The following is a 57,671-nucleotide window of genomic DNA, read 5'->3' as shown; positions in this document are numbered from 1 at the left end:
GTCAGGAGCAATGATTTTTTCGTGTACATTAAAACGAAGACGATAGAAAGGAAATAGTGTTAGGATGAAGAAAAAGAAGAGATATGTCGCGTTATGTGGTTCTCTTGTGCTTTCGGTGATGTTAGCCGGTATGCCGGTACATGGAACGGAAGTTGAAGATATTCAGAACAAGACTGTGGATCTTCAGAATCAGTTACAGGGCATTAATCAGGATCTTCTGAAAATCAGTAATCAGATTGCAGACACAGAAGCAGAAATTGAAGATAGTAACAATGAGATTCTTCGTATTCAGGATTCTCTGGCTATCTCCCGTGTAAATGAGGAGAGGCAATATGAAGCTATGAAGCTGAGAATTAAGTATATGTATGAGAATAATCAGACTTCCTGGCTGGAATATCTCTGCTCGGCAAAAAGTATGGGTGATTTTCTGAACAAACTTGATTTTATCAGAGGAATCAGCACTTATGACAGAAATAAACTGGAAGCTCTGGAGGAAGTCAGAGAGGGAATCGAACAGCAGGAGACAGATTTAAAAGAGCAGCAGTCTTCATTGAAAGAATTACAGGCGCAACTTGGAGAGCAGGAAAGTAATCTGAAGAAAAAGGCAGAGGCCACTTCAACAGATCTCCAGGCATTTCAGGCTCAGATAGCTGCAATAAGGGCAGAAGAAGCCAGAAAAGCGGAAGAAGCCAGAAAAGCAGAAGAAGCCCAAAGGGCGCAAGAGGCAGCAAATTCTGCTAATCAGGGAACATCCGGAAACCAGGGAACTGGGAATCAGGGAACATCCGATAGTGGTAATGGTAGAAGGTATCCATATGTAGAAGGAGCTTTGAATCCGGAAATAGGAGTATTTTATTTTGAAGGACACAGAGAAACTTACTATTCTCAGAGAGTTCTCCCCGGTGGAGGATTGAGAATCCCGGGACGTCACATAGCGTGGGATGGAACCATAAGAGATAGCAGTGATTATATTTGTGTTGCCAGTGTGGATCATCCGTGGGGAACGGTAGTGAATACGTCACTGGGACCGGGCAAAGTTTACGACAGCGGTTGTGCAAGCGGTACAATTGATATTTATACAGACTGGTAAAGAAAGGAAATGATTAGAAATGACAGAATGGAAGAAAGACTACGAAGAATTTGAAAAGGTGACCAGACAGTTTTATAATGGAGAGGTAAGTGTTCCGGAGTATAAGGGATTTTCAGGAGGATTTGGAAGTTATGCTCAGAGAGGTGGTAAGGCTTCTATGCTGAGACTTCGTCTGCCGGGTGGACGACTTTCCAAAGAGAAGCTTGGTTTTATTGCGGAAAGTATAGAAAAGTATCATATTGATAAACTGCATTTCACAACATGTCAGACAATACAGCTTCATAATCTGAATGCAGATGCGGTGTGTGAACTGGCAGTTGCTGCTTTGGATTATGGAATTGTAACCCGCGGAGGCGGTGGTGATTTTCCACGTAATGTGATGGTATCTCCTCTTTCCGGAGTAGAGAAGGGAGAGTATTTTGATGTGACTCCGTATGCAGAAGCTGCAGGAGAGTATCTGATGGGACTTATAAAGACGGTAAAGCTTCCCCGAAAATTAAAAGTATGTTTTTCTAATTCACCGAAAAACCGTACTCATGCGACTTTCCGTGATCTGGGATTTGCGGCAAGAGAGGATGGCACATTTGACGTGTATAGTGCAGGAGGTCTTGGCAATAACCCGAAAATGGGTGTTCTGGTGGCAGAGGAAGTACCGGGAACCAAGATTCTGTACTATATCAAGGCTATGGTAAATATGTTTACCACCTATGGTAATTACGAGAACCGTGCAAAAGCAAGAACCAGATATATGCAGGATGTTCTGGGAGAAAGATATGTGGAAGCATTTGAAGAGAAGCTGCAAGAAGTGATTGACAGCGGAGAAGACCTGGACATTCCTGTTGAAGAGGGTTCAGTATCAAAACAGGGAGATGGAACTTTAATCGAAGACAGACGTGTAGTTGCTCAGAAACAGGAAGGACTATACGCAGTAAAATATCATCCGGTAGGCGGATGCCCGAAGCCGGAGAAGATGGTAGAGTTATATCATGCTATAAAAGATATGGATCAGGTGGAGATTCGTATTGCACCAGAAGAATATATTTATGTTATTAACTGTACAGCGACAGAGGCAGGAAAACTTCTGGAGATTTTGGATGACAGTGCACAGAATCTGTTTGAGTCATCTGTGGCATGTATCGGTGCTTCTATCTGTCAGGTAGGAGTGAGAGATTCACAGAAGCTTCTTAAGACGCTGGTGGATGCTTCAAAAGAATGGGGCTTTGCAGATGGAGTCCTGCCTCAGATTCATATTTCCGGATGCCCGTCTTCCTGTGGAACACATCAGATTGGAAAAATCGGATTCCGCGGTGGAGTGAAAAAGGTAGACGGAAAGGCAGAGCCTGCATTTGTGCTTTGTGTAAATGGAGAAGATGCTGCCGGAAAAGAGCGGTTTGGAGAGCAGGTTGGAACGATTCTGGAGCGGGATATTCCTGAATTTTTGAAAAAAATCGGTCAGGCAGTTTCTGAGGACGGCACTACTTTTGATGTGTGGTATGAGACACATGAACAGAGATTTTTGGAAATTGCAGCACCATTTATTGCATAAATCCGATTGAAATCCTTAAAATGCAGAGGTATAATATAAAAAAATCAATTGGAGGAAATACACATGTTGGATAAAAAAGTAGTGGAACTGTTAAATCAGCAGGTGAATAAAGAATTATATTCTGCATACCTGTATCTCGATTTTTCAAATTATTATTATGATGAAGGTCTGGATGGATTTGGAAACTGGTATAAGATTCAGGCTCAGGAAGAGCGCGATCATGCAATGCTCTTTATTCAGTACTTACAGAACAACGGCGAAAAGGTAGTCCTGGAGGCAATTGATAAACCGGCGGTTGAGATAACAGGCGCAAAATCTGTACTTCAGGAAGGATTGAAACATGAACAGTATGTAACCAGCCTGATTCATAATATTTATGATGCTGCATATTCTGTGAAGGATTTCCGGACGATGCAGTTCCTGGACTGGTTTGTTAAAGAACAGGGTGAAGAAGAGACCAACGCAGATAATCTGGTGAAGAAGTTTGAATTGTTTGGAAATGATCCGAAGAGTCTGTATATGCTGGACAATGAACTCGGAGCAAGGGTATACAGCGCTCCGTCACTGGTATTGTAATCATGAACCGCAAGAAAGAGATATGTTCCTGTTATCATGTGACAAAGGGGGATATCGCAGACGCAGTTGAGAATGGGGCAGAATGCTTCAAGGATGTAAAGAAAGCTACGAAAGTCGGGAAAGCCTGTGGTAAATGTAAAAAGAAGGCAAAAAAATTGACTAAAAAGCTTTTGATGAAAAAATAGTATTGACAAAATGCGGCCACTTATGGTATAAAGAATAAGTGGCCGCGTTTGGTACATATTTTAATATAGGGGATTGGTCAAATGGTATGACAGGAGTCTCCAAAACTCTTAGCGGGAGTTCGATTCTCTCATCCCCTGTCAATAGATACACCGGAAGATTGGTAATACAATACTTCCGGTGTTTTTTTATCCATAATATTTAGTGGTGTCTTCCCCAAAATGCTGAAGTTGTAACTCCAGTTTTGCTAGATCAGCATCGTCCAGTCCATCCAGCAGGGTTTTCATGTTTTCCCGAATCTGAACAGGATTATATGGAATCTCCAGAGCGAAATCACTGTAAGCGCGAATTTTGTGATAATACATGCCGGCTTCTTGTTCTTCACCCGCATTTCGGCACATTTCATACATCATGACACAATCGGTAGCATCTGTATCTGTGCAGGGTTTGCAGATCCATTTACCAAGATAATAGTGTGTTCCGCAAATATTATAGATAAAACCGGGTGAGCTTAGTAATTGTTCTAACATATCAGTTCTCCTTTTAAAATTGATTTAACTATTAGTATAATAGTCTGTTTTGAAGAAGAAATCAAATAAAAATAAAGTCAAATAAAAATAAAATAAGGTATTCCCTTTTCCTACATTATGATGTATTATAATAGAGCAAGGCACAAGATGTTGTGTGACATAAGTAAAAAAGACGATATTTGGTAGGGGTGCAGGGATATGGAGATTGTAGTTAAGAATAAGGTTATAAAGAGAAATGGTGAAGAGGTAGATTTTGATATCAGCAAGATTGTGAATGCGATTACGGCGGCGAATAATGAGGTGGAGAACATTTATAAGATGAATGTGTACCAGATTCAGGCCATCGCAGAAGATATCGCTCATCAGGTGCAGAAGACTACGCATGCGGTGAATGTCGAGGATATTCAGGATATGGTGGAAACCAGTATCATGGGTATGCGTGGATATGAAGTTGCTCAGAAATATGTGCGTTATCGTTATAAGAGAGAACTGGCACGTAAGTCTAATACAACGGATAATGGTATCCTGGCATTGATTGAGCATCTGAACGAAGAGGTTAATCAGGAGAACTCCAATAAGAATCCGGTTATTAATTCTACCCAGAGAGACTATATGGCAGGTGAGGTAAGTAAGGATTTGTCTAAGCGTGTGCTCCTGCCGGAGGAGATCGTACGGGCACATGAGGATGGAATCATTCATTTTCATGATTCGGATTATTTTGCACAGAAGGAACATAACTGTGATCTGATCAATCTGGAGGACATGCTTCAGAATGGAACCGTAATCAGTGAGACATTAATTGAGAAGCCTCACAGCTTTTTTACCGCCTGTAATGTAACGACACAGATTGTTGCTCAGGTTGCAAGTAACCAGTATGGCGGTCAGTCCTTTACACTGGCACATCTGGCACCGTTTGTAGATATCAGCAGAAAGAAAATTAAAAGACTGGTCATCGAGGAACGTAAAGAATGCGGAGAAAGCCTGGATGAAGAGATTATTGCAAAGGTGACGGAAAAACGTCTGCGTGAAGAGGTTAAGAGCGGAATCCAGACGATTCAGTATCAGCTCATTACATTGATGACCTGCAACGGCCAGGCACCATTTGTAACGGTATTCATGTATCTGGATGAGGTTCCGGAGGGGCAGGTAAGAGAAGACCTGGCTATGATTATTGAAGAAGTACTGAAGCAGAGAATGCAGGGCGTGAAAAATGAAAAAGGTGTCTGGATCACACCGGCATTTCCGAAGCTTATCTATGTACTGGATGAGGATAACATCACTGAAGGCTCCCGCTATTGGAATCTGACAGTACTGGCAGCAGAATGCACTGCTAAGAGACTGGTGCCGGATTACATTTCTGCCAAGATTATGAAAGAGCTGAAGAAGGGAGAGGTTTATCCGTGCATGGGATGCCGTTCTTTCCTGACAGTTGAGGACACACAGATGAATCCGGATGGACATCACAAGTTCTACGGAAGATTCAATCAGGGTGTTGTTACCATCAATCTGGTAGATGTGGCGTGCTCTTCTGAGGGAGATATGGATCGTTTCTGGGAGATTCTGGATGAAAGACTGGAGCTCTGCCACCGTGCACTGCGCTGCCGTCATGAGAGACTTCTGGGAACCATCTCTGACGTAGCTCCGATTCTGTGGCAGTACGGAGCACTGGCGCGTCTTAAGAAGGGTGAGAAGATCGATAAACTGCTTTATAATGGATATTCTACGATTTCTCTTGGATATGCAGGCCTTTATGAGATGTGTATGAGGATGCTGGGAAAATCTCACACAGATCCGGAAGCAAGACCGTTTGCAATGGCAGTTATGCAGAGGCTGAATGACAAGTGTAAAGAATGGAGAGAAGCAGAAAACATCAGCTATTCCGTATACGGAACACCGATGGAGTCTACTACCTATAAATTTGCAAAATGTCTTCAGAAAAGATTTGGAATTATTGAAGGTGTAACAGATAAGAACTATATTACCAACAGCTATCATGTACATGTAGCGGAAGAGATTAACGCATTTGACAAGCTGGAGTTTGAATCTGAATTCCAGAAGCTGTCACCGGGAGGTGCGATCAGCTACATCGAAGTACCGGATATGCAGAATAATATCCCGGCAGTTATCTCCGTAATGCAGTTCATTTACGATCATATCATGTATGCTGAATTGAATACAAAGAGTGACTTCTGTGAGGAATGTGGTTATGACGGAGAGATTCTGATCAAGGAAGACGAGTCCGGTAAGCTGATTTGGGAGTGCCCGAACTGTGGCAACAGGGATCAGAACAAGATGGCAGTAGCCAGAAGAACCTGTGGTTATATTGGTACACAGTTCTGGAATCAGGGAAGAACCCAGGAGATTAAAGACAGAGTTCTTCATTTATAAGAGTGGAACTCAGATGTATTAGAAAAGCTCCAAGTATCTCTGATGCTAAGTAGATGAGACGTCCGGCGGTCTGGCCGGTGAAAAGCGCAATTTTTCGAAAGACAATTTGCTCCATAAGATAATAGGGGCTGATATAAAACATGTTAATGGAACCGCACGTATGAAAAATAATATTGATAGAAGTGGCGATTCCGACAAGCATAAGGAAGAGAGCACCTGGAAGAAGGAAATCCTTTGGACAGGTGCTGTTTTTGTGGGTAAATATGAGAAAAAGGCCTAAAAAAATCATAAGGAAATGCCAAAGGTAACTGTGCAGTGTGAGAACTGCCAGATTATAATGCATACCGCTTGGATCAACGAAAGCAAAGACTCCGCCAAGGAGTCCGAAGTCTACGAGAAAATTTGCCAGAGTCAGGCGGGCTTGCCGGTATTTTTCAGGGAGAAGGCAGTAAAGTGGGAGCAAATACATTGGCATGCTGCAAAGCTGGAATGGGAAATACCACCAGTCATAAGAGCAATTATTACTTACATACAGGAGAAACTGCTTTCCAAGCTCTGAAAGAGGAAACAGGATAGCCAATAAAATGAGAAGGCGATTCTGTCCTTTAGAGGAGAGCTTGTGTGCCTGCCAGGCAAGTATGATAGACAGTGTGAGGCCTGTGAGAAATATGTACATTGGAAATCATCTCTTTTCGGAAATAGTTTTTTATTATTTTACCATATGAAGTGGAAAAAGATAGGGTATCATCGCTATTTTTTGGTGATTGAAGGTTGGAAAGAGAGTTACGGTATAGTATAATATCACTTGATTGTTGCAGGAACCAATCTATAAGGAGAAAAACCAGGCGCGGCAATTCTGTCGCGCCTGTTTGTGGATATGTGAGGTGAAAATATGTATTATGGAAATATAAAAAAATATGATATTGCAGATGGACCGGGGGTGAGAGTCAGTCTGTTTGTGTCCGGCTGCCGTCATCACTGTAAGGGCTGTTTCAATTCGGAGACGTGGGATTTCAATTTCGGGCAGCCTTACACGCAGGAAACGGAGCAGGAGATTCTTGAGGCGCTGAAACCTCCGTATATTACTGGATTTACTCTTCTGGGCGGAGAACCCTTTGAACCGGAAAATCAGGTGGTACTGGTAAAGCTACTTCGTAAGATCAGAGAGTTCTACCCCAAACTGAATATCTGGTGTTACAGCGGATACCTCTATGATGTGGATATGATAGAAGGCGGAAGAGCATATACGGATGTGACAAAAGAGATGCTTTCGTATATAGATACGCTGGTGGATGGACCATTTATAGAAGCGGAGAAAGATCTGAGGCTTAAGTTCCGGGGCAGCAGGAATCAGAGAATTATCAATCTACATGAATAGAAGAAAAGACGAGAATAAAGAGACAGAAGGAATGAAAGAAAATGAAGACTAAGAATGCACTGATACTATTTTTAACTGCTTTTATATGGGGAACTGCATTTGTTGCCCAGAGCGTGGGGATGGATTACATGGGACCATTCGGGTTCAATGGAATCAGAAGCGTGATCGGGGGAATTGCACTTCTTCCCTGTATTTTCCTGTTGGATAAGCTTGGATTAAGTTCAAAAGGAACGGGCAGCAGAAAGGATCTGATTACGGGAGGCATTGCCTGTGGTGTTCTTTTATTTGCAGCCAGCAGCCTGCAGCAGATCGGTATTCAGTATACCAGTGCGGGAAAAGCGGGGTTTATTACAGCTTTTTATATTGTTCTGGTGCCGGTATTTGGGATATTTTTAAAAAAGAAAATCGGTTGGAAGGTCTGGGTGGCAGTGGTGATGGCTCTTGCAGGACTTTATTTCCTTTGCATTACGGAATCCTTTAGTATAGGAAAAGGAGATGTATACATCTTTTTCTGTGCGCTTTTGTTTACACTGCACATTCTGACAATTGACTATTTTGCACCAAAGGTTGATGGCGTGAAGATGTCCTGTATTCAGTTTTTTATGGCAGGAATTTTGTCGGTTCCGCCAATGCTGATTTTTGAAAATAATTCTTTTTCCGGTATCATGGCAAGCTGGATACCGCTTTTATATGCAGGTGTGCTTTCCTGTGGAGTTGCTTATACCCTGCAGATTATCGGGCAGAAGAATATGAATTCGGCAGTTGCATCGCTGATTCTGAGTCTGGAGTCATGTATTTCGGTGCTTGCGGGATGGGCAATTCTGGGGGAACAGCTTTCTTCCAGAGAATTGTTTGGATGTGTGTTGATGTTTGGAGCAATTATTCTGGCGCAGATTCCTGATAAAGCACAGGAGAAGGAGCAAAAGTCGTTTTGCGAAAATTTACAGTCATAAAAGAAAGAATGTTAGAAGAGGTATATCTGTATGAAGTTATTAAAACTGGTAATTGTAGATGACGAACCTATTTTGCTGCAGGGTCTGATGGAGACCTATGATTGGAAAGGTATGGGATTTGAAATCGTAGGTACAGCACAGAGTGGAGAACAGGCAATCCGTGTGATTCAGGAAACCAGGCCGCATGTGGTTCTTACGGATATCCGAATGAAGCAGATTACCGGACTCATGGTGATGGAAGAGATTCAGAAGACAGATCTGGATTGTATTTTTATTGTACTCAGTGCTTATCGGGATTTTGAATATGCGCAGCAGGCCTGTGATCTGGGGGCGTACGCGTATTTGCTGAAGCCGATAGAGGATGATAAGCTTTGTGAAACCATGCGTGGAGCTTATGAGACCTGCATAAAACAGATTAAAGAGGAAGAAAAAATAGAGAGCTGGGAAAAACTCTTATTAAAAGATTCTACCAGTTTTCTACAGGTGATCGTGCAGAAATATGTACAGAACCGTATTTCCCAGGAGAAGGCCGAAGAAGTGTTTGACACTTTGGGCAATGTGCTGGAAGAGGGGGATCGTTTTATTTCTGTCTGTGTAGATATTGATTTAGCCTATAAGATTACGAATTCGTTGGATTATGAGGCTTCCAGGTTTGCTGTGATGAAGAGCCTGGAGGAGATGATTGAGGAAAAATATTTTTTCTGGAAGCTGGAGAATGAAACGGGAAATGCTGTATTTATTGTAAAGACGAAAGAAAATACTTCTGTTCATGAACTGAAAGCTATGCTGGAGTATGTGAAAAAAGAAGAGGGCAGACCGGTGGTGGCTTCTATTTCCAAGCCTTATAAGGGAATTGCCGGTATCAAAAGAAGCTATGAGGAGGCCAGCCAGTTATTTGGACTTGCCAGTGCTTCCGGAGCGAGTGCGTTTACCATTCCGGATGATATGGAAGAGAAGATGGGAAGGGCGGAAGCACAGGATGCCGTCATGATGGTGGTAAATGCGGTACGGAAGAATGATGGAGATGAACTAAAGGAAACTTTTGTTTATTTTATTTATAGCCTTCCGAAGGAGGAAGAACAGCAGTTAAGCTACATCCACAGGGTCATGCTGCAGACAGAGTTCATGCTGAAGGATTCTTATGGAATGACGGAAGAATTGAAAAAGAAGTTCCAGAATCTGTATTCAAATCTGATGAATTTAAGTGGAGCAAAGGCGGTTGATGTGGCATATAAAATCCTGCTGGATACCATTGAGGTGCGCAGAAAACTGGCAGAAAAAGACGAAGCCAAGTATTTCAAAGAATATATGTCGGTTGCGGTTGCCTATATAGAGGAACATCTGAATGATGAGAATCTTTCTATTGTGTCGGTGGCCACACATATTTATCTGAATCCGGTGTATTTCGGCAGGGTTTTTAAGAATACATTTCATATGACATTTAAAAAATATCTGCTTCAGCAGAGGATGGAAAAGGCCAAGAGGTTGCTTGAAAATGGGGATGCGAGCATTGGAAATATCTGTGAACAGGTAGGAATCAGTAATCCATCTTATTTTTCCCACTTATTTAAGCAGTACACAGGAAAGCTCCCCAGTGAGTATAAAAAGGAATATGAAATATGATCAAAGAAAAGATGAAATCCGGAATTCAAAGAAAATTTATGACCTACTCGGTAGTGCTGCTGGTTCTTTCTCTTTTTCTGTCCAGTATAGGTGTTTGGGTTTTTATTCAGAAAAATATGTCGGCAGTGATTATTGACAAATATGAGTTTATGAATGAGAAAATGGGGAGAACACTGGACAATCTGTTTCAAAAGACCAATGAGATCACTGCAGAATGTATCGTGTATGAAGATGTACAGAAAAGTCTCATCGAAGATGGTCTGGCAGACGTAGAAAAGAATGCGCTGAGTAAGTATTTTGCCTATATTGATCTGGAGAATGTGGCAGAATACTGTTATGTTGACAATCAGAAAAATGTATATACCCGTTCTTATTCCAAGCGTACATGGGAAGATTTTCAGAACAGTGGTTTTGGAAATCTTCTGGGAAAAGAATATGCGAAGACAAAATGGATATGGACTGAGGATACTTTGTTTGGGACCGGAGGATCAGCCCTGTTTGTTGGACGGTATGTTAGAAGCATGGAGTATGCTCATGAACCGGGCATGCTGTTTTTAAAAATGGATCCGGGATTTCTGGAAAATATCTTTAGCGAAAATACAGATGACGCGGATGAAGCGGTGATGGGGATCATAGATGGCTCCGGAAATGTGTGTGTGTCCTGTATTCCGGAAGGATATTTACTTCCAAAAGAAGATCTGGAATATATTCAGAATCTTTCTAAGAAAAAGGCGGACGGAATGATTGTAACTGGATGCAGGCTGAGAAGTGGGGTGTTATCAGCGTATCGGCAAAAAGAGAGCGGAATGATAATATATACACTTGTTCCCAATCAGGTGTTGACCAGCGGACTTGTTCGTATCTTTGAGATATTGCTTGGTATTTATATTTTCGTTCTGGCAGCAGCAGCGGTTTTCAGTGTTTATTTCTCCAAACGATTTTCCAGACCGATCCAGGAGATCAGCGAGGCAATGACCGGATTTGACGGAAATGATTTCAGTCCAATGAAGGAACTGCATACGAATACAGAGTTGGATCAGATTGGAGATTCCTATAATAAGATGTTGGTTAATATCGAGAATTTGCTGGAAGAAATAAAAATCCAGGAAAAAGAGCTTAGAACCAGTGAGCTGAATATGCTGATCAATCAGATCAATCCGCATTTTCTCTATAATACGCTGGATACCATTTATATGCTTGCACGGATTAATAAAGAAGAAACGACTATGAAAATGATTCAGGCATTGTCGAAATATCTGCGTTTGTCCCTGAGTAAAGGGAAGGACATAGTTACGGTAGAGGATGAACTTGAAAATGTCAAAAGCTATATGGAAATTCAGCAGATTCGAAATACAGAGTTATTCCATTATGAGATAGAATGCGGTGAAGAGCTGAAGAAATTTGAGGTGTTGAAGTTAATATTGCAGCCTCTTGTAGAAAATGCCATTAAGCACGGTTTTTGTGATATTTTTGAAGGCGGTCTGATAAAGATTACGGTGAGAGCGGAGGATGAAACTCTGGTTTATGAGGTATATAACAGCGGAACACCCATGGATAAAGAAGTACTCAGTAAAATAAATGGTCTCATGGAACAGCCACTGGCAAAGATGAAGGAGAGTTTTCCGGATAAGCGGCGCGGATATGGTGTGGTGAATATTATTACCCGGTTGCGCCTGAAATATGAGAATCAGGTACAATTTTATTATGAGACAGATGACATGGGAACCTGTTGCGTCATTAAGATACCTGTGGTGAGTGGTTAGTTTTCAGATAGAAAGAGTTAGTTATGAGAAAGAAAGTAAGAATAGTATCTGCTGTGTTATGTGTGACCTTCCTTGCGGGACTGCTTGGAGGGTGCAGGAATGAGGAACAAAATAAGGGAAAAGGGACAACTGAGGAAATTCGGATTCCGGCCATTTTCACCGTTGATCCGTCTACAGGAAAGAAAAACGAAGAAAAAACTGTGGAGGCATTTAACAGAGAGTATGAGGGAAAATATGTCCTGGATGTAGAGTGGATTATGGAGACAGAGGAGGAATATCGGCAGAATCTGAAACGTCTGAATGTTACGGATGAACTGCCGGCTGTGATTACGGATCTCCGTATGCTACCGTCTTATTACCAAATGATGATTGCGGATGATCGTATTATGGATCTTGCTCCCTACCTTAAGCAGGATCAGGAGTGGATGGATATGATTGAACCTGTGGTTCTGGAGGGATGTACGGAGGAAGACGGGAGTGTGTATCTGAGTCCTTTAAGCACAGCAGCGTTTTCCTGTTCGGGGGTATTCTGGAATGAGGAATTATTTAGAAAGGCAGGAATAACAGATTTTCCCAAAACATGGGAAGAATTCTGGGATTGCTGCGATCGGCTTAAAGATCACGGGATAACACCGCTGGCACTTCACACGGAAGGAACGGGCTGGGCACCGATGCTCCTTGCAACGGCAGAGACGGCAGATACGCAGGCCGGTGCAGAATTTATGAAAGAATGGTATCCGGATACATATTGTAATGAAGTTGGACTTCACATGGCAGAGACGCTGTCACGGCTGTTTCAATATACGACAGAGGATGCACTGCATACAGATTTTGATGTGGCATATACAAATTTCTGTAACAGTACGGCAGCTATGATTCCAAATGGATACTGGATGATAGATCAGATTCCTGAGGAAATGCAGGAAAAAATCAGATTTTCCCCATACCCGGGAAATAAATTAATTTCCTCACCGGAGACTTTTGGATGGTCTGTTGTAACGGGATACAGTGAGGATATTCGTGAGGGTGCGGTGGAGTTTCTGAAATTTCGGACGAAGTTGAATCAGCAGGAGAAGGAAGAACTGTTTGGGAAAAGTCCATGGGAGACGGGAAGGCTGGTACAGGATTATATTGCAGCATATAGTGGTGAGCCTCAGATAGTGCCGAATTATCAGGTGAAATGGAATTCCATCCTGCAGGAAGAAACGTTGGGGGAGTATCTCCCGCTTCTGGTTCAGGGAAAGATATCCCCGGAGGAATTTGTGGAGATGGAAGATGAGAGTATCCGGAGATTTCGGGAGGAACAATAATATTGAATATTAAAAAATAAATCTTTTGAACGGTATCTGACCGGGAGGAAGGTTTATTTTTTTGTATTTCAGGTTTGTTAATTGTTAAAGGTTTCTCATATTTTTCTGTTAGGATAAGGACAGAACAAAGGAAACGAAAGTTTCGAGTAAAATTTTCAGAAAGGCGAGGAATCATTATGAAAAAGAAAAAAGTTTTATCAGTTTTACTGGTTGCAGCAATGTCTGCAAGTCTTTTGGCAGGATGTGGAAGTTCTTCTTCTTCTTCCTCTTCTGACGAGGGATCAGAGAGCAAAGAGGCGAAAGGTTCTGTGTATTATCTGAACTTTAAACCTGAAGCAGATGAACAGTGGCAGAATCTGGCAAAAGCATATACAGAAGAGACAGGCGTGCCTGTAACAGTTCTTACAGCAGCATCCGGAGAGTATGAGAAGACATTAAAATCTGAGATGGCTAAGACAGAAGCTCCTACATTATTCCAGGTAAACGGACCGGTTGGTCTTGCAAGCTGGAAAGATTACTGCTATGATCTGACAGGATCTGATATTGCAGGCGAGCTTACAGATGACAGCTTTGCACTGAAAGACGGAGATGCAATGTCAGGTATCGCATATGTTATTGAGAACTATGGTATTATCTACAATAAAGCACTTCTGGAAAAAGCAGGATATTCTGCAGATGATATTACAAATTTCGACAGCTTCAAGAAGGTAGTAGAGGATATTACAAAGCGTAAAGATGAACTTGGATTCTCTGCATTTACATCAGCTGGTATGGATGGATCTTCTGACTGGAGATTTAAGACACATCTTGCAAACCTTCCGATTTACTATGAGTACAAAGATGAAGGTATTGACAGCACAGATGCAATCAAAGGAACATATCTTGACAACTATCGTGCAATCTGGGATCTGTACATCAACAATGCAACATGTGATCCGGCTCTTCTGTCAACAAAGACAGGTGATGATGCAGTAGCTGATTTCGTAACAGAGGAAGCAGTATTCTATCAGAATGGTACATGGGCATACAACGATGTTGCTGATCTGGGTGATGAGAATCTTGGAATTCTTCCTATCTACATTGGTGTAGAGGGCGAAGAAAATCAGGGTGTCTGCACAGGTACAGAGAACTACTGGTGTGTAAATGCAAAAGCTTCTGAAGAAGATATTCAGGCAACACTTGATTTCATGAACTGGTGTGTAACATCTGATACAGGTGTTGAGGCTATGTGCAAAGACATGGGATTCGTAATTCCGTTCAAATCTAACCTTGAATCTGATAATGTACTTGTTAACGAAGCTAACAAGTATGTTGAAGAAGGCAAGACTCCTGTAACATGGACATTCTCAACTATGCCTTCAGAAGAGTGGAAGAATGGTGTAGGTTCTGCACTTACAGCATATGCAGCAGATCAGACAGATGCTAACTGGGATGCAGTAGTAAAAGCATTCGTTGATGGATGGGCTACAGAAGCTGCAGCAGCAAAATAAAAATATTTATAGTAACACTGTTTAGACAAAAGGAATTGTAAGACATGCGGCGGGCGACAGTTGTGTTCGCCCGTCGTTCTTTCTGAGAGAAGGAGGGCGATTTTTGTGGAAAAAGCCATTAAGCGTTATATGCCGATATTTGTACTCCCGACATTTTGTGCCTTCATCATCGGCTTTATTGTCCCATTTATTATGGGAATCTGGTTGTCGTTCTGTAAATTTACGACTGTTACAGATGCAAAATTTGTAGGATTTTCAAACTATGTAGAAGCATTAAAGGATGCAATGTTCCGTCATTCATTCTGGATGACGGTATTATTTGCAGTGGTATCTCTTCTGGTTATTAATGTGATTGCCTTTTTACTGGCAATGGCACTGACACAGAAAATGCGCGGAACCAATATTTTCCGTACTATTTTCTTCATGCCGAACCTGATCGGTGGTATCGTGCTTGGTTATATCTGGCAGCTGATCTTTAATGGTATTCTGGCAAATTATAATACAGCACTGAACCTGAATCAGTGGTATGGATTCTGGGGATTGATTATTCTGGTAAGCTGGCAGCAGATTGGTTATATGATGATTATCTATATTGCCGGCCTGCAGGCAATTCCTGGAGATGTAATGGAAGCAGCACAGATTGATGGTGCAACAGCATGGCAGAGACTGTGGAAGGTAACAGTTCCGATGATGATGCCATCTATTACAATTTGTATGTTCCTGTCTATCACAAACGGATTCAAGCTCTTTGACCAGAACCTGTCACTGACTGCAGGTGAACCGTCCAAGTTATCCGAGTTGATGGCACTTAATATTTTCAATACCTTCTATGGACGTACCGGTTGGGAAGGTGTTGGACAGGCAAAGGCTGTTATATTCTTCTTCATTGTAGTAGGAATTGGATTGGTACAGCTTCGTGCAACACGTTCAAAGGAGGTGCAGCAGTAAATGAAAAAATGGAAAGACAAATTAAGCTGGGCAGGAACCGGAGTATTTACCATTATTGGTCTGGTTTACATTGCACCTATCCTGATCGTACTTATGAACTCCTTTAAGAAAAAGGTGTTTATTAACAAAGAACCATTTACTCTGCCAACAGCAAAGACATATACTGGCTTTGATAACTATATTGCAGCAATTGATAAATATGAATTACTGAAGGCGGTTGGCTGGACCGTATTTATCACGATTGGTTCTGTATTGGTAATTCTGGTTTGTACATCCATGTGCGCATGGTATATTACACGAGTTAAATCAAAATTTACACAGATGCTGTATCTGCTTTGTGTATTTTCAATGGTAGTACCGTTCCAGATGGTAATGTTTACACTTTCGCTGGTGGCAGACCGTACAAAATTAAACACACCATGGGGAATCATAATTATATACCTGGGATTTGGAGCCGGACTAGCGGTATTCATGTTCTGCGGATTTGTAAAATCAATTCCGTTGGAGATTGAAGAAGCAGCTATGATCGATGGTTGTACCCCGCTTCGTACATTTTTCTCTGTAGTACTTCCAATCATGAAGCCTACATACATTTCCGTAGGTATTCTGGAAACAATGTGGATTTGGAATGACTTCCTGCTTCCATATCTGGTACTGGATCTGAATAAATATAAGACGATTTCTATCGTAATTCAGTATATGAAGGGAAGTTATGGCCGTGTAGATATGGGTGCTATTATGGCAGCTCTGATTCTGGCGGTAATTCCGGTTATTATTTTCTATCTGTCCTGTCAGAAACACATTATCAAGGGTGTTGCTGCCGGTGCAGTAAAAGGTTAATTAATTGGGGACGTAGCAAAATGCATTTTGCTACGTCCCCAATTAACGTTTGTGGTGTCCCTTTTTAACATTTGTGGTGTCCCCAATTGACATTCATGTGCTATAATTCATAATGAAAGCACATGAGACAAACAGGAGGAATAACAAATGAGATTTGTAATACAGCGTGTTACACACGCAGATGTAAAGGTGGATGGTGAGACAATCGGCGAGATCGGCAAAGGATTCATGGTGTTGATTGGTGTCTGTGATTCTGATACAAAAGAAATTGCTGATAAAATGGTGAAAAAAATGCTGGGTCTTCGTATTTTTGAAGATGAGCAGGGCAAGACCAATCTTTCTCTGGATACGGTAGGGGGAAGCCTGCTTCTGATTTCTCAGTTTACTTTATATGCTAACTGCAAGAAGGGAAATCGACCTAGTTTTATAGAGGCTGGTGAGCCTAAGATGGCGGAGGAGATGTATGAGTATATTATCGCTAAGTGTAAGGAGAGTGTGGAGACGGTAGAGAAGGGAAGCTTCGGGGCAGATATGAAGGTGAGTCTTACGAATGATGGACCGTTTACGATTATTCTGGATTCCGATAAACTGTAACTGTTCATAGCCAACACGAAGCGTTTTTGAGATCGGTTTTGAAAAGTCTCGTTGAACATTTACTATACCGTGAGGAATGGATGCTCTTGCGTTTTTTCTTGCAATGATGTATAATTGTATTAAATTAATAATACAAATAAAGAAGGAGGATTCTTTATGATCTTGGTAAACACAGATTATATTACAGGAAAGAAATTTGAGATGATTGGTCTGGTGAGAGGAACGACTATTCAGTCTGTTCATCTGGGAAAGGATATTATGAACAGCTTTAAGACTCTTGTTGGAGGAGAACTGACTTCCTACACCGAGATGATGAATGAGGCCAGAGCGATTGCTACAAAACGTATGGCAGATGATGCGGCAGCGCAGGGAGCGGATGCAGTTATAAATATACGTTATGCATCCAGCGCCGTAACCCAGGGCGCTGCAGAAATCATGGCATATGGAACGGCTGTAAAATTTGTTGACTAAAAGTTGCATTATATAATAGGCTCAGATAATGGTGTGCTAATGAATTCGTGGTGAATTAGTGGGAGGTAGCGGTGTGAATTACGAAGGCCAGATATGTCGTGCACCGATGGAGCGATCATCCTTCATGCTCCCGGTCATGGTGGGATGCTCCTATAATAATTGTAAATTCTGCAATCTGTTCCGGCATCTGAAGTACAGAGTGCTGCCTATAGAACAGGTGGAGGCGGAATTGAAGCGGGTATATGATATTGGTGGGAAACCAGAGAAAATATTTCTGGGTGACGGGAATGCATTTGGGCTTCCTACGGATCATTTGATGGTGATTCTTGATATGATCCATCACTATTTTCCGGAGTGTCAATGCATTAATATGGATGCTACGGTGACGGCTGTTCTTAAGAAGTCGGATGAGGAATTGAAGATTTTATATGAAAATGGTGTCCGTCATCTCTATATCGGTATTGAAAGCGGTTTGGATGATGTGCTTCGTTTTATGCATAAGGATCACAATCTGGCACAGGCATATGAAGCAGTCGGACGTCTCCACAGGGCAGGTCTGATTTATGATGCGCATATTATGACTGGGGTTGCGGGGAAGGACCGCGGTGTGGAAAATGCTCAGGCTATGGCAGATTTCCTCGCACGCACCAGGCCGAGACATGTGGTGAATTTTTCGATGTTCCTGAGCCAGGAGGTTCCGCTGTATCAGGATATTGTTAAGGGGAATTTTAAACCGGCGGATGAACTTGAGAATCTGCGGGAGGAGCATGAACTTCTGACTATTCTGAGCAGGGATTTTTTGGAGCATGAGGGAAAAATGCAATCCTGTTCTTCAGAAGCGCATGAAATGATATATGACGGTTTTCATGATTATATTGAATTCCGTGTTCGGGGAACACTCCCCAAAGATCATGAGAAAATGCTTCGAAAGCTGGAAAAGGCAATTGAAACATATGAAAATACGGACCGTCCACCTCTTTATGCTATCGTAAGAGGGGAATGTCCGCATTTGGAAAAATGTGAAGATCATAGTCCGGTATGGAGCACTTTTTGAGAAGTGCAGCCTCCGATGTATTTGTGTTCACGTTTATTTTTCAGTTGTTTCCCTTCTGCAGAGAATGGGAGTGACGACTTTATGAATCGGTTCCTTAAGTGGAACCGGTTTTCTTTTTTTGCGTTCATTCATCTGTTCTACCAGAAGGCTTACAGCTTCAGAGGCGATTTTATCAATCTGCTGGCCAATGGTGCTGATAGGGATAACTGCTTCCCTGGAAATAGGAGAATCATCAAAACCGACGATCAGATAATCATCAGGCAATTTTCCGTGTTTTCTCATAAGAAGATTCAAAAATACATTGGCATGCGTATCATTGGAAATAAAAAGTCCTTTTTTCTGACCCGGATAAATTTCATCTAATTCGGTTATAATGTCCAGGGCATTTTCCTGCATTTCTTCATAGCTTTTTCCTAGTTCTCTGTATATAATTCGATGATTCAGATGTTTTTCTTCACAGATTTCGAGAAAACCTGTAATACGTCCGTATGCCGGGACATCTGTTGAGGTCGGAGAATTGATGTGAATCAGAATATCACAGTTATGTTTGGCAAGCAGACTTGCAGCCTGGACTCCACCCATATGGTTGTCTGTGTTGACGCTGCATACGTAACGATCTTCCCTTTCGATTGTTACAATGGGAATATTCAGGTCTGCCAGTTCTTTGGATGGAATGGTATGGCTTAGGATAATCAGTCCTTCTATCTTATAGGCGAGAAGTTCTTCAATATACTGCCGCTCTGTTTCTTCGTGTTCGTTTCCTATAAAAACAAGAAATTTGTATCCAAATTTTTCGTAGGTCAGAAGAATCTGGTTCAACATCTCAGAATAGTAGTGATTGTGCAGGTGGGGGATAATAATGCCGATGAATTCTGTTTTTCCGTTTGCCAGAATACGTGCCACTTTATTTTCTTTGTAACCCAGTTCTACCAGAGCTTTTGCGATAATTTCCTGATTTTCCAGAGTGAGAGAATCGGGGTTATTAAAATACCGCGAAATCGTAGTTTTGGAGAAGTTGGTATATTTTGCAATGTCGTTGAAGGTTACGTTTTTTTTCTGTTTCATAAATAGATACATCCCTTTAAAAAAATTACTGTGTATGGTGTTTTTATACGTGTTTATTATAGCAAAAAATTAAAAGCAGAACAATGAGTAATCGGTTAAGTAACCGGTTTTGTAACATGTGCATAATTATTGAAAAAGCAAATCGTATACTATTCACAAACTTCAGATTTGAAGTTGACGTTCTGAAATCTGCGTGTTATTATAAAACCATAAAGTAACCGGTTACTTAACCGGTTACGAAAATAGTAGATATAGTAAGGAAAGGAACAGGAGGAAAGATTCATGAAAAAGAAATCAGTGACAAGTCTTCTTGCCGCAGCACTTTCAGTGACAGTGGCAGTAACAGCATTGACAGGCTGCAGATTTGGATTTGCCAGTGATCCGGATGATCCCAGTGAGGAAGTGAAGGAGGGGCCGATAGATACATCTATTGACACTTTTGAGTATGATTCTTCTTTGGAGGGGACGGAGATTACACTTCTTAACACGAAGGCAGAAATTCAGACAGCGCTGGAAAAGATGGGAAAACAGTTTGAGGAAAAATCAGGAGTCCATGTAGAGGTTATGCCGGTTACAGATGGAGATTCTCCTTATACGAAGATGATCAGTCTGTATAACGCAGGGGATCCGCCGACGCTGGCTATTCTGGATACTACGGACGTAAAGGCACTGGCAGAAGAAAAGGCAGTTGATTTGTCCGGGGAGAAATGGACAGCAGAGGCAGAGGAATATCTGACGAGAATTAATGGTAAAGTGTACAGTTTTCCACTTTGTATTGAAGGCCGGGGCATGATCTACAATAAGAAGGTAATTGAGGAAGCACTTGGTGAGGAATTTGATCCGGAAACGATAACTACACTGAGCGAATTTGAAGCACTTCTTAAAAAACTGTCAGAGTCGGGAATAGAAAAACCGGTTTCGGTGGCAAAAGAGGACTGGTCACTGGGGGCACATCATTTACAGTATATCTATGAGACGTATGACGGAACTTCTGACGGAGCGGCAGAAGTGATTGAAAAAATAGAAGGCGGCAAATTGGAAATTGAGTCATACGACAGAATGAGCCAGCTTCTGGATATGTTTGATGTACTGAAAAAGTATAATGTGGCAAAGGCGGATCCGCTGGGAGCAGACTATGATGAGATGGCAATTGACCTTGCAGATGGCAAAACAGCCTTTTGGTTCAACGGAAACTGGGCATGGCCGAATCTTTCGGAAGCGGGTGCAGAGAATGAGGACGAATATGGGTTTCTGCCGTATTTTATGAATGATGACGAAGAGGATTTTGTGAATTGGCAGATACAGGCATCACCTTCCAAGCAGGTTATGATGGATGATCAGGTGGCAACTGATAACGAACAGGCTGCGGCAAAGGAATTCCTGAATTGGATTGTATACAGCGAAGTCGGACAGCAGATGCTGGTAAAGACATGTAATGTGATTCCTCCATTTACAAATAATCCGTATGAGCCGTCCGATCCGCTTAGCAGAGATATTTATGAGAAGGTGCATGAAGGAAAGGTGTTTAATGCAGCAGCAATCGTGCCGAATGACCACTGGTCTGTTCTTGGTGCCGCTATGCAGAAATATCTTGCTGACAGAAGTGACAGAGAGGAACTGATGGAATCTGTTCAGGAATACTGGGATGAGCAGGAATAGAGAAAGAGGGACAAAATTATGAAATCAAAAAACAGTGGAAAAGATTTTTGCGGGTTTGCATTGCCGGGAATGTTCTGTTTCTTTGCAGTTGTAGTAATACCGTTTATCTATGGTATTTATCTGACACTGACCGATTGGAATGGTGTGACAAAGGATAAGAATTTTATCGGACTTAAGAATTTTGCAGGTGTTATGCATGATAAACAGTTCTGGGTATCCCTTGGATTAACATTTAAGTATGTAATCGTAGTCGTGATTCTGGTAAATGTGATTGCATTTGCAATTGCATATCTGTTGACCAGAGGAATCAAGGGACAGAATTTCTTCAGAGCAGGATTCTTCACACCGAACCTTATCGGAGGTATCGTACTTGGATATATCTGGCAGTTCGTATTCTCCAGAGTATTCGTAAATATCGGAGAGTCTACCGGATGGAGTCTTTTTGAGGCTTCCTGGTTATCAGGACCGGAGAAAGCATTTGCGGCTATGGTACTGGTATCTGTGTGGCAGTTATCCGGGTATATGATCCTTATCTATGTGGCCGGATTTATGGGATTGAGTGAAGATGTTATGGAAGCTGCAAGTATTGATGGGGCATCCGGATGGGTAAAACTGAAAAATATCGTAATGCCGCTGATGATGTCATCTGTGACCATCTGTCTTTTCCTTACATTGTCTCGTGCATTTATGGTATACGATGTAAACCTTTCCCTGACGGCAGGAGGTCCTTACGGATCCACGGAAATGGCAGCAATGCATGTGTATGAGAAGGCATTTACATCCAGACAATTTGGTGTGGGTCAGGCGGAAGCACTTATCTTATTTATCGTTGTTGCATGTATTAGTGGTCTTCAGGTATATCTGACAAAGAAACAGGAGGTGGAAGCATAATGAAACAGACGACAATTGGCGGAAATAAAAGAAAAGCAGCAAATATGCTTGCAATGGCGGGACTGGTGATCGTATTTATCGCATACATGTTTCCGTTTCTGATGGTAGTCATCAACTCTTTGAAACAGAAAAGAGATATCATTAAAAGCCCGTTTTCATGGTTATTTACGATCAAGGGCCTGTCTTTTGACAACTTTGTAAAAGCATTTACTCAGATGGATTTTCTGAATGCATTTAAGAATTCTCTGATTGTAACCGTTTCTGCAACTGTGCTGGTAACATTACTTGCAGCAATGCTTGCTTACTACATTGTAAGACATAATAATAAAATATCTAAAATTACATTTGCACTGATGGTAGCATCCATGATTATCCCGTTCCAGGCAATCATGATCCCTCTGGTAAGTATTTACGGAGGTATGCTGAATGTGCTGAATCACAGACTGACACTGATTTTTATGCATACTGGCTTTTCCATGGCTATGTCTGTGTTCATGTTCCACGGATTTATAAAAGGAAATGTTCCAATCGCGCTGGAAGAGGCGGCATATATTGATGGATGTACACATTCACAGACATTTTTCAGAATTGTGCTGCCATTGTTAAAACCGATTATTTCAACGATGGTAATTCTGAATTCACTGGCATTCTGGAATGACTTCCTGTTGCCGTCACTGGTACTGACAGATAAGAAGCTTCTGACATTGCCGCTTTCTACTTATAGTTTTTACGGTACATATTCTGCAGATTATGGTACGATCATGGCCGGACTTTTACTGTGCGTAATACCAATACTGATTCTGTATGTTGTGCTTCAGAAACAGATTATCGGCGGTGTTGTTGCAGGTGCGGTAAAATAAAGATCATAAGGAGGGGATTCCAACCCTCCTTTGGCTGATTTGAGAAAAGGATGCAGTAGATATGAAAGATATGATACATTTAAAAGCACCGGGAAATTGGATAAATGACCCGAATGGATTTATTTATTATAACGGAAATTATCATCTGTTTTATCAGCATTTCCCGTATGCTCCAAGATGGGGAACCATGCATTGGGGTCATGCGGTGAGCAAAGATCTGGTTAACTGGGAGCATAAAGGAATTGCACTTTTTCCGACAAAATATGAAGATCAGAACGGATGTTTTTCGGGTAGTGCGCTGGAGCATGATGGACACATGTATATTTATTTTACAGGAGTTCATTATAATAAACCGGATCCGGATGATATACATCTGTGTCTGGATGATAAGTTTGAGTCTTCCCAGTTGATGATGGTATCGGATGATGGTTTTCAGTTTGACAATTTTAACGGGAAAAAGCTAATTATTCCCCCGATTACAGATAAAAAAATCGGAGACAGGGCACACACCAGAGATCCGAAAGTATGGCGTGGGAAAGATGCCTGGTATATGGTGCTGGGCAGTAAGTCTGAAACCGGGAATGGAAAACTGCTCTTCTTCAAAAGTGAAGATCTCTCCGAATGGACAATGGTGAACAGTGTCGAAAAAGAAGGATTGGGAAATATGTGGGAATGCCCGGACTATTTTGAGACAGAAGGTGGTAAAGTACTTTTGTTCTCACCGATGGGATTTATCAATGACGGAAAACGCTATGCAGAACAATCCATTTGTATGAATGTAGCGTTTGATGAGGAAACCTGTACGATGAACCTGTCGGGAGAATATCAGTTTCTGGATTATGGGCAGGATCTGTACGCGCCTCAGAGTACGCTGGATGAGGAAGGAAGACGAACGGTTATTGCCTGGATGCGTATGCCGGAAGCGGTAGACGGAAAATGGAATGGCATGTTCTGCATTCCAAGAGTTGTAGAAGTGGAGGACGGACACATTTACTTCCGTCCCCATCCGAATGTGGGAAGACAGTTCTGTCGTCGTATAGAATCTCCTCAGGAAGCAGGAAAAGCGGGATATAGAGTGAGTTTTGATCTGAAAGATGGAGAAACTGTAAACATCGGAGGTTATAAAATCTTCAGAAAAGGGGATCGGATCTGCACGGACAGAAGCGAAGTATTCTGTGACTGTGGCAATTACAGGATGCAGTTTTTCACTCCGGAAGTAAAAGAGGGATATAGCCTGGATGTTTATGTGGACGATAATCTGATTGAAGTATTTGTAAATAATGGAGAGTATGTTATCAGCAATATTGTCTATGGATTGAAAAAAGAAATTTTTGCAGAATGTATGGTGGAAATATTTACAATAGAATAACCGGCAAATCGCGGTTGTTTATGAGGAGGCAGCATGAAGATATTTGATGTAGTGGCGTTAGGTGAACTGTTGATTGATTTTACAGAAAATGGAGAAAGCATACAGGGAAATCCTCTACTGGAAGCAAATCCTGGAGGAGCACCCTGCAATGTACTGGCAATGCTGAATAATCTGGGCAGGAAAACGGCATTTATCGGAAAGGTGGGAAAGGATTCCTTCGGGCAGATGCTCACGAAAACGGTCAGGGAAAGTGGAACAGATGTGACTAATCTGGTAGTGGATGAAAAGGTACATACAACACTTGCATTTGTGCATACATTGCCCGATGGAGATCGTGATTTCAGTTTTTACCGAAATCCGGGAGCGGACATGATGCTTAGAAAAGAAGAGGTCAGAGAAGAAGTCATTAGAGAAGGGAAGATATTTCATTTTGGAACACTTTCTTCTACTCATGAGGGAGTGCGTGAGGCAACCAGGTATGCGATAGATGTGGCAAAGGAACAGGGACTTCTCATTTCCTTTGATCCCAATTTGCGGGAGCCATTGTGGGAAACTCTGGAGGATGCGAGAAGGGAAATAGAATATGGACTTTCCAAATGCGATATTCTGAAAATATCAGATAACGAACTGGAATTTATGACGGGAACACGGGATTATTCTGAGGGCGTGCAAATTCTTCGGGAGCGCTATAAAATTTCCCTGATACTGGTTACGTTGGGGAAAGAAGGAAGCAGGGCATATTATAAAGATAAAATGGCAGCGGCTCCTTCATTTCCACAGAAAAACACGATTGAGACAACGGGAGCCGGAGATACATTTGAAGGGTGTGCTTTGAACTATATTCTGGAACATGGGCTGGAGGATCTGACGGAAGAGAATTTGAAAGAAATGCTTATTTTTGCAAATGCAGGAGCATCGATTATTACAACCAGGAAGGGCGCGTTAAAGGTAATGCCCACAGTTGAGGAAATCAGAGCATTAATAGAGGAGAGAAAGTAAAGATTAATAAAACAGCAGGAGGATAAATATACCAATGTCAGGAACAGAAGAAATTTTTCAACAAAGATTAGAAAGGCACCATGATGAATTAAGATGGCTGTATATGGAATTATATCAAAATGGGGATATGTTTGCGGAGTTATGTGACCAGATGTATGAGTATTACCGGAAACGCAGACAGCAGCTTAAGAAAAGAGACAGAGTCCGTGAAAATCATCCTGACTGGTTCCGCAAGAATGATATGCTGGGAATGATGCTGTATATTGATAATTTTGCGGGGAATCTGAAAGGAGTTCAGAAAAAACTGTCCTATCTTGAAAAATGTAATGTAAATTGTATTCATTTGATGCCGTTTCTGGATTCTCCAAAGGGGCGTTCTGACGGAGGCTACGCTGTGGCAGATTTTCGTAAAGTCCGGCCGGATCTGGGCACTATGGATGAACTGGCAGAACTGGCAGATGACTGTCATGAACGAGGAATGAATCTGTGCATGGATTTTGTTATGAACCATACCTCGGAGGATCATGAGTGGGCAGTCCGCGCCAGACGGGGCGAGGGAGAATACATGAGCAGGTATTTTTTCTACGATAATTACGAAATCCCCAGACGATATGAGGAAACCGTGCCTCAGGTATTTCCCACCACGGCACCGGGCAATTTTACGTATCTGCAGGATGCGGGGCATTATGTTATGACTACATTTTATCCCTATCAGTGGGATCTGAACTACAGCAATCCGCGCGTTTTTAATGAGATGATGTATAATTTCCTCTATTTTGCAAACCAGGGCATGGATGTTATCCGAATCGATGCAGTTCCTTATATCTGGAAGGAAATGGGAACATGCTGCAGGAATCTCCCACAGGTTCACAACATTGTACGTATGATGCGCATGATAGGAGAGATTGTCTGTCCGGGTGTCGTCCTTTTAGGAGAAGTGGTTATGGAGCCGGAAAAGGTTGCCCCGTACTTCGGAACGGTGGAGAAGCCGGAATGTCATATGCTTTATAATGTGACAACAATGGCTACTACCTGGAACTGTGTGGCGATGGAAGATATCAGACTTTTGAAAAAACAGATGGACATTGTGAACAGCCTGCCCCGGGAGTATACTTTCTTAAATTATCTGCGCTGTCATGATGACATAGGATGGGGACTGGATTATCCGGCCCTCAGGCAGTGGGGAATGCAGGAGGTACCTCATAAGAGATTCCTGAACGATTATTTCACAGGCAGGATTGCAGGCAGTGTGAGCCGGGGAGAGCTGTATAATGATGATCCTGTAACTCAGGATGCAAGATTCTGCGGAACAACAGCATCCATGTGTGGTGTGGAAAGCGCCGGATTTGAGGGCGATTCGAAAAAGATGGAGAATGCGATCCGTGCGGATATCATGCTTCATGCATGTATGCTGGCACAGTCAGGTATTCCGATGTTGTACAGTGGAGATGAAATCGGTCAGGTCAACGATTACTCATACAAAGATGATCCCGATAAATGCGTCGATTCCCGTTATATTCACCGCGGAAAATTCCACTGGGAGCTGGCAGAAAAGTGTGAAGAGGAAGGCAGTGTGCAGGAGAGTATTTTCGGAGCGCTTGATAAACTTGAGAAAATACGCCGGAGGGAATCTGTCTTCGATGCATCGGCTAACGTATATACTTATGATGTTCACGATGATGCTGTCCTTTGTATTATGAGAGAAAAGGATGGTGAAAGATTCTTTGGAATCTTTAATTTCAGCGCCGGGGAGAGAACGGCGTGGATGAAAGAAGAAGGCGCTTATGTGGACCTTATGACAGGGAAGGAAATCAAGGTTGAGAATCCTGTGGTGCCGGGACATGGCTTTTACTGGATAAAAAGTAAATAACAATAAAAAGGACTATCAGTATTATGATAGTCCTTTTTTAGTCGGGGTAACAGGATTCGAACCTGCGACCTCACGGCCCCCAGCCGTGCGCTCTAACCAAACTGAGCCATACCCCGATGGGTCTATTATATACGAAATGTGTCGAAGAATGCAATAGAAAAATAAAATATATGAAATCTACACATTATTTATCCTATTATATTCCATCTTGTGTTAAAATAAACCTAAATCTATGCTTATAAGAAAAATATGTATGAATTCTTATGTGGAAGGAGTATGGTATATGAAAGCAATTGTAGTAGGACCAAGAGGAAAGATGGGAAAGCTGATTACTCAGATTGCAGCATCCAGAGATGATATGGAACTGGTGGCAGGCGTGGCGCCAAAAGGCAGAGATTACATAGGAAAAGATCTGGGACAGGCAGCGCTTGTAGGATACGACCTTGGGGTTCCGGTGGTAGATGATCTGGAATCTGTGATCGATCAGTGCGATGTAATCATTGACTTTTCTACCAGAGAGATGGCTATGGAGGTTCTGAAGATGGCTATCGCCCATAAGAAGGCGCTGGTATGTGGAACGACAGGATTTTCACCGGAGGAATTTCAGAAATTCAGAGATGCGGCGAATGAGATACCAATGCTGTACGCTGCCAATACTTCCAAACTGGTGAATATTATGAATAAGCTTCTGGAGATTGTGACAAAGGCTGTGGGTGATGAGGCGGATATTGAGATTCTGGAGATGCATGACCAGTGGAAGAAGGATGCGCCAAGCGGTACATCCAGAGAAATGGGAGAGATTATGGCTCATGCCATGGGAAAAGAACTTTCTGACATTGCAGTTTACGGAAGAGAGGGAGAGTGTCCGAGACAGAAAGGAACGATTGGTTATCATTCCCTGAGAGCGGGTAATATTCCAAGCAGTCACAGTGTGTATTTTGGATTTATGGGTGAACGTCTGGAGATTACCCATCATTCTTATAACTGGGAATGTTTTGCAAGAGGAGCATGTGACTGTGCGGCCTATCTGGAGGGAAAAGGACCGGGATTTTATACCATCCAGGATGTATTGAATTTATAGTTCTTATATGATGACGAGATAAATTAATAAGGAAAGGAAAACAATTATGAAAAAAAGAGTGGTAGTAGCATTGGGACATCGGGCATTAGGCACAACACTGCCGGAACAGAAGGAGGCGGTTAAGCGGTCTGCCAAATCTATCGCAGATCTGATTGAGGAAGGATATCAGGTGGTTATTACTCACAGTAATGCACCACAGGTGGGTATGATCCATACTGCAATGAATGAGTTTGGTAAGGTTCATCAGGATTATACGGCAGCACCTATGTCGGTATGTTCTGCGATGAGCCAGGGATATATTGGATATGACCTGCAGAATGCAATCAGAGAAGAACTTCTGGATCGTGGTATTTTCCGTACAGTAAGTACAATTCTTACTCAGGTGACGGTGGATCCTTATGATGAAGCCTTTTATACACCGACTAAAGTCCTGGGACGATATATGTCTGCCGAGGAGGCTAATCAGGAGCGTAAGAAAGGAAATTATGTGGTTGAGGAGCCTGGTAAGGGCTTCCGTCGTGTCGTGTCTGCACCGAATCCGGTGAATATTGTAGAAATAGAAGCAATCCGTGCACTGGTTGAGGCTGATCAGATAGTAATTGCCTGTGGCGGAGGTGGTATTCCGGTTCTTGTCCAGGATAATCATCTGAAGGGAGCCAGTGCTGTTATAGAAAAGGATCTGGCAGCCGGAAAGCTTGCAGAGGAGATTAATGCAGATGAACTGATTATTCTGACCAGTGTGGAGAAGGTATGCATTAATCTTGGAAAGCCGGATGAAGCTAAACTTGGAGAGATTACGGTGGAGCAGGCAAAACAGTATATGGAGGAAGGCCATTTTGGCATATATAATATGCTTCCCAAATTCCGTGCGTCCGTGGAATTTATAGAGAAACGGGAGGGAAGGAGTGCACTGATCACTTCCTTTGATAAGCTGAAAGAGGGTATCAAAGGGAAGACCGGAACGGTAATCCGTTAGGGAAAGTATATTTTTGCAAAGTCGGGGAATACTGGAACATGTGCATGTTGTGCATATCATGAGAAGGAGGAACCGATTTTATGAAAGCAAGAGTGAACGATGGATGTATCTCATGCGGAGCCTGTGTGGAAATGTGTCCGGAGGTATTCCGTTTTAATGACGACGGGGTTGCAGAGGCATATGCCGGTGTGTCTGCAGAGGATGAAGAATCTGCAGTGGAAGCGAGAGATAACTGTCCGGTGTCAGTGATTGATATTGAAGAATAGACAGAACAAAGGTGACGGGTCTGGCATATAATGCAGTAAGAGGTGGTAGTATGAAACTGAGTGAGTTTCAGGATAAAGAAGTAATTAACACCTGTGACTGCAAAAAGCTGGGTTCCGTCACCGATTTGATTTTTGATGAATGCAAGGGATGTATTGAGGCAATTATCATTCCCAAATCAGGAAAATGGTGCTGTCTGTTTGGTGAGGGCGGGGAATATATTATTCCCTTTTCCTGTATTAGAAAAATAGGTCCGGATATTATTCTTGTTGAAATTCATGAAGAGGATGGAAAGTAAACGTAAAAGTGACGCATATGGGTACAAATGCTTTGACAACAGGCTTTTTGAACGATATACTATATATAAATATAGAAGTCCATTTGATTGTGGATTAAGATACAGGGCCGCTCTCGGAGCGGACAGAGGAAAGGATGGAGACTAAGATGAAATGCCCATATTGCAGCCACCCGGATACCAGAGTAATCGATTCCAGACCCGCAGAGGATGGTAATTCCATTCGAAGAAGACGTTCCTGTGATGTCTGTGGAAAGCGGTTCACGACCTACGAGAAGGTTGAGACAATTCCTCTTACAATTATTAAGAAGGACAATACGAGAGAACAGTATAACAGAGATAAGATTGAGAATGGTGTGATCCGTGCATGTTATAAACGTCCGGTTCCAACAGGCGAGATTCAGAAGGCTGTGGAGCGTATTGAGACAAAGATTTTCAGGCTGGAGGAGAAGGAAATTCCCAGCAGTACCATTGGGGAAATAGTGATGGACGAATTGAAGAATCTGGATGAAGTTGCCTATGTAAGGTTCGCCTCTGTGTATCGGGAATTCAAAGATGTCAGTACATTTATGGCAGAGATTAAGAAGATGATGGACAGATAGATTTCAGACTGAAAGCGCAACAAAAGTGTAAATGTGAAAATGCTGTGAATGTGCAGAAGTTAATTGCGAAGAAAACTGGAAAGTGCTAATATAAGGGAAGAAGCAGGTATGCTTCTTCTTTTTCAGTTATAGATTTTGAAATAGTTTTATGGCTTTTTAATGGTTGGTTGTAGATAGGGTGAATATAAATGAGGAATTATAAATTAACGATTGCTTATGACGGCAGCCGCTATCAGGGATGGCAGCGGCAGGCAACTACTGACAATACGATTCAGCATATTCTGGAATGGAGTATTGGCCGGCTGGTAGGATATCGGGTTCAGGTGGATGGCTCGGGAAGAACGGACAGTGGTGTTCATGCCAGAGGACAGGTGGCAAATGTGAAGCTTTCCAAGCTTTATGATGTAGATGATCTGAAAGATGCTTTGAACCGGTGTCTGCCGGAGGATATCCGTATCCTGCAGGTGGAGCTGGTGAGGAGTAATTTCCATGCACGTAAGAGTGCAAAGGGCAAGAAGTATGAATATTATATTGACTGCAGGGAAAAACCGGACGTATTTTCCAGGAGATATTGCTATCATTATCCGGCGGAGCTGGATATTGAAGCTATGAGGGATGCGGTAAAATATCTGATTGGAGTAAAAGATTTTTCTGCATTTACTGATAATAAAGAAACGAATGACACGGTACGTAGAATTTATAATATTAAGATTGTAAAATCCGGAGATAAAATTCGTATTACTTATTATGGTTCCGGATTTTTGTACCACATGGTGCGGATTATGACCGGAACACTGATTGAGATAGGAGCCGGGAAGCGGGATGCGTCCAAGCTTCCGGTGGTGATTGCTTCTGAGGACAGAAGTCTGGCAGGATTTCTGGCGCCTGCACGGGGGTTGTTCCTTAGGAAAGTTTATTATTAGAGGAAGATTACAGAATTATTTGGAGGATGAGTGATGAAGTTTATTTCATGGAATGTAAATGGAATCCGTGCCTGTGTGCAGAAGGGATTTATGGATTTCTTTAATGAGGCGGATGCGGATATCTTCTGTTTGCAGGAGACGAAGATGCAGGAGGGACAGCTTACACTGGATACTCCGGGGTATCATCAGTATTGGAATTATGCAGTGAGGAAGGGGTATTCCGGAACAGCAATATTTTCAAAAGAGGAGCCTGTTAAGGTGACATATGGTATGGGTATAGAAGAACATGATCAGGAAGGACGGGTGATTACCCTGGAATTTCCGGAGTATTATTTTATTACGGTGTATACTCCGAATTCTCAGAACGAGCTGGCAAGGCTGCCGTATCGCATGCGGTGGGAACAGGATTTTCTGTCTTATCTGAAGAAACTGGAAGAGACAAAACCGGTGATATTCTGTGGAGACCTGAACGTGGCTCATAAAGAGATTGATCTGAAGAATCCAAAGACGAATCGGAAAAATGCAGGATTTACAGATGAAGAAAGAGAAAAATTCAGTACACTTCTGGATGCAGGGTTTGTGGATACATTTCGTTATTTTTATCCGGATCAGGAGGGGATTTATTCCTGGTGGTCATACCGTTTCAGTGCACGGGCAAAGAATGCGGGGTGGCGTATTGACTATTTCTGTGTGTCTGAATGCCTGAAAGATAGATTGAAAGATGCGAAAATTCTGACGGATGTGATGGGGTCTGACCATTGTCCGGTTGTATTAGAGATGGAGTAAATATGGTATGAGGATTGAGAGGGAACAGGCGATAGCGCTTGCCATTGATTATCAGGAACGGCTGGTGCCGGTGATGGACAGGAAGACGGAGCTGATAGAAAATTCCGGTATTTTGCTTGCAGGACTCCGGGAATTGGGAGTTCCGATAGTAGTAACTCAGCAATATACGAAAGGGCTGGGAAAGACGGTCCAGGAGATTGTGGAAGCTATTGGAAGCCCGGAGTATGTGGAGAAAATCCGGTTCAGTGCGTGTGATGTAGTAGAGGAAAAGATTCACGCGAAGAAGTATGTGATCGTCTGTGGCGTGGAGGCGCATATCTGTGTGCTTCAGACGGTGATTGATCTGAAGTCTGCAGGATATATTCCGGTGCTGGTGACAGACTGTATTTCCAGCAGAAAGGCATTTGACCGGGAGATGGCAGTGCAGCGTGCAATACAGGAAGGAGCAGTAGTGACTACCTGTGAGGCTTTATTATTTGAGCTTCTGGGAGAAGCGGGAACGGCAGAAAGTAAGAAGATTCAAAGGCTGGTGAAATAAGGGATTGGAGGCTGCCCGAATTGAAAGAACAAAAAATGGATAGAGGTATTCTTTTCAGGACAGTAACTGTGTTCATAGTCTGCCTGTTGCTTTCTTCAGGATTTGCATATTATATTGTGCAGTTTAATGTGCAGGAGAAAAAGGCACAGGCTCAATATACGGCTGAGTCTTCCATAAGAAGGGTGGAAGCACAGATTAATAACTATCTGGTAGTATCTGACATATTGAAGAGCTTTGTGGAAAACGGATATGAGATGAGTAGCAGAGATTTCGGAATTATGTCTGAACGTATGATGGATAATGAAGGGGTAATAGAGGCAATTGAGTATGCCCGGGATGGGATTATATCAGATGCATATCCAATAGAAGGGAATAAAGAAGCCATTGGCCTGAATCTGATGGAAAACCCTGCAAGAGAAAAAGAAGCTACTCTTGCTGCGACAAGCGGACAATATACGATTGCCGGACCTTTTGAACTGGCGCAGGGAGGAATGGGTGCGCTTTTACTCGATCCAATCTATGTGAAAGATGAGAGTGGAACGGAACAATTCTGGGGATTTTCTGTTCTGGTTCTGAATTGGGATGCCTTCCTTGAAGAAGTTCATCTGGAAAAAATGGAAAGTTCCGGTTACCATTATCAGATTTGGCATGTCAGTCCTTCTACAGAAGAGAAAGTGATCATAGCCCAGTGCGAAGAACAGGAAATGAATCAGGCTCTTCAGGTAGTGTGTGAAGTACCTAATGATACCTGGTATTTTGAAATTATGCCGGAGGAAGGCTGGATTACTTCCAGGCAAATGGTAATGAGTGTTGTGGGGATTATTTTGATCTCCCTGTTAATAGCTATGGGTTATTGGCAGTATGCTTTCAGGCAATATCAGGAAAAGATACATAAAGAAGAACTTGAAAAAGCGGCAGCCGAGGCAAAGTCTGCTAACGAGGCAAAAACAAGATTTCTGTTTAATATGAGTCATGATATCCGTACTCCAATGAATGCAATTCTTGGTTTTACAAAAATTGCTGAGGAGAATCTGTCAAATCGGGAAAAAGTGAAGGATAGTCTTGAAAAAGTTAAGATTGCGGGAAAGGAACTGTTAGATCTGATCAATGAGGTCCTAAACATTTCAAGAATAGAAAGCGGCGCTATGAAACCGATGATGATCAGCGCAGATTTGTACGAGCTTAGTCAGGTGATGGGGCTTCTTTTTGAACAGTCTATGGCTGCAAAGGGGATTCATTTCGAAATTTTAACAGATATACAGGAATCTCATGTGATTTGCGATATGCAGCATATGAGAGAGATATGTGTAAACCTATTATCGAATGCTCAGAAATTTACTCCGGAAGGAGGAAGAGTGTCTTTTGAAATCAGACAAAAGGAATCTGTCGAAGAGCGGTTTGGTGAATATGAAATATTCATAAAGGATAATGGCATTGGCATGAGCGAGGAATTTAAGAATATTCAGTTTGAATTGTTCGAGAGGGAGGAAGACAATAAAGTATCCGGAATCGAAGGAACGGGTCTTGGTCTTCCTATCGTCAAGAGACTTATAGATATGCTTGGAGGTGAGATTGCCTGTGACAGTGAGAAAGGCAAGGGAACTGCGTATACGCTCACATTTAAATTGGAGATAGATGAACAAAAGATGACCTCAGAACAGGAAATTCCTGTTGAACAGAATATGCATGTGGATGATTTTTCCGGTAAGCATATTCTTCTGGTTGAGGATAATGAACTGAACCGGGAAATTGCATTATACATTTTTGAAGACATGGGATTCAGAGTAGATATTGCAGAGGATGGAGTTCAGGCTGTGGAAAAAGTGAAAGCATCAGTTGAAGACAGATACGATTTAATTTTTATGGATGTACAGATGCCGAATATGAATGGATATGAGGCAACGATGGCAATACGGGCTTTGGATAATCAAATTCTTGCCGAGACACCGATTGTTGCCATGACTGCAAATGCATTTGCAGAAGATAAAAAGAACGCAGCGGCGGCAGGTATGAACGGACATATTGCCAAGCCGGTTGAAATTCCAAAACTGATGGAGATGTTGAAGGATATATTTCAATAATGAATCATGAAGGGGAGGATGTGACTCATGTGAGCCGTGTCCTCCCCTGTTTTGACTAACCATTTATTGGAAGTACCTCTGTTACAGGTATCCTCCGTCTATTCCAATCACCTGTCCGGTCATATATGCCGGACCGTGTGCCATATCCCAAACAAGTGCCGCTACTTCTTCCGGAGTACCGAAGCGTCCGGCGGGAATTTCGTATTCCAGGGTCTTCCGTTCCTCTTCGGTTAACTGGCTGTTCATGGATGTGTCGATGGCGCCGCAGGCGATGGCGTTGACCTGAATGTTGCTGGGGGCAAGTTCTTTGGCAAGAGCCCGGGTCAGGCCGTGAATCCCTGATTTCGAAGCGGAGTAGGCGGCTTCGCAGGAAGCACCTGTTGTTCCCCACATGGAGGAAATGTTGATGATCCGACCGGATTTTTCGTGTACCATGGGCGGGATTGCCTCGCGGCAGCAGTAAAATACGGATGATAAATTGGTGTTGATAATGCGATCCCATTCTTCATCGCTCATATCGGATAAGAGACCGATGTGGGCGATTCCTGCGTTATTGACCAGTACATCCAGTTGAGGAGTGATTGTATAAATCTGTCGGAACAGGGAGCGCACTTCATCGGGCTTTCCGATATCAGCGGGAATGGGTGTGCAAAAACCTCCTGTTTTCTGGATTTCCCGGGCTGTCTCCATCAGGGCATCCATAGAACGGGAGCAGTTTATAAATACGTGGTATCCCTGTGATGCAAAGAGGAGAGCAATGCTGCGCCCGATTCCCCGGGATGCACCGGTTACAAGTATATATTTTTTTTTCATAAAGAATTCCTCCATAAAACTGAAAGAGATTATTAAAATTGAATGTAAAAATTTTATAAACTTTCAGATTTGTTCAGATTATTATACACTGGAATCATTGATATTTAAATACCCAAGTGGTATGATTTAGTTGGATTAATCGTATCGGAAAAGAGGAAAATACATGTTTTCAAAATATAGTGTAAAAAAACCTTACACCGTAGTGGTGGGAGTGGTTTTGATTATTATTCTGGGGATTGTGACATTTACGAATATGACGGTGGATCTTCTTCCTAATATGAACTTGCCTTATGCCATGGTTATGACCAGTTATCCGGGAGCAAGTCCGGAGGAGGTAGAGATGACTGTTACAAAACCGGTAGAGCAGGTAATGGCGACAGTGAGTAATATCAAGACGATACAATCTTCATCCAGTGAGAATTTTTCCACTGTGATTCTGGAATTTGACCAGACTTCCAATATGGATTCTGTGACGATAGAGATGCGGGAGAATCTGGATCAGATCAAAGGCTACTGGCCGGAAGGCGTGGCAAATCCAATTATTATGAAATTAAATCCAAGTATGATGCCGGTTCTGATTGCTGCAGTCAGTGCCGAGGGGGAAGATGCGGTCAAAACCAGTCAGGTTATTGAAGAACAGATTCTGCCCGAGATAGAAAGTGTGGAAGGTGTCGCATCTGTCAGTTCGGTTGGAAGTATAGAAGAAACGGTAGAAGTAACTATAAATGAGAAAAAAATCGAGAATCTCAATGAGGAAGTAACTGCGAAGTTAAACCGACAGTTTGAGGAGGCAAGTGCAGCCCTTGCGGATGCAAAAGCGAAGGTGGAAAGTGGAAAAGCTGCTCTGGAGTCCGGCAAGAATCAGGCATCTGAGCAGATGGGACAGGCGGAAGCACAGATTTCCATGAAGGCGGAAGAGCTGAAACAGGCTCAGCTTGAGATTACGGAGAAAATGGCGGAGCTGAATATGGGAGAGGCTCAGCTGGCACAGAGCCTTGCGTTGGTACAGAGTTCTAAGGCAGCACTTAGCGCACAGCTTACCCAATTGGAGAATGCGAAGGCAGCCGAAACTGAGATTCAGGCGGCTTACGATGCACTTCTCCAGAAACAATTGGCCGGGGAAACTTTGACAGAAGAAGAGCAGGCACAGTTTGAGGAATATGCAAAACAGCTTGCGCTTATTCAGACGTATGATACGTTGAAGCCTCAGCTGGAGGAGAGCATGTCAAAAATATCTGCTCAGGAGGCAGAACTTCTGGGACAGAAGAGTCAGCTTGCAGCTGGAAGAAGTCAGCTTCAAAGTGTACAGGAGCAGGTGAATGCCGGGGCAATGACACTGGCGCAGGCCCGGGGACAACTGAGTTCTGCTCAGATTCAGGCAGCGGTAGGAATCAGCCAGGGGGCAGCTCAGCTTGCAGTGGGTGAGGCAGCGATTACGCAACAGGAATCCCAGCTGGATTCGGCAAAGGAAGAGGCATACGAAAATGCAGATATGACGGGAATTCTGAATGTGGATATGGTGAAAACCATTCTGGCAGCGGAAAATTTCAATATGCCTGCCGGATATGTAAAAGAGGATCGGGCAGACTATCTGATCCGTATTGGTGAAAAATTCAAAAATATTGACGAGATGAAGGATCTGGTTCTGGTAGAAATGGAAGGCATGGATCCGGTGAAGCTCTCTGATGTGGCAAATATAGAACTGGTGAATAATTCAGATGAGACCTATGCCAGAATTAATGGTGATCATGGGGTAATGCTGGTGATTCAGAAGCAGACAGGTTATTCTACCGGTGATGTCAGTGACCGGGTGCTGGAGAAGCTCGATACTCTGGAACAGGATGAGCAGCTGAACATTAAGACGGTTACCTTGATGGATCAGGGGGTATATATAGATCTGGTAGTGAATTCGGTTCTTAAGAACCTGTTGTACGGAGCGGTTCTGGCTATCGTAATTCTGCTGGTATTCCTGAAAAGTGTAAGACCGACAATGGTAATCGCATGCTCTATTCCAATCAGTATTCTGACGGCGTTAGTGGCGATGTATTTCTCCGGAGTTACGTTAAATATTATTTCCCTGTCCGGTCTGGCGCTGGGTGTGGGAATGTTGGTGGATAACTCCATTGTTGTGATAGAAAATATTTATCGAATGCGGGAAGAGGAAGGTGCATCGGCAAAAACGGCGGCGATTGAGGGTGCAAAGCAGGTATCCGGCGCCATTGCAGCTTCTACTCTTACGACAATCTGCGTATTTGTACCGATTGTATTTACACAGGGTATTACCAGACAGCTTTTTGTAGATATGGGACTGACAATTGCGTATTCTCTGCTCGCCAGTCTTCTGGTAGCACTTACGGTGGTGCCGATGATGTCAGCGGGAATACTGAAGAAAAACCAGGCAAAGGAATCCGGAGTATTTATCCGGGTTAAGGAAACATACGGCAGACTGCTGGAGAAAGCGCTGAGGTGGAAAATACCGGTTCTCGCGGGAGCTTTGGGGCTTCTGATTCTGAGTGGTGTGCTGGCATTGTCAAGGGGAACAGAATTCATGCCCCAGATGGAGAGTACAGAAGTCAGTATTACTCTTGAAATGGAGAAGGGAAGTACCATGGCGGAGACTGCGGCTGTTGCAGATGAATTGATGGATAGAGTAGGGAAAATATCGGATATCCAGGATATTGGTGGAATGGTTGGAAGCAGCAGTATGATGGGAAGTTCTTCTTCAGACACGGATCGGGCAGAATTTTACGCGATTACGAAGGATAAGCCAAAACTTAATAATAAGCAGCTGAAAAAAGAGATTGAGAAGGTTACAAAAGATCTGGATGGGGAAATAACAGTGAATACTTCCTCCATGGACATGAGTGTGCTGGGAAGCTCCGGAATCGTAGTTCAGATTAAAGGAAAGGATCTGGATAAACTGCAGGAGATTGCCAAAGACGTTAAAGAAATTGTAGAGAAGACAGAAGGAACACAGAATGTTCTGGATGGAACGGAGGACAATCAGGCAGAACTCAGAGTTGTCGTGGATAAGAATAAAGCGATGGCACATGGACTTACAGTGGCCCAGGTATATCAGGAAATTGCCGGTAAGCTGTCGGATGCAGTTACGGCTACAACTCTTTCTACCGATACAGCCGAATATGATGTCATGGTAAAAGATGATACGGCCGATCAGATGAGCCGTGAGGATGTGCGGAATATGACCCTTGACGTGACGAAGCAGGACGGAACCAGGGAAACTGTGAAGCTTGCAGATATTGCCTCCTTTGAGGATGCTTCAGGTCTTCCGACTATTAACAGAAAAGAGCAGAGCCGGTATATGGCTGTGACAGCGGAAATTAAAGAGGGAGATAATATCGGGCTTGTAAGTAACCGTGTGAAGAAAGCTCTGAAATCTTATGAGGCACCGGAAGGATATGAAATAGAAATGACGGGTGAAGATGAGACAATTAATGAGGCTATGATTGAGCTTCTGAAGATGCTGGGGCTTGCCGTTGTATTTATGTATCTGATCATGGTGGCACAGTTCCAGTCACTGAGGTCTCCGTTCATCGTCATGTTTACGGTACCGCTTGCATTTACCGGTGGTCTTCTGGGACTCTGGCTGACCGGTTCTGCGGTCAGTGTCATTGCAATGATCGGATTTGTAATGTTGTCCGGTATTATTGTTAATAACGGTATCGTGTTTGTAGATTATACGAATCAGCTGATTCGAAATGGAAAGTCACAGAAAGAGGCACTTGTGGAGGCTGGAAAGATCAGACTCCGACCGATTATTATGACTGCTCTAACCACGATTCTCGGATTGTCCACCATGGCAATCGGAGTGGGAATGGGTGCAGATATGGTTCAGCCAATGGCAATTGTAACGATTGGCGGACTATTATACGGAACATTGCTGACCCTGTTTGTAGTACCTTGTATTTTTGATCTGTTTCACAAACGGGAAAGGGCGAAACTCAGAGAGGAAATAGAGGAGGACTAAGTATGGTTGACCGGGCAATAGAATTTGCTTCCAAAGCACATGAAGGACAGTTCAGAAAGGGAACGAAGAGACCTTATATTGTTCATCCGATTGAAGTGGGGGACATCGTGGCCTCCATGACCAGGGATGAAGAAGTTATCAGTGCGGCAATTCTGCACGATACGATTGAGGATTGCCGGGGAATTACAAGAGAGATGCTTGCTGAGGAATTTACTCCCCGGGTTGCCTGTATGGTTGCTCAGGAAAGTGAGGATAAATCCCTGACATGGATAGAACGAAAAGGTGCCACTATCCGGCGTCTGAAGGATGCGGACCGGGAGATTCAGATGATTGGACTTGCGGACAAGCTTTCCAATATGCGGGATATTAACAGGGATTATCCGGTAGTTGGAGAAGAACTGTGGAACCGTTTCCGAATGAAGGATAAAGATACTATCGGCTGGTATTATAAAGGTGTCAGAGATGCTTTGGTGAAGGATTTTGCAGGGATTCCGGCATTTGAGGAGTACTGTAGCCTGGTGAAAAAGAATTTTGGTTAACCCGGAAAACAGGGGAGAAGAAAATATGATTGTGAGCGTGAGCAGAAGGACCGATATTCCGGCACTGTATCCGCAGTGGTTTGTGAACCGGCTGCTGGCAGGAGAAGTTCTGGTTCCCAACCCCTATAATAGAAAAAAGGTGAGCCGCATCAGTCTTTCGCGGGATGTGGTGGACTGTTTTGTGTTCTGGAGCAAAAATCCGGAGCCTATGATTCCTTATCTTCGGATGATTGATATGCTGGAGTATCCGTATTATTTTGAAATGACGATTACTGGTTATGGGAAGGAGATGGAACCGAATCTTCCATCTACGGAGGAATCGATTGCTACATTTATTTTGCTGAGTGAGCGTCTGGGAAAAGAGCGGATGGATTTTCGTTTTGATCCAATTATTTTGAATGAAAAATACCCTCTTTCATATCATCTGGAACAATTCGATATGATGTGTGAATGGCTGCACCGGTATACGACGAGATGTATTTTCAGTTTTGTGGATCCGTATAAAGGAAGCAGATTTCTCGAACCGGAACCGGAAGAAATGGAGGCGGCAGCTTCAGGACTTGCGAAGATAGCTGCGAAATATGGACTGCCCCTCTATACCTGTGCTGAGAAGATTAATCTTGAGAAATATGGAGTCGGTCATGCTGCCTGCATTGATAAGGGAAAAATAGAAAGACTGGTAGGATATAAACTGGATGTGAAGAAAGACAGTGGTCAGAGAAGAGAGTGTGGATGTTACGAAAGTGTGGACATTGGCATGTATGATACATGCATTCACGGATGTCGTTATTGTTATGCGACCGGAAGCCTGGAGGGAGCAAGGAAAAAGCACGATCTTCACGATCCGCAGTCTCCGATTTTAATCGGAAACCTTCAGGGGGATGAAATAGTGACGGAACGAAAAACTTATCTTGCAAAGGATAACCAGCTATCATTATTTGATTTCATGTAACAGGCTTAAAACGACAGGATGATAAAGGAGCAGTTAAAAAATTATGGAGAATCTGATATTTAGTTTAAATGCAACAGTCCCGGTATTTCTGATGATGATACTGGGACTGTTTTTCCGGAAAATAGGATGGATAGATGAGGTATTTGCCTCAAAAATGAATAAATTTGTATTTCTGGTTCCTTTGCCGGTGCTGGTATTTTCCGATCTTGCTACTGTGGATTTTTCAGAAGTATGGGATATTAAATTTGTATTGTTCTGTTTCGGTGCAACTGTAGTAAGTATTGCTGTTGCAGCGGCGGTATCATTTGTCTGGAAGGACAAGTCCATTCAGGGGGAATTCATTCAGGCCTCTTATCGCAGTAGTGCCGCTCTTCTGGGAATTGCATTTATCCAGAATATTTATGGATCGGCGGGCATGGCTCCGATGATGATTATCGGAAGTGTTCCTCTTTATAATATTATGGCTGTTCTGGTGCTCTCACTCTTTAAACCGGGGCAGCAGGGAATTGACAGGAGCGTTCTGAAGAAGACGCTTCGCGGCATTGTGACCAATCCGATTATTATTGGTATTGCTGCCGGACTGATCTGGTCGGCTCTTCGGATACCCATGCCTCGAATAATTGGAAAAACAGTCAGCAGTATTGGTGGTATGGCAACCCCGATGGGATTGATGGCCATGGGAGCAACCTTTGATATAAAAAAGGCATTTGATAAAGCGGCACCGGCAGTTACAGCTGCAATTATAAAGCTGGTAGGATTTGCTGCTTTATTCTTACCGATTGCGGTGAGTCTTGGATTTCGTCAGGAGAAACTGGTGGCAATTCTGGTAATGCTTGGCTCAGCCACCACAGTAAGCTGTTTTGTTATGGCAAAGAATATGGATCATGAAGGAGTCCTGTCTTCCAGCGTGGTGATGCTGACGACGATGTTCAGTGCATTTACTTTGACCGGGTGGCTGTACATCCTGCGCTGTTTTGGGTTAATATAGAAAGTTCCTTAAGACTTTCTGAAAAAACTGTAAACTTCTTGACAAATGGGATGGCGGTGGATATTATAATCATTAGTTTAAGACTGCTTCTATTCTTTGCGTATATAAGCAGTCCGATAATGGCCAGGAAGAAGAGGAGTACGCATTGCTGATCCAGCAGAGAGGACGGTTCATTGGCTGAAAGACGGTCCGGGAGTATCGGTGCGGAAGGTAGCTTTGGAGCTGGAAGGCTGAATGATGAGTAAGTTTTCCCGGAGTCGTTCCCGTTATAGAATAAGATGAGATATGTAGAAGAGTTATTTCTATATATAAATAAAGGTGGTACCGCGGTATTTGTCGCCCTTTAGTTTTTAAAGGGCGTTTTTTTTATCTTGAATTAGCAGGAAATGGAAGTCCTTTATTAAAAGTGTGAAAAACCAACAGGCAATGAGGAGGAAATTATGAGTCAGAAGATGGAGACAACTTACAATCCAAAAGAGATTGAACCAAAGCTTTATGAAAAATGGTGTGAAAAAAAGTATTTTCACGCAGAAGTTGACCGCAGCAGAAAACCATTTACAATTGTGATGCCGCCGCCGAATATTACCGGTAAGCTTCACATGGGACATGCCCTGGATAATACCCTGCAGGATATCCTGATCCGTTATAAAAGAATGCAGGGGTATAATGCACTGTGGGTTCCGGGAACGGACCACGCAGCAATCTCTACTGAGGTTAAGGTTACCAACCAGCTGAAAGAAGAAGGTATTGATAAGAAAGAGATGGGACGTGAGAAGTTCCTGGAACGTACATGGCAGTGGAAGGAAGAGTATGGCGGAACCATTACTTCCCAGCTTAAGAAGCTTGGTACTTCCTGTGACTGGGACAGAGAACGTTTTACTATGGATGAAGGATGTTCCAAAGCAGTAGAAGAAGTATTTATCAAGTTATATGAAGAAGGATATATTTACAAAGGATCCAGAATCATCAACTGGTGTCCGGTATGTAAGACTTCCCTCTCTGATGCAGAGGTAGAGCATGAAGAACAGGAAGGTCATTTCTGGCATATCAAGTATCCGATCATTGGAACGGATGATTATCTGGAGATTGCGACTACCCGTCCGGAAACCATGCTGGGAGATACCGCGATTGCCGTACATCCTGATGACGAGCGATACAAAGATATCGTAGGAAAGAAGTGTCTGCTTCCGCTGACTGACAGAGAGATTCCAATCGTGGCAGATTATTATGTAGATAAAGAATTCGGAACAGGTGCAGTTAAGATTACTCCGGCACATGACCCGAATGACTTTGAGGTTGGAAAGCGTCACAATCTGCCGGAAATCAATATTATGAATGATGATGCTACCATCAATGAGCAGTATGGCGGCAAGTATGCAGGAATGGATCGCTATGAGGCGAGAAAGGCGATGGTAAAAGACCTGGAGGAACAGGGATATCTGGTAAAGGTAGTACCGCATTCTCATAATGTTGGAACTCACGACCGCTGTCACACGACGGTAGAACCACTTATTAAGCAGCAGTGGTTCGTAAAGATGGAAGAGCTGGCAAAACCGGCAATCAATGCCATTAAGACAGGAGAACTCCGTTTTGTTCCGGAACGATTTGACAAGATTTATCTGCACTGGCTGGAGAATATCCGTGACTGGTGTATTTCCAGACAGATCTGGTGGGGACACAGAATCCCGGCATATTACTGTGATGAGTGCGGCGAGCTTGTAGTAGGAAGAGGAATGCCTGAGAAATGCCCGAAGTGCGGATGTACTCATTTTACTCAGGATGAGGATACCCTGGATACATGGTTCTCTTCTGCACTGTGGCCATTCTCCACATTGGGCTGGCCGGAACAGACAGAAGAAATGGATTATTTCTATCCGACAGATGTGCTGGTAACCGGATACGACATTATCTTCTTCTGGGTAATCCGTATGGTATTCTCCGGATACGCACATACCGGAAAATCTCCGTTCCACACCGTATTCATTCACGGATTGGTTCGTGACTCACAGGGGCGTAAGATGAGTAAATCTCTTGGAAATGGTATTGATCCATTGGAGATTATTGACCAGTACGGAGCAGATGCTCTGCGTATGACGCTGGTAACCGGAAATGCACCGGGTAATGATATGCGTTTCTATAATGAAAGAGTAGAAGCAAGCCGTAACTTTGCAAATAAGGTATGGAACGCATCTCGTTTCATTATGATGAATATAGATGGTAAGGATATTACACAGCCATCTGCAACTGAACTTCGTCCGGCAGACCGCTGGATTTTATCCAAATGTAATTCTCTGATAAAAGATGTTACTGAAAACATGGATAAATTCGAGCTTGGAATTGCGCTTCAGAAAGTATACGACTTTATCTGGGATGAATTCTGTGACTGGTATATTGAAATTGCGAAATATCGTATTTATCATGCGGATGAAGATACAGTCGGAGCAAATGCTGCAATGTGGACACTGAAAGAAGTTCTGAAATCTGCATTGAAGCTTCTGCATCCGTTTATGCCGTTTGTAACGGAAGAAATTTACAGTAATCTGGTTCCGGAGGAGGAATCTCTGATGATTTCCAGCTGGCCGGAATATAGTCCGGCACTGGAAGCTCCATCATCAAAATGGAATTTCTCTGAGGCCGTGGACATCACAGAGCATTTTAAAGCAATCGTGAAAGGAGTTCGTAATGTACGTTCTGAGATGAATGTTCCGAATTCCAGAAAGGCTAAGATTTATGTAGTGTGTGAAGAGGAAAGACTGGGAGAAGGTCTGGCACTTCTGAAAGAACCTGCAAAGATGATGGCCGCAGCAAGTGACTTTATTGTTCAGAACAGCAGAGATGGAATTGCGGATGATGCAGTGTCTGTTGTAGTACCGGATGCTACGGTTTATGTTCCGTTAGAAGAACTGATTGATTTTGAACAGGAAGTGGAACGTCTGACCAAGGAAGAAACCAGACTGCAGAAAGAGATTGCCCGTTCCAATGGTATGCTGAATAATGAGAAATTTGTCAGCAAGGCGCCGGAGGCAAAGGTACAGGAAGAACGGGATAAACTTGAGAAGTATCAGCAGATGCTGGCTCAGGTCACAGAAAGACTGGAAAGCATGAAAGCAAAACTGTAGATCAGAAAACAAGGGGATACTATGAAGAAAATTCAGTTCAAAAAGCCGGATATAAAAGGCTCGTTGCAAAAGATAAGACATTTGAAAAAGGAAGATGTGAAGGCCTGGTGGCATGCCAAGAAGGTTCGCCGGGAAAGAATTATCAATGAACGGCGAAACAGCGCATTTGCGAAGAAGATGAAACCGGTGTATGTATTTATGAATCGATTTTCACTGGTGTTCCATGCACTGCTTGCATGTTTGATTAACCTGGTAATCGAGGGAATATCCAGGCATTCCCTCTTCCAGGCCTGGGATTATATGACAGAGACACCTCTGGTGTTTCTCTATAATTCTTTTATGATTTTTATGACCTTTATGGTCGTATATCTGTTCCGGCGAAGAGTATTTGCAAGGATTATCATCAGCGTACTGTGGCTGGTACTGGGTGTATGCAACGGATATATGCTTTTAAAGCGTGTTACACCGTTTAATGCACAGGATCTGAAGGTCGCTACGGATGCGGTTTCTCTGATCAACAATTATTTTAATGGATTCGAACTGATCGTACTGTCGGTTGGAATCGTGTCTGTTGTTGTATGGGTCATATCCATGTGGCGACGCGGCGGACAATTTGAAGGAAAGATGCACCGGTTACTGGCGCTGGGAGGCGTTGTCGTATGCTTTGGGGCATACATGTTCCTTACGGATCTGGCACTGGATAAACGTGTCATTTCCAATTATTTTGGAAATATTGCTTTTGCATATCAGGACTACGGTCTTCCGTACTGTTTCATGGCCAGTGTATTCAATACGGGTATCAATGAACCCAATGGATACAGTGAGGAAACCATGAAAGAAATCAGTAATAATGATGATATCAGAAAAAGTGAGACAAGTCTGGAGGACGGGGAGAAGCCGAATATTATCTTTATTCAGCTGGAGTCTTATTTTGATGTAGATGAAGCCGAATTTTTTACGACTTCTGAGGATGCCAGCCCGAATCTTCACGAGATGTATAAGAATTATTCCAGTGGTTATTTCAAGGTTCCGTCTGTGGGAGCAGGTACAGCGAACACGGAGTTTGAGGTACTGACGGGAATGAATCTCAGATATTTTGGTCCTGGTGAGTATCCATATAAGACGGTGCTGAAGGAAACGACGGCGGAGAGTGCGGCTACAGCACTTGCAAGCCTCGGATATGGTACGCATGCTCTTCATAATAATGGGGGTAATTTCTACAGCCGTGCAAAGGTATTTAATAATATTGGGTTTGACAGCTATACCAGTAAGGAATTCATGAATATTCTGCAGACTACAGAAAATGGATGGGCAAAGGATGATATTCTGGTACAGCACATTCTTGAGGCGATGGATACCACGGATCAGCAGGATTTTGTATTTGGTATCAGTGTCCAGGGACATGGAGATTATCCGGAGACTCAGTTGATTGAAAATCCTAAGATTAAGGTGGAAGGCATTGAGGATGAAGCGCTGAAAAATAAGTGGGAATACTATGTGAATCAGGTTTATGAGATGGATGCGTTCGCCGGTAAATTAGTAAAAGCTATCGAAAAAAGAGGAGAACCTTCTGTCGTTGTATTTTATGGAGATCATCTTCCGACTATGGGACTGGAGGCAAGAGATTTAAAAAGCCGCTATCTCTATAATACGAATTATGTAATCTGGGATAACATTGGTCTTGAAAAAGAGGATCGTAATATTCCTGCTTATCAGATAATGGCAGATGTATTTGAGCGGCTGGATATTCACTCCGGCACGGTGTTCAATTATCATCAGCAGCGACGTAAGACTAAAGACTATCTGGCAGATCTGGAACTTCTTCAGTATGATATTCTTTATGGAAAACAGTTCGTATATCATGGTGAGAAACCGATTGTAGAGGGTCACATGCAGATGGGTGTCAAGGATGTAACACTTCAGGATATTGTCCCGCATCTGAATGAAGGATACAGTTTGTATGGTCAAAACTTTACGAAGAACAGTAAGGTTTATGTAAATGGAGATAAGCAGAAGAGCTCATTTTTAAATAATACCAGGATTGAGCTCCCGGAGACAGAACTTCAGGAAGGAGATGTAATTGTGGTGAGCCAGGTGGGGTCCAGCAATACGATTTTCAGAAGTTCCTGCCAGTATCTTTATAAAGAAGGTAAGCTGGAAGAAGTACCGGGTACCGGAAGTGCGAAGGAAGGGGTATCCTGGGTAGAATCAACAAAAGAGGAAAGCACAGAAGAATGATGACTTATCGGGAAGCAGTGAATTATATAGAAGAGATTCCCAAATTTGCGGTGAAGCATCCAAAAGAGCACACCCGGGAATTTTTGAAACGACTTGGAAATCCGGAGCAGGGGCTTCGGATTATCCACGTTGCGGGGACAAATGGAAAAGGTTCCGTCTGTGCCTATATGCAGGCAATGCTTATGGCAGAGGGGAAAAGGACAGGTTTTTTTACTTCTCCCCATCTGGTGTCCATGAATGAAAGAATCAGATTGAATAACAGGCAGATTACGGATGAGCAGTTTCTGGAGGTGTTTCGGAAGGTAAAGGCTGTGGTGGATGAGATGGCAGAGGAAGGTATCTCCCATCCTTCTTATTTTGAATTTCTGTTTGGTATGGGTATGACTGTATTTGCAGAGGAAATGCCGGATTATGTGATATTGGAGACTGGGCTTGGAGGAAGACTGGATGCCACGAATTCGGTGGAACATCCAGTGCTTTCTATTATTACATCTATCAGTCTTGACCATACACAGTATCTTGGCAGCACGATTGCTGAGATTGCAGGTGAAAAAGCGGGAATCATTAAAGAGAATGTGCCGGTCATCTGTGATGGCAGCAATCCGGAGGCGCTTGAAGTAATTCGCCGACAGGCGGCGAAATGTCATGCTGCTTGTAGAGAAATCGCGAATGACGCGTTTGAAATCCGGGAAATTACGGATAAACATATTGCTTTTTCCAGGGTAAATGCGTATGATGAAGATGTTACCTGGCGACTGAAAAACAGTGGTGTTTATCAGATGATGAATGCTTCCATTGCGATTGCAGCTATGGAATATCTGGCAGGTAATCCAGAGAAAGAGCAGTATCATATCTGGCAGAAGGCACTGGAATCGGTAGTCTGGGAAGGGAGAATGGAGGAAGTAATCCCGGGAGTATTTGTGGATGGAGCTCATAATCCGGGGGCAATTGAAGCTTTCGTGGAGAGCGTGAAGGCTGTATTCACATCGGGAAGTGCAGAAGATATTTCTTTTGAAGAGGCTGCGAGTGAACGGCTGATTCTGGTTTTTTCAGCTGTAGCGGATAAGGAGTATGAGCAGATGATAGCCTGTCTGTGTCAGAACCTTCCGGCAAAAGCATATATTGTTACGGAGATTACTGATAGCCGGAAAGTTCCGGCAGATGTACTTGAGGGAGTATTCAGGAAATATACAGATCGTCCGGTATATTCTATTCCGGATGTGACAGAGGCGTGCCGTAAAGCCATCGGCATGAGACCGGAAAAAGGAAGAGTCTATTGTCTTGGTTCGCTTTATCTGGTAGGAACAGTAAAAAAATGGCTGACAGGAGGGAAGTCAGATGTTGAACTTTGAGGAAGAAATTAAGAAATTCCAGCCCAGTCTGGAAGTGGAAGATATTGAAAGTGCAGTATATCAGGAAGATCTGACCGATATGACTGATATTCTGCGGGAAGTAATAGAGCAGACGAGCAAATAAGAAAGATTACGGGGACAATATGGAGTATACACAGAAACTGGTGTACCAGTCCAACTACTGGTACAATGATGGACTGAAGCGGGCAAAGATAAGGGATTTATCCGGTGCGGTGACATCTCTGAAAAAAAGCCTGCAGTTTAACAGGGAGAATATTGCGGCTAGAAATCTTCTGGGTCTGGTATATTACGGCCGGGGAGAAGTGGGGGAGGCTCTGGTTGAGTGGATTCTCAGTAAAAATTTAAAATCCCACGACAATATCGCCAATTATTATATAAAGAAGCTTCAGGAGAATCCGGAGAAGCTTGATGAAGTGAATCAGGCAATTGCAAGATATAATCAGTGCCTGCAATACTGTGAACAGAATGGAGAGGACCTGGCTATAATCCAGCTTAAGAAAGTAGTTGCGGCCCATCCGTCCTTTCTGAAAGCCTACCAGCTTCTTGCTCTTTTGTATATTCACACGGAGCAGTATGCAAAGGCAAGACAGGTGCTGAAGACAGCGCATAAGCTGGATACTACAAGTGATCTTACTCTGCGTTATATGCATGAATTAAAACAGGTGCCTAAAAAGACGCCAAAAGCAAAAAAAGAAGAAAAGCCACAGACCGTTACTTATAAGATTGGAAATGAGACAATTATTCAGCCTGCATCATCCAGTATTAAGGATAACACGGGGATGTTGACAATTCTGAATATTGTGATAGGTCTGGTGGTCGGTATTGCAGTTATGTGGTTTTTGATCATGCCGGCAGTAAGTAAGTCTACAACAGAGAAGACCAATAGTCAGGTGGTCAAATTCAGTGATAAAATTGCTGCTCAGGAAGCCCAGATCAGTGCGCTAAAAAAGGAGCTGGAGGGATACCGTGCTGCGAGCGAAGAGACAGAAAGTGCGCAGCAGACCGCAGCATCAACGCTGGACAGCTATGAGGTTGTTATGAATATGTACGAGCATTATCTGCAGTCGGACATGAGTGATTCGGATATGGTACAGGAGCTTTTGAAAGTAAATCCTGATGCACTCGGCACCTTCGGAAGGTCAGCTTATGAGACTATGAAGGAGAATGTTTTCGACCGATATGGAAGTGTGCTTTATAATAACGCCATTGAGAATTATGATGTGGCAAATTATACGGATGCAATTGCGAACCTGACATTGCTGATGCAGATGAACGAAGGATATGATGATGGAGAAGCCATGTATCTTCTGGCACGTTCTTATGAGGCGGCAGGCGATACAGAAAATGCCGGTGTATGGATGGATAAGGTGAAAACAAATTACCCGAATATTGATACTACCGGAAATTCAGAAGAATAGAAAAAATACAAAAGAGAAGGATATGCAGAAAAGACTGTATATCCTTTTTTGCTGCCATATAATTTCTAGAATGGGGGAGTAATATGAAATATGAAGTGCAGGAAAACTGTCTGACTATTTTTCTGCCACAGGACGTGGATCATCACAATGCGGAGGAAATCAGACGGGAGTCGGATCATCTGATAGAGAAAAATCATATCCGTTATGTCATATTTGATTTTGCAGATACCGGTTTTATGGACAGTTCCGGTATAGGAGTAATCATGGGACGCTATAAGAAAATCTATATGCTTGGAGGAGAGGTGTGGGCAGTCCATACCAGTGAGAGAATGAAAAAAATACTGGCCATGTCCGGTGTGACAAAGATTATGCAGATATTAGAGGAGGATAACTAGATGAGAGAAATAACAGAAGAATGGAAAAAAGAGGAATCCGTCAGACCGGATAATGCAATGCAGCTTTCCTTTGACAGCCGGTCATCCAATGAAGCATTTGCAAGGGTGACGGTGGCGTCCTTTATGACACAGCTGAATCCAACCCTGGAGGAGGTGTCGGATGTAAAAACGGCCGTTTCGGAAGCTGTGACCAATGCTATCATCCATGGATATGAAAATGAGTTACATACGGTCGTAATCCAGTGTCGGATTGAAGGAAAAACACTGTGGGTTGAGGTAATCGATCATGGAGTGGGTATTCCGGATGTAAAGAAGGCAATGGAACCTCTTTATACCAGCAGACCGGAGTTGGAACGGTCAGGCATGGGATTCTCCTTCATGGAAGCATTTATGGACGAAGTGGAAGTTATCTCTCAGGTCGGACAGGGGACGGTGGTGAGAATGAAGAAAACAATAGGAAAAGGACGGGAATTATGGACCACACAATCGCTCTGATTCAGAAATCTCACGAAGGGGATGAGGAGGCGAAGGCACAGCTGGTAGAGGAAAATGTGGGACTGGTCTGGTGTATTGTAAAACGATTCTATAATCGGGGAGCTGAAGCAGAGGATCTGTTCCAGATTGGCAGTATTGGCCTTCTAAAGGCGATTGATAAATTTGATGTTTCTTATGATGTTAAATTCTCTACTTATGCAGTTCCCATGATATCCGGAGAAATCAAAAGATTTCTCCGGGATGACGGTCTGATTAAGGTGAGCCGTTCCTTGAAAGAAATTGCATATAAAGCCTATCTTGTTCAGGAAGAACTGAGAAAAAAATGGGGAAGGGAGCCGACGCTCCAGGAACTGGCGGATTATATGGGGGTGGAAAAAGAGGAGCTGGTAATGGCTATGGAAGCAAATGCTGAGGTAGAATCTCTTCACAAGACCATTTATCAGAAGGATGGACATGAGATTCAGCTCATGGATAAATTGAAAGAGCAGGAGGTGAGGGAAGACAAGGTATTGGACCGTATGCTGCTGAAAGAGCTTCTGGACCAGTTGGGAAAGGATGAAAGACAGCTTATTTTTCTCAGATATTTTGCAAATAAAACACAGACGGAAGTGGGAGAAATCATGGGGATTTCGCAGGTTCAGGTATCTCGAACGGAGAAAAAAATATTAAAAAAATTAAGAGAGCAAATTTAAAAAGCATACCCAACGTATATTTTTATCTGGCTGAATCCATACTAACACAAGAATCGAGAGGAGGTTTTAGTATGGAGGAGGCCAGAAAAAAACTGAGGGTATGCTTAATTTTTGTGGTGGCGGCAGCAATTATTATCGGTGTGATTTATTACTTCGGGGATTGGGACAATGACAGTCAGGTAAATGAAGGAACACTGGTGACCATATCGGAGGGGAGCACATTATGGCAGTAACTAAAGAAACCGTCTATATTAAAGGGGAAAAGAATGTGGAAGTAACAAAGTCTGATGTGACTCTGGGAGATATCCTTACCATGGAGTGTGCGAACCCTGACATTCTTCCGAAACTTAAGGCACTCAGACTTTTTAAATTTATTGACGATCCCAAAAAGGAAAAGAAAAAGGGGAGAAGCCGAACTGTCGTCTCAGTCCTTCGGATCATTGAATGCATTCACGAAAAGTATCCCTCTCTGGATATTCAGAACCTGGGACCGCCGGATATTATTGTAACCTATGAAGATCAGAAGACCGCGGGAGTGATGATACATGGAATAAAGACCGGGGCAGTGGTGATGATTACTTTTGTGGGAGCAGCATTTTCGATTATGGCATTTAATAATGACGTAGATGTGTCGAAGCTTTTTTCTCAGATTTATGAGCTTCTGACAGGAAAACCTTCGGATGGATTTACGATACTGGAGCTTACTTATTGTATAGGGCTGATCATAGGGATTCTGGTGTTCTTTAACCATTTTGGAAAGAAAAGATTCTCGGTGGATCCGACTCCTATGGAAGTGGAGATGCGTCTGTATGAAAATGATATTCAGACAACTCTTGTGGAGACCTATGCAAGAAAGGAGAAAGAAGTGGATGTGGGTACTACAAATCGTGTTGGCAGTCATCGGAATTAGTACGGGAATTGCGGTGGCAGCCGGACTGTTTTCTTTTATTATAGGGCTTGGTGTGGTGTCAGATTTTGCAGACAGGATCCACACCGGAGAGCATATTCTGCTCTATGAGGACAGCGTAGCTCTTGGAGGAATTCTGGGAAATATTTTTTTTGTCTATCAGATTTCTATACCGGGAGCTGGATGGATCCTTCCGGTTTTTGGCGTTCTGGCAGGGATTTTTGTGGGATGCTGGTCGATGGCACTGGCAGAAATATTAAATGTATTTCCCATATTTATAAGGAGAGTGAAGCTGGTGCGCTGTATTCCATGGGCAATTCTTGCCATGGCGGTGGGAAAAGGAATGGGGGCGCTGGTGTTTTTCCTGAACCGATGGGGAAAACTGTAAAGGAGAGGTGAGATTATATGGCAATAACAGAGAAAGAAAAACAGGCATATCAGGAATATGTGAAGGAGAAAACGCCGGTACACAGTTTGCCTTCCAATATGGCAAAGGCATTTGTGACCGGCGGGATCATCTGTGTGATCGGACAGGGAATTCTGAATTATTGCGAAAAGCTTGGACTAGGTAAAGATATCAGCGGAAGTTGGAGTTGTGTCATTCTGGTTCTGGCAAGTGCGATTCTTACGGGACTTAATATTTATCCTTCCATCGCAAAATGGGGTGGTGCGGGAGCGCTTGTGCCGATTACCGGATTTGCAAATTCGGTGGCTGCACCTGCAATTGAGTACAAAAAGGAAGGGCAGGTCATGGGGATCGGATGTAAGATATTTACGATAGCGGGACCTGTTATTCTTTATGGAATTTTCACAAGCTGGTTACTTGGATTTGTCTATTGGCTTGGCAAATTGACGGGGGTGTGTTAAAATATTTTTTAGTAGTTTTAGTTTTTTAAACCGCATGTTTTTGAGCGGGGGAGGCAAAAGATAGAATGGAATATAGGGGCAATAACAATATTCTGAATAATTATTATGAAAAGACCGGACGCAGAAGAAGGAAAATACTGGTTGTGGACGATGATGATATCAGCAGGGAGGTGCTGGGACGGATCCTGGGTGACTATTATGAGATGGTTAATGCGGAGAACGGGGCGGAAGCACTGAAAATACTGAGGAGTAAGTCGCATAAAATATCATTGATTCTTCTGGATCTGATCATGCCGGTAATGGGTGGATATGAATTCTTGGATATTCTGACGAAGGATGAGGGATTTTCTTCTATTCCGGTCATTGTGACTACGTCCAGGGACTGTGAGGAAGATGAGGTCAGATGCCTGGAGAGTGGTGCTTCAGATTATGTGTTAAAGCCTTATCGTCCGGAAATCGTAAGGCGGAGAGTGGATCGGATCATACGAATGAGAGAGACGGCATCGATTCTTAATATGGTGGAGCGTGACCGCCTGACAGGGCTTTACAGTAAAGAGTCTTTCTATCTTGAGGTAGAGAGACTGTTGGAGTGTAACCCGGATATCGAATACGATATGGTGGTTGCAGATGTGGAGAAGTTCAAGCTAATTAATGACAGGCTGGGAACAAAGGTCGGAGATCAGGTACTTTGTTATATGGCTGACCGGTATCGGCAGATATTAGGTGATCGGGGAATTTGTGCAAGGCTGCACGGGGATGTATTTGCGATTCTGATCGAGCATGGAGACGGAAGCTGGAAGAGAACACTTCTGCGTCAGTGGAACGAAGATGGAGAGGGAGTTCCGATTCGAAATGTGGTTATTAAATATGGAATATATGAAAATGTAAGTCGGGACATTCCTCCATTTGGAATGTGTGACCGGGCAATACTTGCGCTGAAGAGAATCAAGAACATGTACGGCAGATATGCGGCGCGGTATGATGATTCTCTGCGTGCGCAGCTTTTGCGGGAACAGCAGATACAGGACTGCATGGAGGAAGCTTTGCGGGAGCATCAGTTCCAGGTGTACTATCAGCCCAAATATGATATTAACAGCAGCCATATATCCGGTGCGGAGGCGCTGGTTCGATGGAAGCATCCGGAATTTGGATTCATGTCACCGGGAGAATTCATTCCGTTGTTTGAAAGGAATGGATTTATTACTCAGCTGGATTTTTATGTGTGGGAGGAAACCTGCAGAAATATAAAGCGGTGGATGGATGAGGGGCGGAGTATCGTACCGATATCAGTTAATATATCCCGAATGGATTTCGAGACACCGGATCTGGCGGAGAAGATTATAAATCTTGTTGATGGCTATGGAATTGACAGAGAGTTTTTGCATCTGGAAATTACAGAATCTGTTTATACGGATGAAAAGGAAGGGCTTATAGAAGAGATTCATACACTGAAGCAGAGTGGATTTAAAATCGAGATGGATGACTTCGGTTCAGGGTATTCTTCTCTGAACATGCTCAGTGAGATAGAGGTGGACGTACTGAAGCTGGATATGAGATTTATTCAGGAATGTACGGAGAATAAACGTAGTATACTGAGCTTTGTTATCAGTCTGGCTAAATGGCTGAATCTGGTTACCATAGCCGAAGGTGTAGAGACCAGAGAGCAGGTGGAACAGCTGAAACGGTTCGGCTGTGATTTCGTACAGGGATATTATTATGCAAAACCGATGTCTCTGAGCGATTTTGAAAAGTTCATGGACAGAGATGGTCTGGAACAACTGGAAGAACAGGAAAAGCCGTTTGATTTGGAAATCGTTACGCCGGAGCCGTCTGAAGTAAAGAAGGATACGGTTCTGATTGTGGAAGACAATGGAATGAATCGGGAAATTCTCAGGGATATGCTGGAACCATTCTATAATGTCGAGGAAGCCCTGAATGGTATGGAAGCATTTGAGTATTTAAATGAACATCCTGGAAAGGTGTCAGTGATTCTGCTGGATCTGATGATGCCGGTGATGGATGGATTCCAGTTTATGAGGAAGAGGGCACAGGAGAAAGCTGTTTTGGAGATTCCGGTAATCGTAACATCCGAGTCAGATGAGAACAGTGACCTGATGGCACTTCGAATGGGGGCAGAACGTTTTGTGGGAAAACCGTACAGTGAGGAACTTTTGCTTCTGTCTGTAAAAAATGCAGTGGAACATTGGAAACTCGAACATCGGGAATAAGATAGAAACTGTCTGATACAGTCTTGAAAAGACTGTAATATCGGAGGAATGATATGAGAGAAAGATTAAAAAAGAATAAGTTATTAAGTTATATTCTCATATTGATTTGTGTGACGACATTTCTTGCACTTGCGCTTTATGATTTCAGTGCTATTCTGATAAAGAATGAGCAGAAAAGAGGAATTGAAGATATAAAGAATCTATCCCGAAAGAACTGTCAGATTATAGAGAATGAGATTCAGCAGTACTTTGTCGTATTGGAAAAGGATGCTGTAGCTTTAAAAGAAGAGGACATAACGGCAGAGCGTTGCACAGAATTTCTGAGTAGGATGGAAGAATTGCCGGGAATGGATTTCACCCGTTTTGGAATTGCAGATAAAAACGGACAGGCACAGATGTCCACAGGTGAGAGTATTCAGGTACAGGATCAGAGTTTCTTCCGTCAAGCCATGTCGGGAAATCGCTACATAACCGACAGCAAAGAAAATGAAGAGTTTCAGGCAATTGTGGCAGTCCCTGTCACAGGTGCAGATGACAGTGTAAAAGGTGTTTTGTTTGGTGAACTGCCGATAAACAGTATGATGCTTCTTGAATCCCTGAGGGAAAGGGAGGATGTGGAAGGAGAAAGTGGAATAAAGGCAATCTGCCTGACGAATACCGATGGGACATATTTGCTGAAACACGGAGGAGAGAAAAGGGAAAAAAGCATAGAGGATACGTTGCGAAGTCTTAAATTTGACGAAGAGAATACGAATATTACCGATAAAAGTCAGGTGCTGCAGGGAATGGAGAACGGAGAGGAAATGATGTTTTCTGTTCTTAATATTTCCAGAAATGAAATCGTTATGTTGACACCGGTTGAGAACAGCAGCTGGTATCTGTATGAGGCAGTTAACCGGGAGGTTATTGAGCGAGAGGTAAAGTATTATCAGAAAGACATGCTTTTTCTGACTGTTAAGATACTGATATTGTTTATCGGGTTGATTGCTGTCTATGTATATTATAATGTAAAGGAGAGAAAAAAGATTCAGACGCTTTACAGGGAGCTGTCCATGAATGAAGAAATCTATCGTATCGTGGCAGAACGCAGTAACCTGTGTATCTTTACGTTTGATGGCATTGAAAAGAAGATTTACTTCATGAATGAGAAGTATAAGGAGTTCGGACTGCCGGGTCAGTGTATTGAGCTATCCTGGCTTCTGAAAGAGATGGAGAAGAATAATCTATCTGCAATGCACAGGGTAGTAAGGGTTGCTGAGTCAGTGTATGACTATGTGCCGGAGATTGAACGGGAATTATTTGTGAAGATTCAGGGAAAGAACCGTTTCCTGAGAGTGCGATTGGTCAACCTCTTTGATAAGCAGAAGCTGGTATCTCCGCATTCGATAGGAATGCTGGAGGATATTACCCAGAAGAAGGAAAATCAGATGATGATGAAGCGGGAGCAGGATTTCCGCAAGTCCCTCCTGTCAGATTGTATGGGATATCTGGAAGTGAATATAACAGAAGACCGGGTGATTGAGAATTCTTTTGATTCCGGTACATCTGATCAGATGCGGGGAACATTCACTCAATTGATTGCTTTCTACGTGAGTAAAAAAGTCCTGCCGGAATATAAGGAGGATGTTTTGTTGCGCATGTCCAGACAGGCAATACAGGAATG

The 57,671-nt window shown here is 43.0% G+C and carries 54 protein-coding genes, 2 tRNA genes and 1 other annotated feature (2 of these 57 only partly in view); of the genes, 52 read left to right on the top strand and 4 right to left on the bottom strand.

The annotated features are described in order from the left end of the window. The 6 genes from ACQRCC_RS05265 to ACQRCC_RS05240 all read left to right on the top strand — a co-directional run. Nucleotides 1-46 carry the 3' end of a M6 family metalloprotease domain-containing protein gene (locus ACQRCC_RS05265; RefSeq protein ID WP_427849757.1) on the top strand. The gene continues 2,966 nt to the left of window position 1, outside the view, so the window shows 46 of its 3,012 coding nt (coding positions 2,967-3,012); the start codon falls outside the window, past its left edge; its stop codon occupies nt 44-46. A gap of 18 nt (nt 47-64) precedes the next feature. Then, complete coding sequence (locus ACQRCC_RS05260; RefSeq protein ID WP_427849756.1) at nt 65-1,090, top strand: coiled-coil domain-containing protein; 1,026 nt, start codon at nt 65-67, stop codon at nt 1,088-1,090. Nucleotides 1,091-1,109: 19 nt separating this feature from the next. Continuing rightward, nucleotides 1,110-2,636: a nitrite/sulfite reductase gene (locus tag ACQRCC_RS05255; RefSeq protein ID WP_427849755.1), complete on the top strand. Its 1,527-nt coding sequence runs from the start codon at nt 1,110-1,112 to the stop codon at nt 2,634-2,636. Between the two features lie 63 nt (nt 2,637-2,699). Continuing rightward, nucleotides 2,700-3,212, top strand: a complete 513-nt coding sequence (locus tag ACQRCC_RS05250; protein WP_427849754.1) for a ferritin — start codon at nt 2,700-2,702, stop codon at nt 3,210-3,212. A 2-nt stretch (nt 3,213-3,214) separates the two neighbouring features. After that, the gene (locus ACQRCC_RS05245; protein WP_427849753.1) at nt 3,215-3,397 is read left to right on the top strand and encodes a (2Fe-2S)-binding protein; all 183 of its coding nucleotides are present in this window, start codon (nt 3,215-3,217) and stop codon (nt 3,395-3,397) included. 67 nt (nt 3,398-3,464) lie between these two features. Beyond that, a tRNA-Trp gene (locus ACQRCC_RS05240) sits at nt 3,465-3,535 on the top strand. A gap of 48 nt (nt 3,536-3,583) precedes the next feature. On the opposite strand, the gene ACQRCC_RS05235 is transcribed toward ACQRCC_RS05240, so the two are convergent. Further along, nucleotides 3,584-3,925, bottom strand: coding sequence for a hypothetical protein (locus ACQRCC_RS05235; protein WP_427849752.1), 342 nt, complete (start codon nt 3,923-3,925; stop codon nt 3,584-3,586). Between the two features lie 198 nt (nt 3,926-4,123). On the opposite strand from ACQRCC_RS05235, the gene nrdD reads away from it, so the two are divergent. The 13 genes from nrdD to ACQRCC_RS05170 all read left to right on the top strand — a co-directional run bounded on the left by nrdD (nt 4,124) and on the right by ACQRCC_RS05170 (nt 18,737). Beyond that, nucleotides 4,124-6,313 (top strand): anaerobic ribonucleoside-triphosphate reductase, encoded by a 2,190-nt coding sequence (gene nrdD / locus ACQRCC_RS05230; protein ID WP_427849751.1) that lies wholly within the window; start codon nt 4,124-4,126, stop codon nt 6,311-6,313. A gap of 402 nt (nt 6,314-6,715) precedes the next feature. Next, a complete protein-coding gene (locus tag ACQRCC_RS05225) occupies nt 6,716-6,889 on the top strand; it encodes a hypothetical protein (protein WP_427849750.1) in 174 nt (57 codons plus the stop codon). 316 nt (nt 6,890-7,205) lie between these two features. Then, the gene (gene nrdG, locus ACQRCC_RS05220; RefSeq protein ID WP_427849749.1) at nt 7,206-7,691 is read left to right on the top strand and encodes an anaerobic ribonucleoside-triphosphate reductase activating protein; all 486 of its coding nucleotides are present in this window, start codon (nt 7,206-7,208) and stop codon (nt 7,689-7,691) included. Nucleotides 7,692-7,732: 41 nt separating this feature from the next. Beyond that, a complete protein-coding gene (locus ACQRCC_RS05215; protein WP_427849748.1) occupies nt 7,733-8,644 on the top strand; it encodes a DMT family transporter in 912 nt (303 codons plus the stop codon). Between the two features lie 30 nt (nt 8,645-8,674). Further along, the gene (locus tag ACQRCC_RS05210; protein ID WP_427849747.1) at nt 8,675-10,267 is read left to right on the top strand and encodes a response regulator; all 1,593 of its coding nucleotides are present in this window, start codon (nt 8,675-8,677) and stop codon (nt 10,265-10,267) included. Continuing rightward, nucleotides 10,264-12,030, top strand: a complete 1,767-nt coding sequence (locus ACQRCC_RS05205; protein WP_427849746.1) for a sensor histidine kinase — start codon at nt 10,264-10,266, stop codon at nt 12,028-12,030. The genes ACQRCC_RS05210 and ACQRCC_RS05205 overlap by 4 nt, the downstream gene beginning before the upstream one ends. 23 nt (nt 12,031-12,053) lie before the next feature. Continuing rightward, nucleotides 12,054-13,340 (top strand): ABC transporter substrate-binding protein, encoded by a 1,287-nt coding sequence (locus tag ACQRCC_RS05200; protein WP_427849745.1) that lies wholly within the window; start codon nt 12,054-12,056, stop codon nt 13,338-13,340. 176 nt (nt 13,341-13,516) lie between these two features. Further along, a complete protein-coding gene (locus ACQRCC_RS05195; RefSeq protein ID WP_427849744.1) occupies nt 13,517-14,830 on the top strand; it encodes an ABC transporter substrate-binding protein in 1,314 nt (437 codons plus the stop codon). Between the two features lie 105 nt (nt 14,831-14,935). Beyond that, a complete protein-coding gene (locus ACQRCC_RS05190) occupies nt 14,936-15,778 on the top strand; it encodes a carbohydrate ABC transporter permease (RefSeq protein ID WP_427849743.1) in 843 nt (280 codons plus the stop codon). After that, nucleotides 15,779-16,618, top strand: a complete 840-nt coding sequence (locus ACQRCC_RS05185; protein WP_427849742.1) for a carbohydrate ABC transporter permease — start codon at nt 15,779-15,781, stop codon at nt 16,616-16,618. Between the two features lie 147 nt (nt 16,619-16,765). After that, nucleotides 16,766-17,212: a D-aminoacyl-tRNA deacylase gene (gene dtd, locus ACQRCC_RS05180; protein ID WP_427849741.1), complete on the top strand. Its 447-nt coding sequence runs from the start codon at nt 16,766-16,768 to the stop codon at nt 17,210-17,212. 156 nt (nt 17,213-17,368) lie between these two features. Beyond that, the gene (locus tag ACQRCC_RS05175; RefSeq protein ID WP_427849740.1) at nt 17,369-17,683 is read left to right on the top strand and encodes a YbjQ family protein; all 315 of its coding nucleotides are present in this window, start codon (nt 17,369-17,371) and stop codon (nt 17,681-17,683) included. A gap of 73 nt (nt 17,684-17,756) precedes the next feature. Continuing rightward, the gene (locus tag ACQRCC_RS05170) at nt 17,757-18,737 is read left to right on the top strand and encodes a radical SAM protein (RefSeq protein WP_427849739.1); all 981 of its coding nucleotides are present in this window, start codon (nt 17,757-17,759) and stop codon (nt 18,735-18,737) included. Between the two features lie 33 nt (nt 18,738-18,770). Here ACQRCC_RS05170 and ACQRCC_RS05165 read toward each other — a convergent pair whose 3' ends face one another. Further along, a complete protein-coding gene (locus ACQRCC_RS05165; protein ID WP_427849738.1) occupies nt 18,771-19,802 on the bottom strand; it encodes a LacI family DNA-binding transcriptional regulator in 1,032 nt (343 codons plus the stop codon). 282 nt (nt 19,803-20,084) lie between these two features. On the opposite strand from ACQRCC_RS05165, the gene ACQRCC_RS05160 reads away from it, so the two are divergent. From ACQRCC_RS05160 to ACQRCC_RS05135, 6 genes are all read left to right on the top strand, one after another. Next, the gene (locus ACQRCC_RS05160; RefSeq protein WP_427849737.1) at nt 20,085-21,461 is read left to right on the top strand and encodes an ABC transporter substrate-binding protein; all 1,377 of its coding nucleotides are present in this window, start codon (nt 20,085-20,087) and stop codon (nt 21,459-21,461) included. Between the two features lie 18 nt (nt 21,462-21,479). Then, the gene (locus ACQRCC_RS05155; RefSeq protein ID WP_427849736.1) at nt 21,480-22,352 is read left to right on the top strand and encodes a carbohydrate ABC transporter permease; all 873 of its coding nucleotides are present in this window, start codon (nt 21,480-21,482) and stop codon (nt 22,350-22,352) included. Next, nucleotides 22,352-23,212 carry a carbohydrate ABC transporter permease gene (locus ACQRCC_RS05150; protein ID WP_427849735.1) on the top strand — a complete coding sequence of 287 codons (861 nt, stop codon included), beginning with the start codon at nt 22,352-22,354 and terminating at the stop codon, nt 23,210-23,212. Before ACQRCC_RS05155 ends, ACQRCC_RS05150 begins: the two co-directional genes overlap by 1 nt. Before the next feature lie 61 nt (nt 23,213-23,273). Then, nucleotides 23,274-24,581, top strand: a complete 1,308-nt coding sequence (locus ACQRCC_RS05145; protein WP_427849734.1) for a glycoside hydrolase family 32 protein — start codon at nt 23,274-23,276, stop codon at nt 24,579-24,581. Between the two features lie 33 nt (nt 24,582-24,614). Beyond that, entirely contained in the window at nt 24,615-25,580 is a 966-nt protein-coding gene (locus ACQRCC_RS05140) for a carbohydrate kinase family protein (protein WP_427849733.1), read from the top strand. Nucleotides 25,581-25,614: 34 nt separating this feature from the next. Further along, entirely contained in the window at nt 25,615-27,450 is a 1,836-nt protein-coding gene (locus ACQRCC_RS05135) for an amylosucrase (RefSeq protein WP_427849732.1), read from the top strand. 41 nt (nt 27,451-27,491) lie between these two features. On the opposite strand, the gene ACQRCC_RS05130 is transcribed toward ACQRCC_RS05135, so the two are convergent. Continuing rightward, nucleotides 27,492-27,566 (bottom strand) — tRNA-Pro (locus tag ACQRCC_RS05130). A gap of 167 nt (nt 27,567-27,733) precedes the next feature. Between ACQRCC_RS05130 and dapB the strand changes: the two genes are divergently transcribed. The 9 genes from dapB (at nt 27,734) to ACQRCC_RS05085 (ending at nt 34,996) form a co-directional block, all read left to right on the top strand. Next, nucleotides 27,734-28,531 (top strand): 4-hydroxy-tetrahydrodipicolinate reductase, encoded by a 798-nt coding sequence (gene dapB, locus ACQRCC_RS05125; protein WP_427849731.1) that lies wholly within the window; start codon nt 27,734-27,736, stop codon nt 28,529-28,531. Nucleotides 28,532-28,577: 46 nt separating this feature from the next. Further along, on the top strand, nt 28,578-29,507 hold the full coding sequence (gene arcC / locus ACQRCC_RS05120; RefSeq protein WP_427849730.1) for a carbamate kinase: 930 nt from the start codon (nt 28,578-28,580) through the stop codon (nt 29,505-29,507). A gap of 80 nt (nt 29,508-29,587) precedes the next feature. Beyond that, nucleotides 29,588-29,773 (top strand): ferredoxin, encoded by a 186-nt coding sequence (locus ACQRCC_RS05115; RefSeq protein WP_427849729.1) that lies wholly within the window; start codon nt 29,588-29,590, stop codon nt 29,771-29,773. A gap of 50 nt (nt 29,774-29,823) precedes the next feature. Further along, complete coding sequence (locus ACQRCC_RS05110; RefSeq protein ID WP_427849728.1) at nt 29,824-30,069, top strand: PRC-barrel domain-containing protein; 246 nt, start codon at nt 29,824-29,826, stop codon at nt 30,067-30,069. Nucleotides 30,070-30,215: 146 nt separating this feature from the next. After that, nucleotides 30,216-30,668, top strand: coding sequence for a transcriptional regulator NrdR (nrdR, locus tag ACQRCC_RS05105; RefSeq protein ID WP_427849727.1), 453 nt, complete (start codon nt 30,216-30,218; stop codon nt 30,666-30,668). A gap of 188 nt (nt 30,669-30,856) precedes the next feature. Further along, nucleotides 30,857-31,591: a tRNA pseudouridine(38-40) synthase TruA gene (gene truA, locus ACQRCC_RS05100; RefSeq protein ID WP_427849726.1), complete on the top strand. Its 735-nt coding sequence runs from the start codon at nt 30,857-30,859 to the stop codon at nt 31,589-31,591. A gap of 33 nt (nt 31,592-31,624) precedes the next feature. Beyond that, the gene (gene xth, locus ACQRCC_RS05095; RefSeq protein ID WP_427849725.1) at nt 31,625-32,377 is read left to right on the top strand and encodes an exodeoxyribonuclease III; all 753 of its coding nucleotides are present in this window, start codon (nt 31,625-31,627) and stop codon (nt 32,375-32,377) included. A gap of 7 nt (nt 32,378-32,384) precedes the next feature. Further along, a complete protein-coding gene (locus ACQRCC_RS05090) occupies nt 32,385-32,915 on the top strand; it encodes an isochorismatase family protein (RefSeq protein WP_427849724.1) in 531 nt (176 codons plus the stop codon). Nucleotides 32,916-32,935: 20 nt separating this feature from the next. Continuing rightward, nucleotides 32,936-34,996: a response regulator gene (locus ACQRCC_RS05085; RefSeq protein WP_427849723.1), complete on the top strand. Its 2,061-nt coding sequence runs from the start codon at nt 32,936-32,938 to the stop codon at nt 34,994-34,996. Between the two features lie 81 nt (nt 34,997-35,077). On the opposite strand, the gene ymfI is transcribed toward ACQRCC_RS05085, so the two are convergent. Next, entirely contained in the window at nt 35,078-35,809 is a 732-nt protein-coding gene (ymfI, locus tag ACQRCC_RS05080) for an elongation factor P 5-aminopentanone reductase (protein ID WP_427849722.1), read from the bottom strand. A 163-nt stretch (nt 35,810-35,972) separates the two neighbouring features. Between ymfI and ACQRCC_RS05075 the strand changes: the two genes are divergently transcribed. The 18 genes from ACQRCC_RS05075 to ACQRCC_RS04990 form a co-directional block, all read left to right on the top strand. Next, a complete protein-coding gene (locus tag ACQRCC_RS05075) occupies nt 35,973-39,797 on the top strand; it encodes an efflux RND transporter permease subunit (RefSeq protein ID WP_427849721.1) in 3,825 nt (1,274 codons plus the stop codon). A 2-nt stretch (nt 39,798-39,799) separates the two neighbouring features. Continuing rightward, on the top strand, nt 39,800-40,336 hold the full coding sequence (locus tag ACQRCC_RS05070) for an HD domain-containing protein (protein ID WP_427849720.1): 537 nt from the start codon (nt 39,800-39,802) through the stop codon (nt 40,334-40,336). Between the two features lie 25 nt (nt 40,337-40,361). Continuing rightward, nucleotides 40,362-41,288 carry a DUF1848 domain-containing protein gene (locus tag ACQRCC_RS05065; protein WP_427849719.1) on the top strand — a complete coding sequence of 309 codons (927 nt, stop codon included), beginning with the start codon at nt 40,362-40,364 and terminating at the stop codon, nt 41,286-41,288. 43 nt (nt 41,289-41,331) lie between these two features. After that, a complete protein-coding gene (locus ACQRCC_RS05060) occupies nt 41,332-42,276 on the top strand; it encodes an AEC family transporter (RefSeq protein WP_427849718.1) in 945 nt (314 codons plus the stop codon). 116 nt (nt 42,277-42,392) lie between these two features. Further along, nucleotides 42,393-42,623 (top strand) — a binding site (T-box leader). Nucleotides 42,624-42,716: 93 nt separating this feature from the next. Beyond that, a complete protein-coding gene (locus ACQRCC_RS05055; protein ID WP_427849717.1) occupies nt 42,717-45,395 on the top strand; it encodes a valine--tRNA ligase in 2,679 nt (892 codons plus the stop codon). A gap of 21 nt (nt 45,396-45,416) precedes the next feature. Then, on the top strand, nt 45,417-47,633 hold the full coding sequence (locus tag ACQRCC_RS05050) for an LTA synthase family protein (protein ID WP_427849716.1): 2,217 nt from the start codon (nt 45,417-45,419) through the stop codon (nt 47,631-47,633). Continuing rightward, entirely contained in the window at nt 47,633-48,985 is a 1,353-nt protein-coding gene (locus tag ACQRCC_RS05045; protein WP_427849762.1) for a bifunctional folylpolyglutamate synthase/dihydrofolate synthase, read from the top strand. The genes ACQRCC_RS05050 and ACQRCC_RS05045 overlap by 1 nt, the downstream gene beginning before the upstream one ends. Further along, nucleotides 48,972-49,109, top strand: a complete 138-nt coding sequence (locus ACQRCC_RS05040; RefSeq protein WP_427849715.1) for a hypothetical protein — start codon at nt 48,972-48,974, stop codon at nt 49,107-49,109. Before ACQRCC_RS05045 ends, ACQRCC_RS05040 begins: the two co-directional genes overlap by 14 nt. A gap of 19 nt (nt 49,110-49,128) precedes the next feature. Beyond that, nucleotides 49,129-50,424, top strand: a complete 1,296-nt coding sequence (locus tag ACQRCC_RS05035) for a tetratricopeptide repeat protein (RefSeq protein ID WP_427849714.1) — start codon at nt 49,129-49,131, stop codon at nt 50,422-50,424. Between the two features lie 83 nt (nt 50,425-50,507). Next, nucleotides 50,508-50,819 carry an STAS domain-containing protein gene (locus ACQRCC_RS05030; RefSeq protein WP_427849713.1) on the top strand — a complete coding sequence of 104 codons (312 nt, stop codon included), beginning with the start codon at nt 50,508-50,510 and terminating at the stop codon, nt 50,817-50,819. Continuing rightward, nucleotides 50,820-51,314 carry an anti-sigma F factor gene (gene spoIIAB / locus ACQRCC_RS05025; protein WP_427849712.1) on the top strand — a complete coding sequence of 165 codons (495 nt, stop codon included), beginning with the start codon at nt 50,820-50,822 and terminating at the stop codon, nt 51,312-51,314. It begins immediately after the preceding gene. Continuing rightward, nucleotides 51,293-52,006: an RNA polymerase sporulation sigma factor SigF gene (sigF, locus tag ACQRCC_RS05020; protein ID WP_427849711.1), complete on the top strand. Its 714-nt coding sequence runs from the start codon at nt 51,293-51,295 to the stop codon at nt 52,004-52,006. Before spoIIAB ends, sigF begins: the two co-directional genes overlap by 22 nt. A 71-nt stretch (nt 52,007-52,077) precedes the next feature. Continuing rightward, complete coding sequence (locus tag ACQRCC_RS05015; RefSeq protein ID WP_427849710.1) at nt 52,078-52,239, top strand: hypothetical protein; 162 nt, start codon at nt 52,078-52,080, stop codon at nt 52,237-52,239. After that, nucleotides 52,230-52,916, top strand: a complete 687-nt coding sequence (locus ACQRCC_RS05010) for a stage V sporulation protein AA (RefSeq protein ID WP_427849709.1) — start codon at nt 52,230-52,232, stop codon at nt 52,914-52,916. Before ACQRCC_RS05015 ends, ACQRCC_RS05010 begins: the two co-directional genes overlap by 10 nt. Next, nucleotides 52,876-53,301: a stage V sporulation protein AB gene (locus tag ACQRCC_RS05005; RefSeq protein WP_427849708.1), complete on the top strand. Its 426-nt coding sequence runs from the start codon at nt 52,876-52,878 to the stop codon at nt 53,299-53,301. The genes ACQRCC_RS05010 and ACQRCC_RS05005 overlap by 41 nt, the downstream gene beginning before the upstream one ends. 17 nt (nt 53,302-53,318) lie before the next feature. After that, nucleotides 53,319-53,780 (top strand): SpoVA/SpoVAEb family sporulation membrane protein, encoded by a 462-nt coding sequence (locus tag ACQRCC_RS05000; protein WP_427849707.1) that lies wholly within the window; start codon nt 53,319-53,321, stop codon nt 53,778-53,780. Between the two features lie 65 nt (nt 53,781-53,845). Then, nucleotides 53,846-56,008, top strand: a complete 2,163-nt coding sequence (locus tag ACQRCC_RS04995; RefSeq protein WP_427849706.1) for an EAL domain-containing protein — start codon at nt 53,846-53,848, stop codon at nt 56,006-56,008. Between the two features lie 53 nt (nt 56,009-56,061). After that, nucleotides 56,062-57,671, top strand: the 5' portion of a protein-coding gene (locus tag ACQRCC_RS04990) for a diguanylate cyclase domain-containing protein (RefSeq protein WP_427849705.1). Its footprint extends 673 nt past the window's final position; 1,610 of the gene's 2,283 nt are visible here — the first part of the coding sequence; it begins with the start codon at nt 56,062-56,064; its stop codon lies off the right edge, out of view.

This window comes from Sporofaciens sp. SGI.106, assembly GCF_050314255.1.
GTDB lineage: Bacteria > Bacillota > Clostridia > Lachnospirales > Lachnospiraceae > Claveliimonas.
Note: the sequence above shows the minus strand (reverse complement) of the source record. Positions and strands in the feature narration are given on the sequence as shown.

Excerpts from the sequence above, each read along its gene's own strand:
- ACQRCC_RS05260 (WP_427849756.1), top strand. The coding sequence starts at position 65 with ATGAAGAAAAAGAAGAGATATGTCGCGTTATGTGGTTCTCTTGTGCTT.
- ACQRCC_RS05255 (WP_427849755.1), top strand. The coding sequence starts at position 1,110 with ATGACAGAATGGAAGAAAGACTACGAAGAATTTGAAAAGGTGACCAGA.
- ACQRCC_RS05250 (WP_427849754.1), top strand. The coding sequence starts at position 2,700 with ATGTTGGATAAAAAAGTAGTGGAACTGTTAAATCAGCAGGTGAATAAA.
- ACQRCC_RS05245 (WP_427849753.1), top strand. The coding sequence starts at position 3,215 with ATGAACCGCAAGAAAGAGATATGTTCCTGTTATCATGTGACAAAGGGG.
- ACQRCC_RS05235 (WP_427849752.1), bottom strand. The coding sequence starts at position 3,925 with ATGTTAGAACAATTACTAAGCTCACCCGGTTTTATCTATAATATTTGC.
- nrdD (WP_427849751.1), top strand. The coding sequence starts at position 4,124 with ATGGAGATTGTAGTTAAGAATAAGGTTATAAAGAGAAATGGTGAAGAG.
- nrdG (WP_427849749.1), top strand. The coding sequence starts at position 7,206 with ATGTATTATGGAAATATAAAAAAATATGATATTGCAGATGGACCGGGG.
- ACQRCC_RS05215 (WP_427849748.1), top strand. The coding sequence starts at position 7,733 with ATGAAGACTAAGAATGCACTGATACTATTTTTAACTGCTTTTATATGG.
- ACQRCC_RS05210 (WP_427849747.1), top strand. The coding sequence starts at position 8,675 with ATGAAGTTATTAAAACTGGTAATTGTAGATGACGAACCTATTTTGCTG.
- ACQRCC_RS05205 (WP_427849746.1), top strand. The coding sequence starts at position 10,264 with ATGATCAAAGAAAAGATGAAATCCGGAATTCAAAGAAAATTTATGACC.
- ACQRCC_RS05200 (WP_427849745.1), top strand. The coding sequence starts at position 12,054 with ATGAGAAAGAAAGTAAGAATAGTATCTGCTGTGTTATGTGTGACCTTC.
- ACQRCC_RS05195 (WP_427849744.1), top strand. The coding sequence starts at position 13,517 with ATGAAAAAGAAAAAAGTTTTATCAGTTTTACTGGTTGCAGCAATGTCT.
- ACQRCC_RS05185 (WP_427849742.1), top strand. The coding sequence starts at position 15,779 with ATGAAAAAATGGAAAGACAAATTAAGCTGGGCAGGAACCGGAGTATTT.
- dtd (WP_427849741.1), top strand. The coding sequence starts at position 16,766 with ATGAGATTTGTAATACAGCGTGTTACACACGCAGATGTAAAGGTGGAT.
- ACQRCC_RS05175 (WP_427849740.1), top strand. The coding sequence starts at position 17,369 with ATGATCTTGGTAAACACAGATTATATTACAGGAAAGAAATTTGAGATG.
- ACQRCC_RS05165 (WP_427849738.1), bottom strand. The coding sequence starts at position 19,802 with ATGAAACAGAAAAAAAACGTAACCTTCAACGACATTGCAAAATATACC.
- ACQRCC_RS05160 (WP_427849737.1), top strand. The coding sequence starts at position 20,085 with ATGAAAAAGAAATCAGTGACAAGTCTTCTTGCCGCAGCACTTTCAGTG.
- ACQRCC_RS05155 (WP_427849736.1), top strand. The coding sequence starts at position 21,480 with ATGAAATCAAAAAACAGTGGAAAAGATTTTTGCGGGTTTGCATTGCCG.
- ACQRCC_RS05150 (WP_427849735.1), top strand. The coding sequence starts at position 22,352 with ATGAAACAGACGACAATTGGCGGAAATAAAAGAAAAGCAGCAAATATG.
- ACQRCC_RS05145 (WP_427849734.1), top strand. The coding sequence starts at position 23,274 with ATGAAAGATATGATACATTTAAAAGCACCGGGAAATTGGATAAATGAC.
- ACQRCC_RS05140 (WP_427849733.1), top strand. The coding sequence starts at position 24,615 with ATGAAGATATTTGATGTAGTGGCGTTAGGTGAACTGTTGATTGATTTT.
- ACQRCC_RS05135 (WP_427849732.1), top strand. The coding sequence starts at position 25,615 with ATGTCAGGAACAGAAGAAATTTTTCAACAAAGATTAGAAAGGCACCAT.
- dapB (WP_427849731.1), top strand. The coding sequence starts at position 27,734 with ATGAAAGCAATTGTAGTAGGACCAAGAGGAAAGATGGGAAAGCTGATT.
- arcC (WP_427849730.1), top strand. The coding sequence starts at position 28,578 with ATGAAAAAAAGAGTGGTAGTAGCATTGGGACATCGGGCATTAGGCACA.
- ACQRCC_RS05115 (WP_427849729.1), top strand. The coding sequence starts at position 29,588 with ATGAAAGCAAGAGTGAACGATGGATGTATCTCATGCGGAGCCTGTGTG.
- ACQRCC_RS05110 (WP_427849728.1), top strand. The coding sequence starts at position 29,824 with ATGAAACTGAGTGAGTTTCAGGATAAAGAAGTAATTAACACCTGTGAC.
- nrdR (WP_427849727.1), top strand. The coding sequence starts at position 30,216 with ATGAAATGCCCATATTGCAGCCACCCGGATACCAGAGTAATCGATTCC.
- truA (WP_427849726.1), top strand. The coding sequence starts at position 30,857 with ATGAGGAATTATAAATTAACGATTGCTTATGACGGCAGCCGCTATCAG.
- xth (WP_427849725.1), top strand. The coding sequence starts at position 31,625 with ATGAAGTTTATTTCATGGAATGTAAATGGAATCCGTGCCTGTGTGCAG.
- ACQRCC_RS05090 (WP_427849724.1), top strand. The coding sequence starts at position 32,385 with ATGAGGATTGAGAGGGAACAGGCGATAGCGCTTGCCATTGATTATCAG.
- ymfI (WP_427849722.1), bottom strand. The coding sequence starts at position 35,809 with ATGAAAAAAAAATATATACTTGTAACCGGTGCATCCCGGGGAATCGGG.
- ACQRCC_RS05075 (WP_427849721.1), top strand. The coding sequence starts at position 35,973 with ATGTTTTCAAAATATAGTGTAAAAAAACCTTACACCGTAGTGGTGGGA.
- ACQRCC_RS05070 (WP_427849720.1), top strand. The coding sequence starts at position 39,800 with ATGGTTGACCGGGCAATAGAATTTGCTTCCAAAGCACATGAAGGACAG.
- ACQRCC_RS05065 (WP_427849719.1), top strand. The coding sequence starts at position 40,362 with ATGATTGTGAGCGTGAGCAGAAGGACCGATATTCCGGCACTGTATCCG.
- ACQRCC_RS05060 (WP_427849718.1), top strand. The coding sequence starts at position 41,332 with ATGGAGAATCTGATATTTAGTTTAAATGCAACAGTCCCGGTATTTCTG.
- ACQRCC_RS05055 (WP_427849717.1), top strand. The coding sequence starts at position 42,717 with ATGAGTCAGAAGATGGAGACAACTTACAATCCAAAAGAGATTGAACCA.
- ACQRCC_RS05050 (WP_427849716.1), top strand. The coding sequence starts at position 45,417 with ATGAAGAAAATTCAGTTCAAAAAGCCGGATATAAAAGGCTCGTTGCAA.
- ACQRCC_RS05045 (WP_427849762.1), top strand. The coding sequence starts at position 47,633 with ATGACTTATCGGGAAGCAGTGAATTATATAGAAGAGATTCCCAAATTT.
- ACQRCC_RS05040 (WP_427849715.1), top strand. The coding sequence starts at position 48,972 with ATGTTGAACTTTGAGGAAGAAATTAAGAAATTCCAGCCCAGTCTGGAA.
- ACQRCC_RS05035 (WP_427849714.1), top strand. The coding sequence starts at position 49,129 with ATGGAGTATACACAGAAACTGGTGTACCAGTCCAACTACTGGTACAAT.
- ACQRCC_RS05030 (WP_427849713.1), top strand. The coding sequence starts at position 50,508 with ATGAAATATGAAGTGCAGGAAAACTGTCTGACTATTTTTCTGCCACAG.
- spoIIAB (WP_427849712.1), top strand. The coding sequence starts at position 50,820 with ATGAGAGAAATAACAGAAGAATGGAAAAAAGAGGAATCCGTCAGACCG.
- sigF (WP_427849711.1), top strand. The coding sequence starts at position 51,293 with ATGGACCACACAATCGCTCTGATTCAGAAATCTCACGAAGGGGATGAG.
- ACQRCC_RS05015 (WP_427849710.1), top strand. The coding sequence starts at position 52,078 with ATGGAGGAGGCCAGAAAAAAACTGAGGGTATGCTTAATTTTTGTGGTG.
- ACQRCC_RS05010 (WP_427849709.1), top strand. The coding sequence starts at position 52,230 with ATGGCAGTAACTAAAGAAACCGTCTATATTAAAGGGGAAAAGAATGTG.
- ACQRCC_RS05005 (WP_427849708.1), top strand. The coding sequence starts at position 52,876 with ATGTGGGTACTACAAATCGTGTTGGCAGTCATCGGAATTAGTACGGGA.
- ACQRCC_RS05000 (WP_427849707.1), top strand. The coding sequence starts at position 53,319 with ATGGCAATAACAGAGAAAGAAAAACAGGCATATCAGGAATATGTGAAG.
- ACQRCC_RS04995 (WP_427849706.1), top strand. The coding sequence starts at position 53,846 with ATGGAATATAGGGGCAATAACAATATTCTGAATAATTATTATGAAAAG.